The organism is Streptomyces sp. NPDC092045, assembly GCF_044756005.1.
Classification (GTDB): domain Bacteria; phylum Actinomycetota; class Actinomycetes; order Streptomycetales; family Streptomycetaceae; genus Streptomyces.
This window is the reverse complement of sequence record NZ_JBIVSC010000002.1, coordinates 716,526-774,196: the sequence shown is the minus strand read 5'-3', so window position 1 is coordinate 774,196 and position 57,671 is coordinate 716,526. Positions and strand designations below refer to the sequence as shown.

Genomic DNA, 57,671 nt, shown 5'->3' with positions numbered 1-57,671 from the left:
ACCCTCGACATCCTCGAAGACGCCCCGGGACGGCTGATCGAGGTCCCCGGGCTGGGTCCCAAGCGGACCAGGAACATCACCGCCGCCTGGGAGGAGCAGAAGGCGATCAAGGAGGTGATGGTCTTCCTCCAGGAGGTCGGCGTCTCCACCTCCATCGCGGTCCGGATCTACAAGCAGTACGGGGACGCCTCGATCTCCGTCGTCAGGAACCGGCCCTACCGGCTCGCCTCCGACGTGTGGGGCATCGGCTTCCTCACCGCCGACCGGATCGCGCAGTCCGTCGGCATCCCGCACGACAGCCCCGACCGGGTGAAGGCCGGCCTCCAGTACGCCCTGTCGCAGTCCAGCGACCAGGGGCACTGCTTCCTGCCCGAGGAGCGGCTGATCGCCGACTCGGTGAAGCTCCTCCAGGTCGACACCGGGCTCGTCATCGAGTGCCTGGGCGAGCTGGCCGAGGACCCCGAGGGGGTCGTGCGGGAGACCGTGCCGGGCCCGGAGGGGACGCCGGTCACCGCCGTGTACCTGATCCCGTTCCACCGGGCCGAGCTGTCCCTCGCCGGGCAGCTCCGGCGGCTGCTGCGGGCCGAGGAGGACCGCATGCCGGCCTTCCGGGACGTGCCCTGGGACAAGGCCCTGGCCTGGCTCGCGACCCGCACCGGGGCCTCCCTCGCGCCCGAGCAGGAGGAGGCCGTGCGGCTCGCCCTGACCCGCAAGGTCGCGGTCCTCACCGGCGGCCCCGGCTGCGGCAAGTCGTTCACGGTCCGCTCCATCGTGGAGCTGGCCCGCGCCAAGAAGGCCAAGGTGGTGCTCGCCGCCCCCACCGGGCGGGCCGCCAAGCGCCTCGCGGAGCTGACCGGCGCCGAGGCCTCCACCGTCCACCGGCTCCTGGAGCTCAAGCCCGGCGGGGACGCCGCCTACGACCGGGACCGGCCCCTGGACGCGGACCTGGTCGTCGTCGACGAGGCCTCCATGCTGGACCTCCTCCTGGCGAACAAGCTGGTGAAGGCGGTGGCCCCCGGCGCCCACCTGCTGCTCGTGGGGGACGTGGACCAGCTCCCGTCGGTCGGCGCGGGCGAGGTCCTGGGCGACCTGCTCGCCCCGGGCAGCCCCGTGCCGTCGGTCCGGCTGACCCGGATCTTCCGGCAGGCCCAGCAGTCCGGCGTGGTCACCAACGCGCACCGGATCAACGCCGGCACGCCCCCGCGCACCGACGGCCTGCCGGACTTCTTCCTCTTCGCCGAGGAGGAGACCGAGGACGCCGCCCGGGTCGCCGTGGAGGTCGCGGCCCGCCGCATTCCGGCCAAGTTCGGCCTCGATCCGCGCCGGGACGTCCAGGTCCTCGCCCCGATGCACCGGGGCCCGGCGGGCGCGGGCGCGCTCAACGGACTGCTCCAGCAGGCCATCACCCCGGCCCGTCCGGACCTCCCGGAGAAGCGGTTCGGCGGGCGTGTCTTCCGGGTCGGTGACAAAGTGACCCAGATCCGTAACAACTACGACAAGGGGGCCAACGGCGTCTTCAACGGCACCGTCGGAGTCGTCACCGCCCTGGACCCCGTCGAGCAGCGCCTGACGGTGCGGACGGACGAGGACGAGGAGGTGCCCTACGACTTCGACGAGCTGGACGAACTCGCCCACGCGTACGCGGTCACCATCCACCGCTCGCAGGGCAGCGAGTACCCGGCGGTGGTGATTCCGGTCACGATGAGCGCCTGGATGATGCTCCAGCGGAACCTGCTCTACACGGCCGTGACCCGGGCCCGGAAGCTGGTCGTCCTCGTCGGCTCCCGCCGCGCGATCGCCCAGGCGGTGCGCACGGTCTCGGCGGGCCGCCGCTTTACCGCACTCGCCCACCGGCTCACAGGGCCCGCCCTCGTGTGAAAGATCACGGAGGGGTACCGGAACCGGGGCGAAGGGGGCAGGATATGAAGGTTGGCGGCACTGAGTGCCTCCAATTGGCCCAATGGTCGACCCCGAGTGCACTCTCCTGAGCCAAATGGGGGATGGTAGAGACAGTCAGGGCACCTCGAAGAAGAGGCACTACGTCGGTGAGGGATGACGTGAGCGACAACTCTGTAGTACTACGGTACGCGGACGGTGAATACACCTACCCGGTGGTCGAGAGCACCGTCGGTGACAAGGGCTTCGACATCGGGAAACTCCGAGCCCAGACCGGTCTGGTCACCCTGGACAGCGGATACGGCAACACCGCCGCCTACAAATCCGCGATCACCTACCTCGACGGTGAGCAGGGCATTCTGCGGTACCGCGGCTACCCCATCGAGCAGCTGGCCGAGCGCTCCTCCTTCCTCGAGGTGGCGTACCTGCTGATCAACGGCGAGCTGCCCAAGGTCGACGAGCTGTCGACCTTCAAGAACGAGATCACGCAGCACACGCTGGTCCACGAGGACGTCAAGAACTTCTTCCGCGGCTTCCCGCGGGACGCCCACCCGATGGCGATGCTGTCCTCGGTGGTCTCCGCGCTGTCCACCTTCTACCAGGACAGCCACAACCCGTTCGACGAGGAGCAGCGCCACCTCTCCACGATCCGGCTGCTCGCCAAGCTGCCGACGATCGCGGCGTACGCGTACAAGAAGTCGATCGGCCACCCGTTCGTCTACCCGCGCAACGACCTCGGGTACGTCGAGAACTTCCTGCGCATGACCTTCTCGGTCCCGGCGCAGGAGTACGAGCTCGACCCGGTCGTCGTCTCGGCCCTCGACAAGCTGCTCATCCTGCACGCGGACCACGAGCAGAACTGTTCGACCTCCACCGTGCGCCTGGTCGGCTCCTCGCAGGCGAACATGTTCGCCTCGATCTCCGCCGGCATCTCGGCCCTCTGGGGCCCGCTGCACGGCGGCGCCAACCAGTCGGTCCTGGAGATGCTGGAGGGCATCAAGGCCAACGGCGGTGACGTCGACTCCTTCATCCGCAAGGTGAAGAACAAGGAGGACGGCGTCCGCCTGATGGGCTTCGGCCACCGGGTGTACAAGTCCTTCGACCCCCGCGCCAAGATCATCAAGGCGGCGGCGCACGACGTCCTCTCGGCGCTCGGCAAGTCCGACGAGCTCCTGGACATCGCGCTCAAGCTGGAGGAGCACGCGCTCTCCGACGACTACTTCGTCTCGCGCAACCTCTACCCGAACGTGGACTTCTACACGGGTCTGATCTACCGCGCCATGGGCTTCCCGACCGAGATGTTCACCGTGCTCTTCGCGCTCGGCCGCCTTCCCGGCTGGATCGCCCAGTGGCACGAGATGATCAAGGAGCCGGGCTCCCGCATCGGCCGCCCGCGCCAGATCTACACGGGCGAGGTCCTGCGCGACTTCGTCCCGGTCGAGGCCCGCTAGGTCGTCTGCCGGGAGGAGCGCCGTCCGCCCTTCGCGGCGGCGCACCGGACGCCGGAAAAGCGAGAAGCGCCCCGCTCCCCGATCCCCCCACGGGTCGGCGAGCGGGGCGCTTCCCATATCCCCCGGTGCGGATTCCCCCCACGGGATCCGGGCCGGGCGTCTGCCGGCGTCAGCCGGTGGCTGCGCGGATCGGGCGCGACGCGGTCTGCCGGGGTACGTACGGGAGGGCCGCTCAAAGCTCCCCGGTGCACGTGCCCCGGCCAACGCTTGCCTGGGACGTCCCCCAAGACATCCCATGAACGTCCCCCAAGACGTTCTCGGCATCGCCCACTTAGACCCACGAACAGCCCAGATGGTTACCCCACAATATCTGTGATCTAGGTCTCGATGTGAAGGTCCTGTGCATCACGTGTAGGTGAACTCACGTGAACCGCCGGAGCCGCAGGCTGTTGGACACGACGAACACGGACGAAAAGGCCATCGCGAGCCCCGCGATCATCGGATTGAGCAGTCCGGCCGCCGCGAGCGGCAGCGCGGCCACGTTGTAGCCGAAGGCCCAGCCGAGGTTCCCCCTGATCGTGGCCAGGGTCCGCCGGGAGAGCCGGACGGCGTCCGCCGCGACCCGCAGGTCGCCCCGGACCAGGGTCAGGTCGCCCGCCTCGATGGCCGCGTCCGTGCCCGTGCCCATCGCCAGGCCCAGGTCGGCGGTGGCGAGCGCGGCGGCGTCGTTCACGCCGTCCCCGACCATGGCGACCGTCCGCCCCTCCTCCTGGAGCCGCCGGATCACCTCCGCCTTCCCCTCGGGCAGCACCTCGGCGATCACCTCGTCGATGCCCACCTCGTCCGCCACGGCCTCCGCCACCGCCCGGTGGTCCCCGGTGAGCAGCACCGGACGCAGCCCCAGGGCGCGCAGCCGGGCGACCGCCTCGGCGCTGGTGTCCTTGACGGCGTCGGCGACGGTCAGGGTGCCCCGGGCCACCCCGTCCCAGGCGACGTGGACCGCGCCGGGCTCGGAGGCCGCGGGCACCTCGATCCCCTCCGCCGCGAGCAGGGCGGCGCGTCCGACGACGACGAGCCGGCCGTCGACCGAGCCGCGCACCCCGAGCCCGGGGACGTTCTCGAAGGTCTTCGGCGCGGGCAGCGGGCCGCACCGTTCGGCGGCGGCCTCCGCCACCGCGCGGGCCACCGGGTGCTCGGAGGAGTGCTCCAGGGCGCCCGCGAGCCGCAGCAGTTCGTCCTCGTCGGCGCCCTCGGTGCCGTACGTCCCGCCGTACACCCGGACCCCGGCCAGGCGCATGCGGCCGGTGGTGACCGTGCCGGTCTTGTCGAGGACGACCGTGTCGATCCGGCGGGTGGACTCCAGGACCTCCGGGCCCTTGATCAGGATGCCGAGCTGGGCGCCCCGGCCGGTGCCGACCAGGAGCGCGGTCGGGGTCGCGAGGCCCAGGGCGCAGGGGCAGGCGATGATCAGGACGGCGACGGCGGCCGTGAACGCGGCGGTCGGGTCGTCCGTCGCCAGGAGCCACCCCACGAGGGTGCCGAGCGCGATCAGCAGGACGACCGGCACGAAGACGGCCGAGACCCGGTCGGCGAGCCGCTGGACGGCGGCCTTGCCGCTCTGCGCCTCCTCGACCAGCCTCGCCATCCGGGCCAGCCGCGTGTCGGCGCCGACCCGGGTCGCCTCGACGACCAGCCGGCCCGAGACGTTGACGCAGCCGCCGGTCACGGCCGAGCCGGGGACGGCGTCGAGCGGCAGCGACTCGCCGGTGAGCAGGGAGGCGTCGACCGCCGACGCGCCCTCGGTCACGGTGCCGTCGGTGGCGATCTTCTCGCCGGGGCGCACGACGAAGAGGTCGCCGGCCCGCAGCCCGGCGACCGGGATCCGTACCTCCGCACCGCCCCTGAGGACGGCCACGTCCTTGGCGCCGAGGTCCATCAGGGCCCGCAGCGCGGCGCCCGCCTTCCGCTTGGCGCGGGCCTCCAGGTACCGCCCGAGGAGGATGAAGGCGACGACCCCGGCCGCGACCTCCAGGTAGATCGCGGAGGAGGCGTCGGAGCGGTCCGCGGTGAGGTCGAAGCCGTGCCGCATGCCGGTCGTGCCCGCGTCGCCGAGGAAGAGCGCCCGGAGGGACCAGCCGAAGGCGGCGAGGGTGCCGACCGAGACGAGGGTGTCCATGGTGGCGGCGCCGTGCCGGAGGTTGGCCCAGGCGGCCCGGTGGAAGGGCAGTCCGCCCCAGACGACGACGGGGGCGGCGAGGGTGAGCGAGAGCCACTGCCAGTTGTCGAACTGGAGCGAGGGGACCATCGCGAGCAGGACCACGGGCGCGGAGAGGACGGCGGAGACCGTCAGCCGCTGCCGGAGGGAGACGAGCTCGGGGTCCTCCGGGCCCCCGGGGTCCTGCGGATTCTCCGGGTCCTCCCGTACGGGCTCGGGCTCCGGGTCCGGCGGCGGGGGCTCCTCGGCGGTGTAGCCGGTCTTCACGACGGTGGCGATCAGCTCGCCGACCGGGAGGTCCGACGGGTGCTCGACCCGTGCCTTCTCGGTGGCGTAGTTGACCGTCGCGGTCACCCCGTCCAGCCGGTTGAGCCTCCTCTCGACGCGGGCGGCGCAGGAGGCGCAGGTCATGCCACCGATCGTCAGCTCGGTGATCGTGGACGTCATCAGCGGTTCCAAACGGGAGCGGGGCCGTACCCGGTAACGGTACGACCCCGCGCGGCGCCGGCGGTCCGGCGGTCGGCCGGCCCGGGGCCGGCCTCCGCTCAGACCAGCTCGTAACCGGCCTCGTCGACGGCGGCGCGCACGGCCTCGCGGTCGAGCGGGGCGTCGGAGACGACGGTGACCTCGCCGGTCTTGGCGACGGCCGTGACGGAGGCGACGCCGGGGAGGCCGGAGAGCTCGCCGGAGACGGCGCCCTCGCAGTGCCCGCAGGTCATGCCCTTGACCTGGTAGACGGTGGTGAGTTCGTTCTTCGTCTCTGCGGCCATGGCGTTCTCCTCGTGGGGTTCGGAGCCGTGTGGGATCGAGCTTATACCCCTAGGGGGTATGAATTCCACTCGCGCCGGACCGTGTCGCCCCGGGCTCCGCCGCGTCGGGCCGCTCCTCGACCAGGGGGGAGAGGTAGCGCAGCAGGAGCGTCTTCACCTCGGCGACCGTGGCGTCCCGCTCGGGCCCCTCGGGCGCGGCGAGGACGAGGTCCAGGCCCCCCTTGAAGGCGGCGAAGGTCATCCCCGCGATCCGGCCCCGATCGGCGGCGGACAGTGCGGGCGCGTAGTGGCCGATCACCCCCTCCACCCGGGTGAGCAGGGTCGCGTGCAGCTCGTCGTGCTCCTCGGCGATCCGGCCGGGGATCTCGGAGCCGTGCATCAGGGCGAGGAAGGCCGGGTTGGCGCAGTTGAACTCGATCAGCGGGTCCACGACCGCGTCCAGGAGCTCGGGCAGCGGCAGGGCGAGGTTCTCCGCCGTGAACGCCTGGCCGTGCGCCTCCCGCATGTCGTGCAGCAGGCGGCCGCCCAGCTCGATCGCGATGGCCTCCTTGTTCGGGAAGTACTGGTAGAGCGTGCCGGGCGAGACGTGCGCCTCGCGGGCGATCGCGTTGGTGCTGGTCGCCGTGTAGCCGTTCGCGCAGAAGACGTTCGCGGCGGCCTGGAGCAACTGCGCGATGCGGCGCTCGCCCCGCGCCTGGCGGCGGCGCGGCTTCGGTTCCTCGGACATGGCTGTCCCCAGCTCTCCTCGACCCGTTTGACAAATGCGAGAGGTCGCTCGCATTCTTGAGAAACGCGAGCGGTCGCTCGTGTTTGCCAGTCTATGGCAATGGGGGACCCGTGCGTCCTGCCGGGAAGCGTGAGCGCACGGGTCAGGTGAAGGGGACACCGCGTCATGGCCGAAGTCAAGAAAACCGCACCCGGCGGGTCCGGCGGCGGGGGAGAAACCGCAGGTGGGGGCAGGTCAGGGAGCGGGCCCCGGAGCGGTGGGGCGGCCGGGCCCCGGGGCGGGGGCTGGACGCGGTTCGTGACCGCGCGGCCCCGGCTCACCCTGCTCGTGGCCCTCGTGCTCACCGCCCTCGCCGTCCTGGCCGGCGGCGGGGTCGCGGACCGCATGGGCAGCGGCGGCTGGGAGGACCCCGCCGCCGAGTCCACGTACGCGTCCGAGGCCCTGGAGCGGCACTTCCCCGGCTCCCGGCCGAACCTGCTCCTCCTCGTCGACTCCGGCACGGCCGGGACCGACGCGCCGGCCGTCGCCGCCGAGGCCCGGCGGCTCGCCGAGCGGCTCGAAGCCGAGCCGGGCGTCGAGGGCGTCGGCTCCTACTGGTCCACCGGCTCGCCCGCCCTCCGCTCCGAGGACGGCCGCAAGGCCGTGATCGCCGCCCGGATCACCGGCGAGGAGAAGGAGGCCGCGGAGCTCCTGGACCGGATCGCCCCCGCCTACCGGGGCGTCCACGGCCCCGTCGAGGTCGCGCTCGGCGGCGAACTCGCCGTCCGCCACGAGATGCAGACGCTCATCGAGGAGGACCTGCTGCGGGCCGAGCTCATCGCCCTGCCCCTCACCCTCGTCCTGCTCGTCATGGTCTTCGGCAGTGCCGTCGCCGCCCTGCTGCCCCTCGGCGTCGGCATCGTCGCCATCCTCGGCACCAACGCGATCCTGCGCGGCCTCACCGAGTTCACCGACGTCTCCGTCTTCGCGCAGAACCTGACCACCGCGCTCGGTCTCGGACTCGCCATCGACTACGCCCTGTTCGTCGTCCGCCGCTACCGCGAGGAGCTCGCCGCCGGCGCCGACCCCCGCACCGCCGTCCGCACCACCCTGCGCACGGCCGGGCGGACCGTGCTCTTCTCCGCCCTGACCGTCGCCGTCTCGCTCGCCGCGATGCTGGTCTTCCCGCAGTACTTCCTGCGCTCCTTCGCCTACGCCGGGATCGCGGTCGTCCTCCTCGCCGCCACCGCCGCGCTCACCCTGCTCCCGGCGGCCCTCGTGCTGCTCGGCCACCGGGTCGACGCCCTCGACCTGCGGCGCCTGGTCCGGCGCGGCCGGGAGCCCCGCGAGGACGCCTCCGGCGCGGGCTGGGCGCGCGCCGCCGGCCTGGTGATGCGCAGGGCGCCCGTCTTCGCCGTCCTCACCACCGCCGGACTCGTCCTCCTCGGACTGCCCTTCCTCGGCGTGAAGTTCGGTACGGCCGACGACCGCCAGCTCCCCGTCACCGCCTCCTCCCGGATCGTCCAGGACGAGCTGCGGAACGGCTTCCCCGGCGACCCCGGCGGCGGGATCACCGTCCTCGCCGAGGGCCCGGCCACCCCCGCCCAGTACAAGGCCTTCCGCGAGCGCATCGAGGTCATCGACGGCGTCGGCCGGGCCGACGGACCGGTCACCGCCGGCGGCGGCGACTCCGCCCGCGCCTACTTCACCGTCGTGCCCGACGGCGAGGCCGTCGGCGCCGGGGCCCAGCGGGTCGTCGGAGAGCTGCGGGCCGCCCGGGCGCCGTTCGACACCTCCGTCACCGGCCCGGCCGCCGTCCTGGCCGACTCCAAGGACGCCATAGCCGAGCGGCTGCCCTGGGCGGCGGGCGCCATCGTCCTCGTCACCCTGCTCCTGGTCTTCCTGCTCACCGGAAGCGTCGTCATCCCCGTCCAGGCCGTCGTCCTCAACGCCCTGAGCCTCACGGCCATGTTCGGCGCCGTCGTCTGGGTCTTCCAGGACGGGCACCTCGCCGGGCTCCTCGGCTTCACCCCCACCGGCGACATCGAGACCACCCTGCCCGTGCTCATGTTCTGCGTGGCCTTCGGGCTCTCCATGGACTACGGGGTGTTCCTGCTCTCCCGGATCAAGGAGGAGTACGACGCCACCGGCGACCACGAGCACTCCGTCCGCTTCGGCCTGAGCCGCACCGGCGGCCTGATCACCGCCGCCGCCGTCATCCTCGCCGTCGTCATGGTGGCCATCGGCACCGCCCGCGTCACCAACACCAAGATGCTCGGCCTCGGGGTCGCCCTCGCCGTCCTCATGGACGCGATGGTGGTCCGCAGCCTCCTCGTCCCCTCCGTGATGAAGCTGACCGGCCGCCTCACCTGGTGGGCCCCGGGGCCGCTGCGCCGCTTCCACGACCGCTTCGGCCTCAGCGAGTCCGACGCCCCGGCCGGCCCCGCCGCCACGGAGGAGACCGCCGGCGGCAGGGACAAGGAGTACAGCGCCGCCCGCTGAACCCGTCACGCGCCCGGCGGCCCCCTCACGACAGGACGCCGGGTCCCGGAGGGGGATCCGGGACCCGGCGTCAGGCGGGTGCGGGTGCGGGGTCAGTCGCGGCGGGTCCGGTTGCCGGGGCGGCTCGCGACCCAGACGCGGATCGTGTCCGCGTACCAGAAGGGCTTGCCCGACTCGACGTGGTCGGGCGGCGGGAGCAGTCCGTGCTTCCGATAGGAGCGGACGGTGTCCGGCTGCACCCGGATGTGCGCCGCGATGTCCTTGTACGACCAGAGCCTCTTGTCCGTCATGCCTCGTACCTCCCTGCGCACCGCGCAGCGGCGGCGGGGGTGCCGTTCGGGGGCGCTGCGGGTGGGCGTCGGCGATCACTGAGCCTGTGCCCCCTGCAACGGCCCCCTCAGACCGGAGGAGAACGGCTGTCACGCGCCTGTGACGGGAAACCCGCGTAACGGAGAAAAGCGTGACGAAGGAGGGACGCGTGTGACGGAAGTGACGCATCGGACCACCGGTGTGTCCGCGTGCGCCGCCCCGGACCGGTGCGGTAGGCGGACGGCAGAGGCCCGGTCACACCCCGCAGGAGCGGAGGAAGCGCCGGGTGCGCAGGGCGATCGGGTACGGCACGTCGGGGTCGCACGGGTACATGTCCTGCTCGACGATGGCGAAGAGGTCCACGTCCAGGGCGCGGGCGGCGGCGAGCACCGGCTCCAGGGCGGGCACCCCGGACGGCGGTTCGCACATCACGCCCCGCGCCACCGCCGGGCCGAACGGCGTCCCCGAGGCCACCACCTCCGCCAGGACCGCCGGGTCGACCTGCTTCAGGTGCAGATAGCCGATCCGCTCGCCGTAGGCCTCGATCAGCCCGACGCTGTCCCCGCCGGCGTACGCGTAGTGCCCGGTGTCCAGACAGAGCGAGACCGCCTCCGGGTCGGTGGCGTCCAGGAAGCGCGTCACGCTCTCCTCGCCGTCCAGGTGCGTGTCCGCGTGCGGGTGGACGACGATCCGCAGGCCGTACCGCTCGCGCACCTCCCGGCCCAGGCGCTCCGTGAGCCGCGTCAGGTCCCGCCACTGACCGGCGGTCAGGACCGGGTCCTCCAGGACCTCGCCCGTCCGGTCGTCCCGCCAGAACGACGGGATGACGACCAGGTGGCCCGCCCCCATCGCCTGCGCCAGGGCCGCGTTCTCGGCGACGTGCGCCCAGGTCCGGTCCCAGACGTCCGGGCCGTGGTGCAGCCCGGTGAAGACCGTCCCCGCCGAGACCCGCAGACCGCGCCGGGCGGTCTCCTCCGCGAGCACCGCCGGATCGGTGGGCAGATAGCCGTACGGGCCGAGTTCGATCCACTCGTACCCCGCGCCCGCCACCTCGTCGAGGAAGCGCTGCCAGGGCACCTGCCGGGGATCGTCGGGGAACCACACGCCCCACGAGTCGGGGGCGGACCCGACCCTGATCCTGGAGGGCGCGGAGGGCGCCGGAGACGGGGAAGGCGCCGGAGACGGGGACGGCCGGGACGAGGGCTGCGGGGACGGCTTCGTCATGACAGTCACCCTGACCGGGGCTGGGGACACCGTCAAGCGCGCCGTCGGTCCGCATGTCCGGACATGTCGTTGACACCCTCCGGGTAGGGGATTAGACCTGGGGACGGGGCCGAGGGCGGGAGGAGGCGCGTGGAGACGGAGCCGTACGACCTGATCACCATGGGGCGCCTCGGCGTGGACCTCTATCCGCTCCAGACCGGCGTCGGGCTCGACCGGGTCGAGACCTTCGGCAGGTTCCTCGGCGGCTCCCCGGCCAACGTGGCCGTCGCCGCCGCCCGGCTCGGCCTGCGCACCGCGCTCGTCTCCCGCACCGGCGCCGACCCCTTCGGCACCTTCCTGCACCGGGAGCTCAAGGGCTTCGGCGTGGACGACCGCTGGGTGACGGAGGCCGCCGCGTACCCCACACCCGTCACCTTCTGCGAGGTCTTCCCGCCCGACGACTTCCCGCTCTACTTCTACCGGCTGCCCAAGGCCCCCGACCTGGAGATCCACCCGCACGAGCTGGACCTCGCGGCGATCCGCGCCGCCCGGGTCTTCTGGGCCACCGGCACCGGCCTGTGCGCCGAGCCGAGCCGCACCGCGACCCTGGAGGCGCTGCGGGCCAGGTCCGGCGCCGGCGAGGGGGGCGGGGACGGGGGCGCCGGGAGGACCACCGTGTTCGACCTGGACTGGCGGCCGATGTTCTGGACGGACCCGGCCGAGGCCCGCCCGTACTACGCCGAGGCCCTGCGCCACACCACCGTCGCCGTCGGCAACCTCGACGAGTGCGAGGTCGCGACGGGGGAGCGGGACCCGGAGGCCGCCGCCCGCGCCCTGCTCGCCTCCGACGGCGGCGCCGTCCGGCTCGCCGTCGTCAAACAGGGCCCGAAGGGCGTCCTCGCGCTCGCCGCCGACGGCACCCGCGCCGAGGTGCCGCCGCTGCCGGTGGAGGTCGTCAACGGCCTGGGCGCGGGCGACGCGTTCGGCGGGGCGCTCGTCCACGGCCTCCTCGCCGGCCCGGACCTCGAAGAGACCCTGCGCCGGGCCAACGCCGCCGGCGCGATCGTCGCGGGCCGGCTCGCCTGCTCCTCCGCCATGCCGGACCCGGCGGAGATCGCGGAGGCCCTCGCCCGGGGGACGGGGACGATCGGCACGGGCGGAACGGGGCCGACCGGCACAGGCGCGGGGGCGGGTACGGATACGGGCGGAACGGGTGCGACCGGTACGGGAACACCGCCGGAAAAGGGGTAGGGATGTCCGCCATGAGCCCCAGCCCCGAGCCCCCCGACGCCCACCGCGCCGCCCGCCCCGCCTCCCTGCACCTCCCCGCCGGGACCGCCGCCCGGGGCCCGTACGCGGTCGACGTCGACCCCGAGCGGGCCGGATGGACGTACTCCGCGCTCCGCGTGCTCACCCTCGGGCCGGGGCAGCTCCACTCCTTCGCGAGCGGGGATTCCGAATGGACCGTGCTTCCCCTCGCCGGTGCCTGTAGCGTGCGCGTCGACGGCGGGATCTTCGAACTCCGGGGCCGCGCGAGCGTGTTCGACGGGGTGACCGATTTCGCCTACGTACCGCGCGACGCCCACGCCCAGATCGCCTCCGGCGCGGGGGGCCGCTTCGCTTTGGCAGGAGCGAAGTGCGAGCGACGACTCCCCGCCCGCTACGGCCCCGCGCCGGAGGTTCCCGTCGAGACCCGGGGCAGCGGCGACCGCGCCCGCGAGGTGCGGAACTTCGCCTCCGCCGACGCCTTCGGCTGCGACCGGCTCATCGCCGTCGAGGTCGTCACGCCCGGCGGCCACTGGTCCTCCTACCCGCCGCACAAGCACGACGAGCACCGCCCCGGCGCCGAGTCCGTCCTGGAGGAGATCTACTACTACGAGGTCGAGGGCCCGCACGGCCTCGCCTACCAGCGGATCTCGCCCTCCCGGCCCGGCGGCGCCGACCTGCTCGCCGAGGTCCGCCACGGCGACGCCGTCCTCGTCCCCGACGGCTGGCACGGCCCCTCGATCGCCCAGCCGGGCCACGCCCTCTACTACCTCAACGTCATGGCGGGCCCCGGGCCCGAACGGGAGTGGAGGATCAGCTTCCACCCGGAGCACACGGAGGGGTACGCGTGAACGAAGGCGTCCGCGCGAGCAGCGCACGGTCGGCCCCGCGGGACGGCGGGGAGGCACGCGCGAGCAGCGCACGGCCGGCCCCGCGGGACAGCGGGGAGCCGCGCCCGGACAGCGCACGGCCGGCCCCCGGGCGCACGCGGAGGCGCGCATGAGCACCGTCCGGCTGACCACCGCCCAGGCCCTCGTCCGGTTCCTCGCCGCCCAGTACACCGAGCGCGACGGCGAGCGCCGCCGCCTGATCGCCGCCACCTGGGGGATCTTCGGCCACGGGAACGTCGCCGGGATCGGCCAGGCGCTCGTCGAGAGCGCCGCGCGGCCCGGGGACCCCGCCGCCATGCCCTTCCACCAGGGCCGCAGCGAACAGGCCATGGTGCACGCCGCCGTCGGCCACGCCCGCCAGTCGAACCGGCTCTCCGCGCACGCCGTCACCACCTCCATCGGCCCCGGCGCCACCAACCTCGTCACCGGCGCCGCCCTCGCCACGATCGACCACCTCCCCGTCCTGCTCCTCCCCGGCGACACCTTCGCGACCCGCCCCGCCGACCCCGTCCTCCAGCAGCTCCAACTCCCGTGCGCGGGGGACGTGTCCGTCAACGACTGCCTGCGGCCCGTCTCGGTGTACTTCGACCGGGTCGTCCGTCCCGAGGCCCTGGTCCCGGCCGCCCTCGAAGCCGTACGGGTCCTCGCCGACCCGGCCGCGACCGGCGCCGTGACCCTCGCCCTGCCCCAGGACGTGCAGGCGGAGGCGCACGACTGGCCCGAGGAGTTCTTCGCCGAGCGGACCTGGCGCGTCCGCCGCCCCCGCCCCGACCGGGGCGAACTCGACGCGGCCGTACGGGCCGTGAAGGCCGCCGAACGGCCCCTGGTCGTCGCGGGCGGCGGCGTGCGGTACAGCGGCGCCGAGGAGGCCCTGCGGACCTTCGCCGAACGGACCGGCCTGCCCGTCGCCACCACCCAGGCGGGCAAGGGCGTCCTGCCGTACGACCACCCCTGCGACGTCGGCGGCGTCGGCCACACCGGCACGGAGACCGCCGACGCCCTGGCCCGCACCGCCGACCTCGTCATCGGCGTCGGCACCCGGTACACCGACTTCACCACCGCCTCCGGGACCCTCTTCCCCGGGGGCGCCCGCTTCCTCAACCTCAACGTCACCGGCTTCGACGCCCACAAGCAGGCCGCGCTGCCGCTCGTCGCCGACGCCCGCGAGGGCCTGACCGCCCTCACCGGGGCGCTCGGCGGCCACCGGTCGCGGGACCCGGAGGAGTGGGCCGCCGCCAAGCGGGACTGGCAGCGGCGGGTCGACGCCGCGTACGCCGTTCCCGACGAGGACGCCCGCCCCACCCAGGCCCAGGTCCTCGGCGCACTCGACACCCTGGTCGACGCGAGCGACATCCTGATCAACGCCGCCGGATCGCTCCCCGGCGACCTCCACAGGCTCTGGCGGCCCCGCTCCGCCGACCAGTACCACGTCGAGTACGGCTACTCCTGCATGGGATACGAGATCCCCGCGGCGATCGGCGTCCTCCTCGCCGCCCCCGGCCGGCCCGTCTGGGCGCTCGTCGGGGACGGGACGTACCTGATGAATCCCACCGAGATCGTCACCGCCGTGCAGGAGCGCCTGCCGCTGAGGCTCGTCGTCCTCCAGAACCACGGGTACGCCTCCATCGGCGGCCTCTCGGAGGCCGTCGGCGCCGAGCGGTACGGCACCGACTACCGGTACCGGGACGCGGACGGCGGCTTCACCGGGCCGCCGCTCCCGGTCGACCTCGGCGCCAACGCCGCCTCCCTCGGCATGCGGGTGCTGCGCCCCCGCACCGTCCGTGACCTGCGGGAAGCCCTCGCGGAGGCGCGGGCGGCGACGGTTCCCACATGTGTCTACGTCGAGACCGAAACGCCCGACACAGTGTCGGGCCCGCCCCCGGCCGCGGCGTGGTGGGATGTGCCCGTGGCCGAGACCTCGACCCGCCCGTCGGCGGTCACGGCCCGGGAGGAGTACGACCGGCACGTCACCGCCCGACGCCGCCATCTCTGAAGGAGCATTTCGTCATGACGAACACCGTCAAGACCGTCGACCACTGGATCGGTGGCAAGGCCGTCGAGGGCACGTCGGGCAACTGGGGGCCGGTCACGGACCCGGCCACCGGCGCCGTGACCACCCGGGTCGCGCTCGCCTCCGTCGAGGAGGTCGACGCGGCGGTGGCCGCCGCCAAGGCCGCCTTCGCCACCTGGGGCACCTCCTCGCTGGCCCAGCGCACCACGATCCTCTTCGCGTTCCGCGCGCTGCTCGACGCGAACCGCGACGCCATCGCCGAGCTGATCGTCGCCGAGCACGGCAAGGTGCACTCCGACGCGCTCGGCGAGGTCGCGCGCGGCCTGGAGATCGTCGACCTGGCCTGCGGCATCACCACCCAGCTCAAGGGCGAGCTCTCCACCCAGGTGTCGAACCGGGTGGACGTGGCGTCCATCCGCCAGCCGGTCGGCGTCGTCGCCGGCATCACGCCGTTCAACTTCCCGGCCATGGTGCCGATGTGGATGTTCCCGATCGCCATCGCGACCGGCAACACCTTCGTCCTCAAGCCGAGCGAGAAGGACCCCTCCCCGTCCCTGAAGATCGCCGAGCTGCTCGCCGAGGCCGGCCTGCCGGACGGCGTCTTCAACGTCCTGCACGGCGACAAGGTGGCCGTGGACCGCCTCCTGGAGCACCCGGACGTCGCCGCGATCTCCTTCGTCGGCTCCACCCCGATCGCGCGGCACATCCACACCACCGCCTCCGCCAACGGCAAGCGCGTCCAGGCGCTCGGCGGCGCCAAGAACCACATGCTGGTCCTCCCGGACGCCGACCTCGACGCGGCGGCCGACGCGGCCGTCTCGGCGGCGTACGGCTCGGCCGGCGAGCGCTGCATGGCGATCTCGGCGGTCGTCGCCGTCGGCTCGATCGCGGACGAGCTGGTGGACAAGATCCGCGAGCGCGCCGAGAAGATCAAGATCGGCCCCGGCACCGACCCCGCCTCCGAGATGGGCCCGCTCATCACGGCCGCCCACCGCGACAAGGTCGCCTCCTACGTGCACGGCGCGGCGGACGAGGGCTGCGAGGTCGTCCTCGACGGCACCGGCCACACCGTCGACGGCCACGAGGACGGGCACTGGATCGGCCTCTCCCTCCTGGACCGCGTCCCCACCACGGCCAAGGCCTACCGGGACGAGATCTTCGGCCCGGTCCTGTGCGTGCTGCGCACCGAGACGTACGAGGAGGGCCTCGCCCTCATCAACGCCTCGCCGTTCGGCAACGGCACCGCGATCTTCACCCGCGACGGCGGCGCGGCCCGCCGCTTCCAGCTGGAGGTCGAGGCCGGCATGGTCGGCGTCAACGTCCCGATCCCGGTCCCGGTGGGCTACCACTCCTTCGGCGGCTGGAAGGACTCGCTCTTCGGCGACCACCACATCTACGGCAACGACGGCGTGCACTTCTACACCCGGGGCAAGGTCGTCACCACCCGCTGGCCCGACCCGTCCGACGCCCCGGCCGGCGTCGACCTGGGCTTCCCGCGCAACCACTGACGGGACGGGCGGGGCACGAGCGTCGAGCACGGCCCCCGGGGCGCACCCGCGCCCCGGGGGCCGTCGGCGTTCCGCCCCGTCCCCGTACCGCCGCGCCTGCCACCGCCGCGACCCGCCGCCGCGCCGATCACCACCGCCTTACCGCCCACCGCCCCACCGCCGTACCGGCCACCGCCCCACCGCCCCACCGCCGTACCGCCGTACCGGCCACCGCCCCACCGCCGTACCACCCACCGCCCCACCGACCACCGCCGTGACCCGCCGCCGCTTCAGGCCGGAGGCGGCGCCTCCCCGGTCGGCAGGGGCCAGCCCAGCATCGCGAACACCCCCTCGTCCGCCGCCCCGGCCGCGCGGTAGGTCGCGAGGGCGGGGCCGTTGTCCGTGTCCACGCCCACCCAGGCGCCCCCGCAGCCGCGCTCCCGGGCCGCCGCGAGCAGGGCCTCCGTCAGCGCCCGGCCCGTGCCGCGCCGCCGGTGGCCCTCGTCCACGGACAGTTCGTAGAGGCACATCTCCGTCCCCTTGTCCGGGTGGGTCATCTCGACCCCGGACACGAAACCGGCCGGGAAGCCGTCCTCCGCGTAGGCGATGAGCATCAGGTGCCCCGGCGCCGCCAGGAAGCGGTCCGCCCACTCCTCCCGCGCCGGGCCGTCGTAGAGGTGCTCCGCCGCGAGCAGCTCGGCCGCCGTCGTCGCCCGCCGGATCTCGATCACGTCTCCTCCATGGGACCCGGGGCGTGCGCCCCGCCGATCGTGCCGGGCGCCGCCCCCGGATCCGGTCCGATCGGCGCGGCGCCCCCGCGTACCGCGCCTGCGGTACGCGGACCGTACTCCGTACGACCCCAGGAGGTGCGGGACCTCCGCCTTTCGGGAGCCGTGGTCCGCGGCGGGCCCGCTTAGGCTCGGGACCATGCGACTCCGACTTCCCCGGTGGGCCGCGGTCACCGCCGCGCTCACCGTCCTCGCGGGTGCCGGCACCTGGACCGCCGTCGCCTCGGACGATCCACCGCCCGTGCACCGCGCGGACCGGACGCTCGACGTCGACGGCGTACGGCTCGACACCTCGTACTTCACCGGCGACGGCGACGGGCGCAGGCCCGCCGTCCTGCTCGGCCACGGCTTCGGCGGCTCCAAGGAGGACGTCCGCGACCAGGCCGAGGGCCTGGCCCGCGAGGGCTACGCCGTCCTCACCTGGTCCGCCCGCGGCTTCGGCGTCTCCACGGGCGAGATCGGCCTCAACGACCCCGAGCACGAGGTGAAGGACGTCAGCCGGCTGATCGACTGGCTCGCCGGCCGGCCCGAGGTCCTCCTCGACAAGGCCGGTGACCCGCGCGTCGGCGTCAGCGGCGCCTCCTACGGCGGCGCGGTCTCCCTGCTCGCCGCCGGGCACGACCCGCGCGTGGACGCGATCGCCCCCCGGATCACGTACTGGAACCTCGCCGACGCGCTCTTCCCGAACGGCGTCTTCAAGAAGCTCTGGGCCGGGATCTTCTTCTCCGCCGGGAACGGCGCGGGCGCCGGGATCGGGCCGGGCGCGGGCGACGGACCCGCCACCGGCGAGACGCCCGCACCCGGTGACGCCCCCGCCGCCGGCGGAGCCACCGCCGCCGGATCGGGGAGGACGCCCGCCGCGCCCGGCAGGGCCCCCGCTCCCGGGAAGCCCCCGGCCTGCGGCCGGTTCACCGCCGAGCTGTGCTCGCTCTACCAGCGCGTCGCCGTCTCCGGGAAGCCGGACGCCGCCGCCCGCGCCCTGCTCGAAGCCCGCAGCCCCTCCGCCGTCGGCGACCGGATCAAGGTGCCCGCGCTGCTCGTGCAGGGCCGGTCCGACTCGCTGTTCACCCTCGCCCAGTCCGACGCCATGGCCCGCGCCGTCACCGCCAACGGCGCCCCCGTCGCCGTCGACTGGACCGCCGGCGGCCACGACGGCGGCGACCAGGAGACCGAGCGCGTCGAGCGGCGCGTCGGCGCCTGGTTCGACCGCTGGCTGAAGCGGGACGCCTCCGCCGACACCGGCCCCGCCTTCCGCGTCAGCCGCACCGGCGGCGTCGACTCCACCAACGGCCGGGCGACCCTGCGCGCCGCGACCGCCGACCGCTACCCGGGCCTCGCCGCCGGCACCGCGGCCGTCCCCCTCGCCGGCGCGCCGCAGACCTTCGCCAACCCGCCGGGCGCCGCGCCGCCCGCCGTCTCCGCCGTTCCCGGCCTCGGCGGCGGACTCTCCGGCCTCTCCTCCCTCGGCGTCGGCCTCTCCCTCGACTTCCCCGGCCAGCACGCCCGCTTCGACGCGAAGCCGCGGACGGAGGCGCTGCGGATCACCGGCGCGCCGACCGTCCGCGTCAAGGTCTCCTCGACCGCCGACGACGGCTCCGCCGTCCTCTTCGCCAAGGTGTACGACGTCGGCCCCGACGGACGGCAGCAGGTGCTGCCCTCCCAGCTCGTCGCCCCCGTCCGCGTCGAGGGTGCCCGGACGGGCCGCGACGTCACCCTGACGCTGCCCGCGATCGACCACGAGGTGGAGGCCGGGCACCGGCTGCGGCTCGTCGTCGCCGCCACCGACCTCGGCTACGCCTCCCCGGTCACCCCCGCCGCCTACACCGTCGCCGTCGAGGGCCCGCTGACCGTGCCCACCGCGCCCGGTCTCACCACCCGGGCCGCCGGCCTGCCGTGGTGGGTGTGGGGCCTGCCGCTGATCGGCCTGGCCGTCGCCGCCGTCCTGCTCTTCACGGCCCGCCGCCGGACCGCCGCACCCGCCCCCGACCCGGAACTCGTCTCCGTACCGCTCCTGATCACCGGCCTGTCCAAGAAGTACAAGGGCGGCGAGAGGTACAGCGTCAAGGACCTCTCCTTCCGGGTCGAGCGGGGCCAGGTCCTCGGCCTCCTCGGCCCGAACGGCGCCGGCAAGACCACCACCCTGCGCATGCTGATGGGCCTGATCGCCCCCGACGAGGGCGAGATCCGGGTCTTCGGCCAGGCGATCCGGCCCGGCGCCCCGGTCCTCTCCCGCGTCGGCGCCTTCGTCGAGGGCGCCGGCTTCCTGCCGCACCTGTCGGGCCGGGAGAACCTCGACCTGTACTGGAAGGCCACCGGCCGCCCCGCCGGGGACGCCCACGTCGACGAGGCCCTGCGGATCGCGAACCTGGGCGGCGCACTGGACCGCGCCGTGCGGACCTACTCGCAGGGCATGCGGCAGCGCCTCGCCCTCGCCCAGGCCATGCTCGGCCTGCCGGACCTGCTGATCCTGGACGAGCCGACCAACGGACTCGACCCGCCGCAGATCCGCGAGATGCGCGAGGTGATGATCCGGTACGCGGCCGGGGGCCGCACCGTCATCGTCTCCAGCCACCTCCTCGCGGAGGTCGAGCAGTCCTGCACCCACCTCGTCGTCATGGACCGGGGGCAGCTCGTGCAGGCCGGCCCGGTCGCGGAGATCACCGGCTCCGGCGACACCCTCCTCGTGACCCTCGCCGAACGCACCCCCGACGGCGCTCCCGTCCCCGCCCTCCCGGACGCCCTCGTCGAGAAGATCGGCGCCCTGCCGGGCGTCGGCTCGGCCGCCCGCACCGACGCCGGACTCCTGGTCCGGCTCGACGGCGCCGACGCGACCGCCCTCATCGGCGAACTCGTCCGCCTGGACGTGCCGCTGACCGGGGTCGGCCCGCACCGGCGCCTGGAGGACGCGTTCCTGACCCTGATCGGAGGAGGAGCCGCATGAGCAGCGCCACCCCCAGCACCCTCGCGACCGAAGCCCCGGCCGAGGCCGCGCCCGGCTACCGGCCCGGACGCACCCTGCCGCTGCGCGTCGAGATCCTGCGCCAGTGGAAGCGGCGCCGCACCCTGGTGATGGGCGGCATCCTGGTCGCCCTGCCGTTCGTCCTGATCGCGGCCTTCGCGATCGGCGGCACCGGGGACGGCGACCGCGACGGCCGCGTCTCCCTGATCGACACGGCGACGACCTCGGGCGCCAACTTCGCGGCCACCTGCCTCTTCGTCTCGGCCGGCTTCCTGCTCGTCGTCCCCGTGGCGCTGTTCTGCGGGGACACGGTGGCCTCCGAGGCGAGCTGGTCCTCGCTGCGCTACCTGCTCGCCGCGCCCGTGCCCCGGTCCCGGCTCCTCGCCTCGAAGCTGGCGGTCGCGCTCGGCTACAGCGCGGCCGCGATGCTCCTCCTCCCGCTGGTGGCCCTGGCGGCGGGCACGGTCGCCTACGGCTGGGGCCCGCTTCAGCTGCCGACCGGCGGCTCGGTGCCGGCCGGGGACGCCCTGCTGAGGATCGCGATCGCCGTCGCCTTCGTCTTCGCCTCCCAACTGGTCACCGCCGGGCTCGCCTTCTGGCTGTCCACCCGCACCGACGCCCCGCTCGGCGCGGTGGGCGGCGCCGTCGGCCTCACCATCGTCGGCAACGTCCTGGACGCCGTCACCGCGCTCGGCGACTGGCGCGACTTCCTGCCCGCGCACTGGCAGTTCGCCTGGATCGACGCGCTCCAGCCCCAGCTGGAGTGGGGCGGCATGGTGAAGGGCACGGCGATCTCCCTGACGTACGCCCTGGTCCTCTTCGCCCTCGCCTTCCGGGGCTTCGCCCGCAAGGACATCGTGTCCTGACCGGGTGAACGGCCCTCACAACCACCCCCTGCGAGCCGCTTCCGCACCCGCGCGGAAGCGGCTCGTCGTGCCGAGGGCCGCCATCAGCTCGCCGACCCGCCGGCTGTAGGTCCGCGCGGACATGCCGAGCCGGGCCGCCGCCGTCTCGTCCGTCAGCCCCGCGAGGAGGGCGTCGAGCACCGGCCGCAGCTGGGGCGGCAGGTCGTCCGGCGGCGGCGACGGGGACGGCACCGCGCAGGCCGCCGGGTCCTCGGCCAGCGCCCAGCAGATCTGGTGGGCCCGGACGAGGGCCTGCACCACCACCGGGTCGCGGATCAGCAGCAGTCCGTTGTAGAGCAGCTCCAGATCGAGCGGGATCGCCGCCACCGTCCGGTCGACGAGGATCATCTTGAACGGGATCGCCTCCACCAGCCGGGCCTGCCCGGGGACCCGGAGCCCCTCCCCGAGCCGGGGCAGCGCGTGCCGCGGGATGATCCTCCGCACCTCGTCGGCCCGCTCCGCCGCGGCCCGCATGCACGCTCCCGCCAGCTCCAGGAACGGCTCGGGGATCGCGTAGCCCGCGGACGCGACCGGATCGTCGAAGGTCAGCAGCTCGTGCCGGGTGGAGGCGGCCAGCCCGGCGAGCGCGGCACTGATGCGCCGCGCGCCCCGGACCGGACGCCCCACGGGTCGCCGTCCCTCGGCCGCGGCCCGGTTCATCGCCGAACGGGCGAGCATCACGGAGCCCGCGCTCTCTGCCACCGCTGACCACCCCCGCCGATCGATGTCCACTCCATGTACGCATGTGACTGCACACGGTGACAACCCCTGTTGAGAAGGATGGCGAATCCATGCCACCGGAGTTCACCCGTGTCGCCGTTGCCGCATCGAGATCCATCCGCAACCCCTTCGACTGCTCTTTTCGGGACCCCGGTTCGTCACATTCACAAGTGCCGTACCAAGAGGGGGAGATGGAATGGAACGAAACGAGACGCGTGGGATCCGGCCCCGCCGGCCCCGGGTCCCGGCCGTGATCGCGGGGTTGCTCGCCGCCGGAATCGTCCTCACGGGCTGCGGCGCGTCCGGCGACGGGGGCACCGCCGACCGGAGCGCGAAGGAGGGCGGACGCGCGGCCCCGGCCCCGCCCGACGGCGGACGCACCGCCCCGGCCGCCCCCGACGCCGGGCGCACCGGGACGGCCGCCCCCGGGGAGGGCGAGCAGCGGTCCCCGTCGCCCGCGCCCGACTACCTGTCCACCTTCGCCCTGGACGTCGACACCGCCTCGTACGGGTACGCCCGCCGCGCCCTCGCCGACGGGCGGCTGCCCGATCCGGCGACCGTGCGCCCCGAGGAGTTCGTCAACAGCTTCCGCCCGGACTACGAGCGCCCCGCGGACGACGGCTTCGGGGTCACCCTCGACGGCGCCCGCACCGGCCGGGACGGCTGGTCCCTGGTCAGGGTCGGGCTCGCCACCCGGGGCGCGGACCGGAGCGGCGCCCGCCCGCCCGCCGCGCTCACCTTCATCGTCGACGTCTCCGGCTCCATGGACGAGCCGGGGCGGCTCGACCTCGTCAAGGAGTCGCTCGGACTGCTCGTCGGCGAGCTCCGCGACGACGACTCGATCGCGCTCGTCACCTTCAGCTCCGAGGCCGAGACCCGGCTGCCCATGACCCGCGTCGGAGAGGCCCGCGGCCGGATCCGCGAGGTGGTCGGCTCCCTGGGGACCGGCGCGTCCACCAACGTGGAGGCCGGCGTCCGCACCGGCTACGACACCGCCGTCGCCGGACACCGCGAGGGCGCCACCAACCGGGTCGTGCTGCTCTCCGACGCGCTCGCCAACACCGGCTCCACCGAGGCGGAGACGATCCTCGCCCGCATCGACGAGGAGCGCCGGAAGTACGGGATCACCCTCTTCGGCGTCGGGGTCGGCAGCGAGTTCGGCGACGCGTTCATGGAGAGGCTCGCCGACCGGGGCGACGGCCAGACGACGTACGTCTCCACCGCGGCGCAGGCCCGCAGGGTCTTCGTCGACCAGCTCCCCGCCCACGTCGAGCTGCGCGCCCGCGACGCCAAGGCGCAGGTCGCCTTCGACCGGCGGACCGTCGAGAAGTTCCGGCTGATCGGGTACGAGAACCGGGAGGTCGCGGACGAGGACTTCCGGAACGACCACGTGGACGGCGGCGAGATCGGGGCCGGCCACACGGTCACTGCGCTGTACGCGGTCAGGACCAGGCCCGGGGCGACCGGGACCGTCGCCACCGCCACCGTCCGCTGGCTCGACCCCGCCACCCGGGCCCCGCGCGAGCGCTCCGGCACCGTCGCGACCGGCGCCCTGACCGCCGACATCTGGGGCCCCGGCCACGACAGCCTGCAACTGACCGCCGTCGCGGCCTACTTCGCGGACGCCCTGCGGGGCGGCGGGCTCCCGGGGGCGCCGGGGCTCGGGACGCTCGCGGCGCGCGCCGACGCGATCGCCGGGCGGTCCGGCTCGGCGGTGGTGCGGGAACTCGCCGAGTCGGTGCGGAAGGCGGAGACCCTGAGCGGCCCGTCGGGGGAACCGTCGGAGCCGGGCCGGCCGGGGGAGGGGGAGCTCCGCCCGGGCGACCCGTACAGCTGACGCGCGCCGGCGGAGCGGGGCGGGCGGCGCAGCCGCACACGCGCCTGAAGCGCCGCCGCGCACGCGCCTGAAGCGCCGCACACGCGCCTGAAGCACGCGTCCGAAGCGCACGCCTGAAGCGCGCGCCCGACGCGCGAAGCGCCGCCGCGCACACCTGACGCCCGGGGCGGGCAGCGGGACACCATGGGCCCATGGCCACCCTGCTGCTCGCCCCGGCGGTCGTCTGCACCGGTCTCTGCGCCGGTTTCATGCTGGTCTTCCTGACCGGGGTCATGCCCGTGCTCGCCCGTCTGACGGGCGACGGGTTCGTCACGGCGATGCGCCGGATCAACGAGTACGTGCCGAGGGCCGTGTTCCTCACCGTCCTCCTCGGCGTGATCGCCTTCCCCGCCGCCGCGTTCCCCGTCCCCGTCGCCGGGCGCACGGACGCGCAGACGTGGTGCGTCCTCGCGGGGCTCGCGTGCGCGGTCCTCAACCACCTGGTCGCCCTCGGCGGCAACATCCCCCTCGACAACACCCTGGCGCGCGACCCCGGGGGCGATCCCTCGGCGGCCCGGGCCGCGTTCGAGAACCGGTGGAACGGTTTTCACCGCGCCCGCACGGTCCTGATCACCGCCGCGTTCGGCCTGTTCACGGCCGCCGCCGTGCTCCGAAGCCCGCCCGAAACATCCGTACCGTCCCTTCCGGAACCGTACCGGGGCGTCTGTTTGTGGCGCGAAGTCGCGGGTCGGCACCCCTCCGCTCCCCGCGAAGGACCCCCAAAAGCATACCCCCGAGTCCGGAAACAGACTTTCGCCACGGGTCGATTATCGGCCGCTGGCGGAAACTTGACGCGCCCAAAGACGGACAAAGAGGGTGGATCACCCCGATATCCCGGGAGGTGATTCCGTACCCTCCGGTTTCTTATTGACATGCCTACGGGGGTCTTTTCTAATCATCGAGAGTCATCCCGCGCGCAGACACCGCACAGGCACTGAGGGGGCAAGGTGGACGTCCGGATTCTGGGGGGGCTGTCGGTACGCGAGAACGGGGTGTCGATCACCCCGACGGCGGCCGCGCCCCGGCAGCTCCTCGCCCTGCTCACGGCCAGTGCCGACCAGGTCGTCCCCGTGACGGTCCTGACCGAGGAGCTGTGGCCGTCCGGCGCGCCGCGCGGCGCCCGCGCGGAGCTCCAGGCCCACATAGCCGGGCTGCGCGCCCTCGTCGACGGCGCGCTGCGCGCCACCGCCCCCGCCGACCCGCGGGCCGGCTGGTCCGACCGGCGCACCGCCGACGCGGTCCTCGTCTCCCAGCCCGGCGGCTACCGGCTCGACACCGGCGGCGGCGCCCACGACGTCTGGCAGTTCGAGCGCGCGGCCGGCGCCGGCTACCGGGCCATGGAGGCCGGCGACCTCCAGCGCGCCGCGCTCCGCCTCGGCGAGGCCCTGGCCCTGTGGCGCGGCGACCCGTACGCGGGCGTCGCCGCGGGCCCCCGCCTCCGCCGGGAGATCGAGCGCCTCGAAACCTCCCGGCTCAGCGTCCTCGACCAGTGGCTCGAAGCGCAGCTCGGCCTCGGCCGGCACGCCGAACTCGTCCCGGAGCTCACCGGACTCGTCTCCCGCTACCGCACCAACGAGCCGCTCCACGCCCACCTCATGGTCGCCCTGCTACGCTCCGGCCGGCACGACGAGGCCCTCACCGTGTACGAGCGGCTGCGCCTCGCCCTCAAGGCGGAGAGCGGCATGGAGCCCTCGGCGCGGCTGCGGCGCCTCCAGCGCTCGGTGCTGGCCGTGCGGCACACCGGCGAGCGTCCCGCCCTGGGCCTCCGGGTCCCCACCCAGTACGCCCCGCCCCGCCCCCGGCTCGTCCCCGCGGGCTCCTTCGGCTGACGGCCGGGCCGCCCCGGACGGCCGGTCCCGGACGACCACCGGACGGCCGGCGGCCGTCCACCACCCGGCCCCTCCCCGGCACCGGAGGGAATGAAGTGCCGCAACTCACCGTTGACCGGCTTCCGAAGCCGAATTAGTTTCGGCGGGCAGGACGGGTTTCCTCCGAGGTGCCCCGTTTCGCTCGACATACGGGGGACTCGACCATGACCACGTACGGCGCCGACGGAGCCGGTGGTGCCGACGCGCTGCTCACGGTCCTCGAACTCCTCGCCCGGCAGGCCCCGCCCGCCCGCTTCGACGCCCTCCTCGACGAGGCCCGCCGGGGCGGTCTCGGCCGCGAGGACCTCGGCCGTCTGGAACGGGCCGTCGTGCTCGCCGGCCAGGTCCACGCCGAACGCGCCCACGACGCGCGCCGCGAGGCCGGACTCGACGCCCTCACCGACACTGCCCGCGACCTGACCCTCTCCTACGACCTCGACGGCCTGCTGCACGTCATCACCCGCCGCGCCCGCCGGCTCCTCGGCCTCGACCTGGCGTACGTCACCCTGCGCGGCCCGCACGGCGCCTGCTACGTCCACACCACCGAGGGCACCCTCCCCGGCCGCGCCGGGGGACCGCGCCTCGCCCCCGGCCTCAGGATCGCCGAGGGGTACGGGCTCGGCGGCGCCGTCCAGCTCCACGGCGAGCCCGTCTGGACCCCGGACTACCTGGCCGACGAACGGTTCGCCCCCTCCGGCTCCCTCGACGCGGGCGTCCACGCCCCCGCCTTCGACGAGGCCGCCGAGGCCGCCCTGCGCGCCGAGGGGCTGCACGCGATCGTGGCCGCCCCGCTGCGCAGCGGGGAGACCGTCATCGGCACCCTGTTCGGGGCCGACCGGCGCGTCCGCCACCACACCTCCGAGGAGATCGGGCTCCTCGCCGCGCTCGCGGACCTGGCCGCCCTCGCCGTCGAGAAGGCCGGCCTCCTCGACCGGACCCGGGCCGAGGTCTCCGAACTGGAGCGGGACAGCTCCCGGGTGCGCACCCGGCTCACCCGGATGCGGCACGTCAGCGAGGCCCACGGCCGCATCATGAACCTCGTCCTCGCGGGCGGCGACCTGTGCAACGTCGCCAAGGCCGCCGCCGACGCCCTCGACGCGAGCGTCCTGATCCGCGACCCCGGCGGCCGGACCCTCGCCCTGATCGGGGAGGTCCCCGGCCTCGACGAGGAGGCCGTCCAGGAGGGCGTGGAGAAGGCCTCGCTCGACGCCCACGCCCGCCGCCGCCCGGTCCTCGCCGCCGCCGACACCTGGGTCGCGCCGGTCATCGCCGGCTCCGAGGACCTCGGCGGCCTCGTCGTCCACGCCGACGGAGGACTCACCGGCGAGGACGAACGGCTCCTCGAACTCGCCGCCCAGTCCGTCGCCTTCCTCCTGCTCATGCGGCGCTCCACGGCCGTCGCCGAGGGCCCCGTCCGCGACGAACTCCTCGACGACCTCATCGCGGACCCGCCGCACGCCCCGCAGCAGATCGCCCAGCGGGCCGGCCGCCTCGGCGTCGACCTGCGCCGCCCGCACGTCCTCGTGCTCGCCCGGCCCGAGGGCGGCGAGCAGGGCCGGGCGGTGGTGTGGGCGTCCTCGTACGCGTACCGCCTCTCCGGTCTGAAGACCGTGCAGGGCGGCTGCCTCGTCCTGCTGCTGCCGGGCGACGACGCCTCGGCCGCCGCCCGGGCCGTCGCCGCCGAGCTGTCCCCGCTCCTCGGACACCCCGTCTCCGTCGCCTCCGCCGGACCCGGCTGGAGCCCGGACGCCGTCGCGCGGATGCACCGGGAGGCCTGGCGCTGCCTCGACGCGATGAGCGCCCTCGGCGGCACCGGCTCCGCGGCCTCCGTGCGGGACCTGGGCTTCCTGGGGCTGCTGCTCTCCGACGACAACGACGTGGACGGCTTCGTGGAGTCGGCGATCGGGCCCGTGCTCGACTACGACGCCGAGCGGTTCACCGACCTCACGCACACCCTGGAGGCGTACTTCGCCTCGGGCGGCAGCCCGACGAACGCGGCCGAGGCGCTGCACGTCCACCCCAACACGGTCTCCCGCCGCCTGGAGCGGATCGGCGACCTCCTCGGGCCCGAGTGGCAGAAGCCCGGCCAGGTCCTGGAGGTGCAGCTCGCGCTCCGGCTCCAGCGCACCCGGGAGGTCCTGGCCCGCGGCCGCGTCGCCCCCGAACCGCTCCGCCCGCCGGAGCGCGGCGCCTGAGACGGGCCGGAAGCCGGCGCGGGGCCGGGACCGCCCCGTACGAGCCGGAACCGGCCGCCCGCCGGGCCCGGCCCGCCGGACGCGGCCGACCGGGTCCGGCCGCCCGGACTCAGCTCGCCGAGCGCCGCGAGCCGTAGCCGGAGTCGTAGCCCGCGTCCCACTGGGTGGCCAGGACGGTCGCCGCGTGGGCCGCCGAGGCGAGGGTGATGTGGCGGTGCCAGCCGCGGAACGAACGGCCCACGAAGTCCCGCAGCCCCGCCTCCTCCCCGACCTCCGCGAAGTCCCGCTCCACCCGGCGGACGAGCTTGGTCAGCCGCAGCAGGGTGCCCACCTGAGAACCGGTCAGGTCGCTGATCCACACCCGGGACGGGGCCCGCCGCGGGTCGTCCCACTCGCCGAGCAGCACGAGCGGACGCATCCGCTCCCCGCCCGGCGTCGGCAGCGCCACCCGGACGGCCGTGGCGAGCGAGGTCCGCGAGGTCCGCACGCCCCCCACCGTGTCCACCCAGCTCACCGGCCGGCGCAGCCCCTTGAGGGACTCCAGTATCTGCACGGCGGACAGCGGGCCCGCCCCGAAGCCGGGCAGCGAGCGGTCCGCGATCGCGAGCCGGGAACCCGGCCCGATCCGGGCCACGACCGGCACCCCGGCCGCGGCGAGCCGGGTGAGGGCCGCGCGGCCCGCGCCGCCCCGGATGTCGATGAGGACCGGCTTGCGGGTGACGTCGGACCAGCGGGCGGTGTCGAGCGCCGCCGAGACCGCGCACTCCTCCAGGGTCTCCTCGCCGGCCTCCTCGGGGACCTCCGCGCGGTCGCGCCGCGTGCGGTCGTTCACCCAGGGGTCCGGCAGGAAGAGGCGCCAGTTGACCGGGACGCTCAGGTCCTCGCCCGCGAACCACACGCCGAAGGCCTGCTGCCCGTGGAAGACCTGACCGCGCTCCGGGTCGAAGCGCCGGTCCACGCCCACGGAGTGCTCCCCGGCCTTCGGGATCGGCATGGGCCGCACCACCCAGGCCTGCGGGCAGCCGTTCCGCTCCAGGTAGCGGCCGAGCGCGGCCCGCATGGGCTGCCAGTCCCAGGTGGAGCTGGAGACGAAGTGGTGCAGGCTCTGCTCGGCCGCCGGGCCGCCGATCTGCGCGGCGATGTTGCGGATCGACTTGCGGCCCTGCGCGGTGAGCAGACCGTGCAGGTACTGCTCGGCCTTCAGGCGCTGGTCGCGGCGGGCGAAGCCGGAGAAGAGCGCGGAACACAGCTCGGCGTAGACGTCCTCGCGCGAACCGGCCGCGCCGACGGACCTGGCGGCGCCCAGGGGGACGGCCGGGGCGACGATCCCGGTGGTGGCCCTGCGCTTGGTTGCGACGGATGTACTCACGAGACTCCTGCCCGAAGGTTGCGCAGCTCCTTCCCGCTGCACCACCACCGTCGCGCCCCACCCCCTCCGGGGACGAGGTGTACCCGGCACCCGAATCGGCCGCCGGATGGTGGCCGGACCACCGCCCCCTCCTTCCGCGCAGGTCACAGCCCTCCCCGCGGCCCCGCCGCGGGCCCCCGTGGGACTCGCGGGAGACCTTCGGGAAGGCCCGGGGGGATCTGACAGACTCGGCGGCCGGGCTTTGACCCGTCGCACTGCGTGGCCGGACCATCGCAGAGCGAGGCGGCACGGGCCGGTCCGGTTAATGCCCCAGGCCGGGAACCGGGCCCGTGCGCCTCGCCCCGACGCACGCGCCGTTCAGGAGCGCCGCCGGCTCAGGCGGTGATCCAGTCGTCGGTCGCGATCACCGGCCGCACGCCCTGGCGGTGCACGGTGCCCTCGATGAGGCCGTACATCCGGTCGGCCGCGAAGTACACCTCGTTGTCGTTCTTCAGGCCGAACGGCTCCAGGTCGACCAGGAAGTGGTGCTTGTTCGGCAGGTTGAGCCGCACCTCGTTGACCGTGGGGACGTGGTCCAGGACCCGGTCCGCCATCGCGTGCAGGGTCTGCTGGAGGGAGTGGCTGTACGTCTCCGCGAACGCCTCCAGCATGTGCCGGCGCACCTTTCCGTACGAGCGGTCCCAGTCGTGCTCCGGGTCCGCCGCGGCCGCGGCCGCGTTCGCCCAGCGGGCGGTCACCTTGGTGGCGAGGATCCGGTCGTACGCCTCCTGGAGCGTCGTGTACCGGTCCTTGACGAAGCCGTGGAACTCGGAGTTGGTCGAGTTCATCACCGTCAGCTCCTTCAGGCCCGACATGACCTGGAGGCCGGTGGACTCCGAGTGCGTGACCTGCGCGGTGCGGACCTCCTGGCCCTTGCGGACGAAGGAGTGCTGCTCCTTGCGCGTCGGGACCGGGATCCGCTCCCAGGCGAACTCCTCGACCCGGATCTGCGCCTCGTGGACGGCCGGCTGCGAGGTCACGAAGTGCCGGGCCAGGTGGATCGCGAAGGCCTCGGGGGAGGCGACGCCGTGCTCCTTGGCGAAGGCGTAGACCGTGTTCTTGGTGGTGTCGGTCGGCAGGCAGTTGCCGTTGTCGCCGGTCAGGTGCACGTCGCGGTACTCGCCGCGCAGCGCCACCGACACGTTCAGGTCGCGGATCTCGTGCCAGGCCCCTTCGTCGCCCTTGCGGGTGACGGCGACGATCCGGTTCTCGGCCTTGCCGTACTGGTTCTGTGCCAGGACGTGGTTGCTCATCTGCTGCTCAGCTCCCGCGGGTACGTGGATACGGATATCCCGTACGCCCGGCGTCCAGCGTCCCCGTCGTCCCGAGGGCCCGCTCCCCGCCGTCCGGCCCGTGAACGGCGGACCGCCCCGGGACTGACGAGCATCCCGGTCCGTAGGTTTCGGCTCGAAGATATGTGCGTTCCGGCCGCCTGGCAATGGTCCGGCGCGCGCGGCGGCGGACCCGGTCGCCGGCGTGGGCACGGGGGCCGGGGCCGTCCGCCGGCCCGGGAACGGCGGGGCCGGGAGGGCGTCCGGCGGTCAGCCCGTGGGCAGCGTCCGGGTCTCGGCGGCCGGGAAGCCCTTGTCCCACCAGTGGCCGTAACGCCGGTACAGCAGCGGGTCCCTGGCGGCGAGGAGGCCGCCGAGCGCCGGGGCCTCGGCGGCCAGGCCCGCCCAGGCCCCGGCGGACAGCGGGTGGAAGGCCGTGGCCTCGATCCCGCCGTCGACCGGCCGCCAGACCCCGGCGACGTACCCGTCGACCAGGAGCGTCGGCAGCGTGTCGCCGTTCACCCGGATCACCAGCTTCCGGTACGCGGGCGGGATGATCCGGGAACGGTCCGCGTACGCGAGGAGGACGCTGTCCCACATGGCGAGGAGGCGCGGCGGGGCCGGGGCCTCCCCGTCGGGGAGCGGCGCGCCCGGGACGTCGTACAGCACCGTCCCGTCGGCCGACTCCAGCCGTTCGAGGCCCCCTTCCAGCGTCCGGACCGCCTCGCGGACCAGGCGCCGGGGCGCCGTCGTGAACTGCGCCATGTCCGCCACGGACGCCGGACCGAACCCCTCCAGATAGCGGCGGAGCAGCACGGCCAGGGCGGCGGCGGACGCCTCCGGGTCGGCGAGCGCGGGCCGTTCGGCCGCCGTGACGAAGGACTGCGCACTGCCGAACGCCCACGGCGGGCCCGTCGGCGCGTGCCACAGCGGCGCGTACTGCCGCACCGTCCGCCAGACCACGGGCGCCACCGGGCCGTCCCGGCCCCGTCCGATCAGCTCCCGCAGCTCGGCCCCGGTCCGCGCCTCCGAGGCGTGGGCGAGCAGGCCGGGCAGGAGCGCGTCGGCGTCGGCGGGCGTGAACCCGGCCGCCGCGAACCGGGGGTCGTGGAGGCGCCCGCCGCGCAGCGTCGGCTCCATGGCCTCCCGGAAGGTCCGGTAGTCGTCGGCGTGCACCTGGTGCAGGGTGAGCCGCAGCAGCGTCGAGCGGACCACCCGGAACCCGTTCTGGGCCTCGTCGAACCGCTCCGGCTCGAAGCCCGCGATCCGGTTCCACAGCGCCACGTACGGGGAGCCCGGCTGCTGCGCCTGGAGCGCCACCACCCGCCGCACCGCGTCCTCGACGCCGATCGGCTCGCGGGCGAGGAGCAACTGCCGGGCGAGGGTGGAGCGGTTGAGCGCGCGCGGGGTGATCACCATGGGGCGATCCTCTCTCGCGGAGAGGGTGTTTCGAACGTGTTATCGGATGAGGAGGGGCGGGTCCGGCGCGGGGCGGATCCGCGCGTTCACCCGGGGATCGCCCCGCCGTCGCGCCCGCGTCGCTCCGCGTTGTGGCCGGAAACAGACCATGGGTCCGCCGTCACCGGCGCCGTTCCACACATCCGTCCCCGTCTCCGTCCCTGTCTCCGTCTCCGTCCTCCACGTGCTCCGAGGGAGTTCCCCAGATGATTCCGCGCCTCCTGCGCCGCCGGCCCGCCGCCGTGGTCCTGCCGCTGTCCGCCGCGCTCGCCCTCACGGTGGTCGGAGGGACGGCGGACGGGACGCCGGCGCACCGCGGCCCCGACGGCTCCGCCGGACGCGTCGTCTCCACCGCGACCCTGCCCGACATCCCGCTGGCCGCGTTCGGCAACGGCATGCTCCCGGGCAGCGTCGCGGACGACCGGGACATCGACCTGGGCGGCATCGGCAGCGACCTGTTCCCGGCCGAGCGGCGCGGCGAGTACTGGACCGTCACCGACCGCGGACCCAACGGCCAGATCGAGATCGGCAAGGACAAGCGCCGCACCTTCCCCGTGCCCGGCTTCGACCCGGCCATCGTGAAGATCCGCGCCGTCGGCGGCCGGATCCAGGTCCTGAGGACCATCCCGATCACCACCTCCCACGGCGCCCCCGTGACCGGCCTGCCCAACCAGCCCGGCCGCGACGAGGCCCCGTACGCGTACGACGCCTCCACCCCGCTCCCGTACAACCCCGACGGCCTGGACACCGAGGGCATCGTGCGGGACCGGGACGGCAGCTTCTGGCTGGTGGACGAGTACGGGCCGTCGCTCGTCCACGTCTCCGCGAAGGGCCGGGTCCTCGCCCGCCACGTGCCCGAGGGGCTGGGCCTGACCGGCGCCGACTACCCCGTGGTCGAGTCACTGCCCGCGATCTTCCTCAAGCGCAAGGTCAACCGCGGCTTCGAGGGCCTCGCGCTGCTCCCCGACGGCGACCTCGTGCTCGGCCTCCAGAGCCCGCTGCTCAACCCCGACGAGGCCGCCGGCAAGGACTCCCGCACCACCCGGCTGCTGCGCTTCTCGCCGCGGAAGAACCGGGTCACCGCCGAGTACGCCTACCGCTTCGACCCGGTCGGCACCGTCGAGCCCGGCCAGACCAAGACCTCCGAGCTGAAGCTCTCCGCGCTCGTCGCCGTCGGCGGCGACCGCCTCCTCGTGCAGGAGCGCACCGACAAGTCCGCCCGCCTCCACGAGGTCCGCCTCCGCCGCTCCGACGACATCCTCGGCTCCGCCTGGGACTCCGGCGCGCGGCCCACCCTGGAGCAGCTCGACGACCCGGCGTCGGCGCGCGTGCCCGTCCTGCGGAAGCGCCTGGTCGTCGACCTCAACACGGTGAAGGGCGTCCCCGGCAAGATCGAGGGCGTCGCCGTCGAGGGCTCCTCGACCCTCGTCCTGCTCAACGACAACGACTTCGGCATGACGGACGGTCCCGGCGCCTTCGACGCGAAGGGGCGCCTGGTCGACAGCGGCGTGGAGACCACCCTCGTCAAGGTGCGGCTCGACCGCCCCGTCCGCTGACGTCCCGGCCCCCGGCCTCCGGCCCCCGGCCTCCGGCCCACGGCCTCCGGCCCACGGCCCCCGGCCCACGGCCCCCGGCCCTCGGCCTCCGGCTCCCGGCCTCCGGCCTCCGGCCCACGGCCCCCGGCTCCCGGCCTCCGGCCTCCGGCCCACGGCCCCCGGCCCCCGGCCTCCGGCCCCCGGCTCCTGGCCCCGGCTCCCGGCCCCGGCCCCCCTCGCCCCGGAGGCGCCCGCCCCGGATTCGCTCACGCGGCACTCCCCGCGCCGGACGCCTCCGCATCGGGTCGCTTCGCGCAGGCTCCCTCAGGGCCGGGCCCGGGGCCGGTCGTCGTCGGCGGTCCGGGGGAGCGCTTCCGGAGCAAGAGCCCCTCCCGTACGCCCGGCCCGCGCCAGCCGCCGGCGCCGCGTGCCGCCGGGGACGCGGTGGAGGCGGTACGAGCCGGGGGCGTCCGCCTCGCCGGCCAGGTGCCCGACGATCCCCGCGCACACCTTCTCCTTGAGCTTCGCGCCCAGGCGTCCGGCGACGTGGAACCGGACGGCGGTGTCGCGGCGGGCGAACTGGAAGATGCCCTCCTCCCGCCCGAGGCTGACGCACTGCCCGGCGAAGAGCTCGTTGAGGGGCTCGGGCCGTTCCCCCGCGATCCGGGCGAGCACCGTGTCGGCGGCCCGCGCGCCCAGCGGGATCGCCGCCTGGCAGCTCATCCGCAGCGGCAGGCCCGAGGGAGCCGCCGAGTCCCCGGCCGCGACGACACGCTCGTCGTCGACGCTGGTCAGCGTCTCGTCGGTGAGCAGGCGGCCCAGCGCGTCGGTGCTCAGCCCGCTGCGCGCGGCCAGGTCCGGCACGCCGAACCCGGCCGTCCAGACCGTCACCGCGCTCGGCAGCTCGCGCCCGTCGGCGAGCCGCACGGACGCGCGGGTCACCTCCGCCACCCGCGTGCCGGGGCCGTCGAGCACCGCCACCCCGAGCCGGTCCAGCCGCCGGGCGACCGCGCGCCGGCCCCGGGCGTGCAGGTACGGGCCGAGCACGCCGCCGCAGACCAGCGTCACGGCACGCCCGGCCTCCGCCAGCTCTGCGGCGGTCTCGATGCCGGTCGGACCGGCCCCGACGACCGTCACCGGTGCCGTCGCGGGCGCGGCGTCGAGCGCCGGCCGCAGCCGCTCGGCCTCCTCCAGGGAGGCGAGCGGCCGGGCGAACTCGGCGGCCCCCGGCACGCCCGGGTCGGCGCTCCCGCTGCCCACCGCGTAGACCAGGTGGTCGTAGCCGACCGCGCCGCCGTCGGCCAGCTCCACGCGGCGCCCGGCCGTGTCGATCCGCACGGCGCTGCCGACCACCAGCCGGACGCGCCCGCCCAGCACCTCCGGATAGCCGACGACGGCCTCGCCGGTCCCGCCCACCAGCTGGTGCAGCCGGACCCGGTGGACGAACGACGGGCGCGGATTGACCAGCGTCACCGTCACGTCGTCGCGCCGCGTCAGCCGGTTGGCCGCCATGACACCGGCGTACCCGCCGCCGATCACGACCACCTCGGTGTTCCCGGTCATGGTGTCTCCTCCGTTCACAGGGGGCGCCCCTTTCGAGGGGCTCGTCCTCTAGACACCGCGCGACGGTTTTTTGTGACATCACCGGCGGCTTGTGACGGGGATCACTCCCCGGGGGCGGCCGGGGCGGCCCGTGTCCGGCCGCCCCCGGTCCCCTTCAGGGCGTGCGCGAGGTGGTCGGCGAGGCGGGGCAGCCAGTCGGGCCGCGCGTTGCCGAGGAGGTGGTCGCCGTGGGGGACGGAGAGGTGGGTGCCGCGCGGTGCCAGGCGGGCCAGCGGCTCGCCGTTCGTCACGCCGGGGATGACGTCCCGCCCGCCGTCCACGACGAGGAGCGGCGCCGTGACGCGGGGCGCCAGGTCGGTGAGGTCCACGTGCCGGGTGAACTCCCGTGCCGCGTCGGCCCCTCCCGTACGCCGGGCCACCATGTCCCTGACCGGGCGCGGGAGTTCCTCCCAGTCGAGGCGGAACGGGCCGCTGACGGTGGCGACCGCCGCCACGCGCGGTTCGAGCGCCGCCGCCCGGGCCGCGAAGTACCCGCCCAGGCTGAGGCCGACGAGACCGACGCGCGGGACGCCGAGGGCGTCGACGACCCGGGCCACGACCTCCTCGTACTCCGGTACGAGGGTCGACGTCGCCGCGAGCGCGCCCTGCCCGGGGCCGTCCATCGCGAACACCGCGAGGCCTCTGGCGAGCAGCGCGGACACCAGGTCGAGGAACTCCTCCTTGGCGGAGTCGAGCCCGGGGACGACGATCACGGTCCCGGCCGCGTCGGCATCGTTCGCACCGGCATCGTTCGCACCGGCATCGTTCGCGCCGGTATCGGGAGTGCCGGTATCGGGAGTGCCGGTACCGGACGCGCCGGCATCGGGCGCATCGACATCGGGAGTGCCGTCGGCGGGCGCGGGGGAGCGGGGGAGGCGCAGCAGGCCCGTGAACCCCTCCCCGCTCAGCCGCCGCGCCCCCGGCTCCAGGAGCGCGAGCGCCCGGCCCAGGGCGTCGTCCGCCGCGGCGGCGGCGCGGGCCGCCTCCGCGTACGGCGCCAGGGTCGCGGCGTGGAACCACCGGGCCGCCGCCAGCAGGTGCGTGCCCGCCGAGGCGGACGATCCGGCGTCCTCGGCGCGCCTCAGGTGCTCCTGCCCGGTGCGCAGGAAGGCGGGGCCCCAGTCGGCGACGGAGGCGAGGCCGTCGGTGACGCGCCGGTACTCGTGCGGGTCGAGGCCCGCGCCGGTCGCGCGCGTCCACTGCATGGCGGCGAGATCGGCGGCGCCGGGGGTCTCGGACGGATCGGGACGGTCACTCACCGGGCTTCTCCCGTCAGCAGAACGGCCTTGCCGCGTATGCGGCGTTCTCGCAGGTCGACAAGGGTGTCGGCGGTCAGCTCCCAGGGGGCGACCCGGCCGATCTCCGGGTGCAGCCGGTCCTGTTCCACCAGGCGCACCAGGGTCGCGAGATCGGGGCCGTAGGGGGCTCCGGCGTAGTGGAAGTGCCGGATCGTGACGCGCTCGGGCCCGCCGAGGAGCGCGAAGAAGTCGAGGGTCGCCGGGGTGCGGCTCGCCTGGCCGAACCAGACGAGCGTGCCGCCCGGCCGCACCTTCGCGAGGGCGAGGGCCAGGTCGGGGCCGCCCGTGGACTCCAGGACGACGTCGAACGGCCCCGCCGCCTCCGCGACGCCGTGCACCACGCGCGCGCCCAGCTCCGCGAGCCGCGCGCCGCGCTCCGGCGTGGCCGTCACCGCCGTCACCTCGGCGCCGGCCGCGACGGCCAGTTCGGTGACGTAGTGGCCGACCCCGCCCGAGGCGCCGGTGAGCAGCAGCCGCAGGCCGGCCAGCGCGCCGACCGCGCGCAGCAGCCGCAGGGCGGTGATCCCGGCCAGGGGCAGGGCGGCCGCCCGCACGCCGTCGACGCCGTCCGGGAGGACCGCGAGGGAGTGGACGGGCACGGCGGCGTACTCGGCCCAGCCGCCCCGCGCCGGATGCCCGACCACGCGGGTGCCGACGGCGGGCCCGGAGCCGTCCGCCGCCTCCTGGACGACGAGCCCGGCGACGTCCTTGCCGGGCGCGAACCCCGGCTCGGGGTCTTCGAGGAGGAACGTCTCGCCCCGGTTCGGCGCGAACGCCTCCACCTTGACCAGCACCTCCCCCGGCTCCGGCACGGGCTGGGGGACCTCGGCGAAGGCGACCGGACGCGCCGCATCCCCGGTGGGAATCAGTCTCTGCATGCCGGGCATGCAAACCCGGCGCCCGGCCGCCGATCCAACAACGGAAGGGAGAGGCCGACAACCACCGGTTGTCGCCTAAGGTGAGGGCCGTGGAGGCGGGGACCGTGGATCTCGACGTGGCGCAGGTGCGGGCCTTCGTGCGCGCCGCCGAGGAGCTGCACTTCGGGCGGGCGGCCGAGACGCTCGGGATCTCCCAGCAGGCCCTGTCCAAGAGGATCGCGCGGCTCGAATCCCTGCTGCGCGCACCGCTGTTCCTGCGCGACGGCCGGGGAGTCTCCCTCACCGGGGCCGGCCGGCGCTTCCTCGGCCCGGCCCGGCGGACGCTGGAGGCCGCCGACGCGGCGGTCGCCTCGGTGACGGGGAAGGAGCGCCCGCTGCGCGTGGACGTCTGGGGCCACCTCTACGCGCCGACGCGCACGCTCGCCCAGGTGGCCGGACGGTCGGGCGAGTTGGCCCTCGGGCACGGGCGCGACCTGGCGTCGGTGACGGGCGCGCTCCTCGCGGGCGACGTCGACGTGGCCTTCGGCCGGGTCCATCCCCCGCTGGGCGCGGGCCTGACCCACCGCCTGGTCCGCCTCGAACCGGTGGACGCCGTGCTGAGCGCCGACCACCCCCTCGCGGCCGAACCGGCTCTCCGGCCGGAGCAGTTGCGCGAGAGCGTGCTGTGGGCGCCCGGCGCGCTGGACCGGCTCGACTTCCTTCACCGGTTCGCCGACCGGTTCGGCGTCCGCGACCGGGCCGCGAGCGTCAACCTGGGCCTCGCGCACTTCCTCGCCGGGATCGCGGAGGACCCGCACCGCTTCTCCCTGCTGCCCGCCGACGTCCCCCTGCCGGAGACCCCCGGCCTCCGCGTCGTACCCCTGGTCGACCCCACCCCGCTGTACGCCTGGTCCCTGCTGTGGCGCACCGGCGACGAACACCCCGGCCTGTCCCGCCTCACCGCCGCCTGCGCCGCCGAGGCGCGGCGGAGCCGATGGCTGGAGTACGACCCCGCTCGCGACTGGCTCCCGGAACCGCCGCCGCCGGGAGGGAGCCGGGGGAAGACCGACGACCTGCCGCACCGACACGCGGAGGCGCTCGGCCGCGGCGGGGCCTGACCGTGGGGGCGGTACTGACCGTGTTGGCGGTACTGGCGGTACTGACCGTGTGTGCGCGGCGCTCCCGCACTTCCCGCACCAGGCTTCCCGGGCCCTCGCCGCCGTGGCCGCCGGCGGCGACCCGGCGGACCGGGCCATGGTCGTCGCGGCGCTGCGGGCGGCGACCGAGAGGGGGAGCCTCTCGGCGGCGGAGGCCCTGTACGACCTCACCGACGACCCCGCGCCGCTGCTGCGGTGCCTCGTGCGCGAAATCGGCCGCGACGGCGGGGACCTGAGGGAGGCAGCCCGGCTCGCGGCCTCGCTCGGCACCCGGGGAGCGACCCTGGCGCCGCTCCTGCGCGGGGCGCTCGGCGACCCGGCGAACAGCACCACGCCCGCCCTCGACACGGACATCGCCCTCGCCGAAGCCCTGTGGCGCGTCGCGGGGGACCCGGACCCGGTGGTCGCCGTCCTGGAGTCGGTCTTCGCGCGCGCCGAACGGAACCAGTGGTCCCGCTGGTCGGTGGCGCGGGCCGCCCGCGCGGCGGCGCTCCTCGGCCCGGCCGGACGCCCGCTCGCCGCACGCCTGCGAGCGGCCCTGGACGATCCGGCCCGGGCACCGGCGGCGGTACTGGCCCTCGTCGCCGTGGCGGACCCCGCCGCCCTGGACCGCACCGCCCTCGCCGAGGCCGCCCTGACGTCCGCCGAACAGGACGCCGACCCGGCCGGCGCCTGCGACGCCCTGGAGGCCCTCGGCGCCACCGCCCTCCCCGACGACCACCTGCGCCGCCTCGCCGTCCTCGCCGACGGGGACGCCCGCGTGGTCCGCTCGGGCCTGGAGCACCGCATCATCGACCGGGACGAATCCTTCCGGAACCGGGCCCGCGCACTCCTCACCGCGTACGAAAACCCCACGACACCGGCGCCCTGACGGGCCGGGAACCCTGACGGGCCGGGAACCCTGACGGAGGCCGGGTCACCCGAAGCCGGCCATGCGAACGGGCACGATCCCGAGGGCGAAGCTCTCCATGGCCTCGGGCACCCGACCGACACGGGCCAACCAGCTGCCCGCGAAGCGCAGTTCGCCGTACTCGCCCAGCGGGAAACCGCCCCGCTCCGGACGTCCCTCCCGGCCCGCCGCATCGACGGAACGCCCGGGACGACGGCCCGCGTCCCGCGGAACCGCTCCCACCTCGGGCGGCCACGCGCACGGTTCCCCACGGGAGAGCGGCCCCGTACCGAACGCGCCGGCCTCCACGGGCTCGGCCGCCGACAGCCGGACCCCTTCCCCGACCGGGCGCGTCCCACCACCGCGTATCCGCCGGGAGCGGCGAACGCCCCGCTCCTCCCGGTCCACGGAGAACCACCTCCCGGAACCACCACTACCGGCCACCGCCGCCGATCCGCCCCACGATCCCGGCCGCCCCCACCGAACCCCCCGACCAGCAGAAAGACCCTCCCGAAGGAGGGTCCTCAGCCGTACGGAGAAAAGCGCCCCCGGCAGGACTCGAACCTGCGGCCAAGTGCTTAGAAGGCACCTGCTCTATCCACTGAGCTACGGGGGCCGGTGGTGGCCGTGCGGCCAGGAGCCCCTGGTGGGTGGGGTGTGGCCTGCCGGGACAAGGATAGGGCTCCGATCGCCTTGGCCCGGTTGCTTCACCTGCGTGGCACGATGTGGAGGTTCGGTGAAGCGGAACGATAATCGCAGGCAGGTGCGATTCGCGCAGCGCTTTTCGCATCGCTCGGGGCGGGTGTTGTGCACTCGTTATGCCCCGTGTTCCGGCCACCGCCCTTTTCTTCGGCGCGCAGGGCCCCCATACGCTTCAAAAACACGCGTAAATTGGGCATTCTTCGCATGTGGTGACCTTGGACGAACGGCCTCAGCTGATCGACGCACTCTCCGCCCTGCGCGACCGTGTCGCCGCCGTGCGTCTCCCACTCCCGCTTCCCGGCGCCGACCGCGCCCGCCAGAACCGGGTGGAGCTGCTCGCCCAGCTCGACGACTACCTGGTGCCCCGGCTCAAGGACCCCGACGCCCCGCTCCTCGCCGTCGTCGGCGGCTCCACCGGCGCCGGGAAGTCCACGCTCGTCAACTCCCTTGTGGGACGCCGCGTCAGCGAGGCCGGCGTGCTCAGGCCCACCACCCGCACCCCCGTCCTCGTCTGCCACCCCGAGGACCACCACTGGTTCGCCGGGACGCGCGTCCTCCCGCAGCTCACCCGCGTCTGGCTGCCCCAGGCCGACGAGGACCACCCCGTCGACGGGCCCGCCCCCGAGGACAACGCCCTCCGCGTCGAGACCGCCTCCTCCACGCCCCGCGGCCTCGCCCTCCTCGACGCCCCCGACATCGACTCCCTCGTCGTCGAGAACCGCCTCCTCGCCGCCGAGTTGATGTGCGCCGCCGACATCTGGGTCATGGTCACCACCGCCTCCCGGTACGCCGACGCCGTCCCCTGGCACCTGCTCCGCACCGCCAAGGAGTACGACGCCACCCTCGTCACCGTCCTCGACCGCGTCCCCCACCAGGTCATCGGCGAGGTCTCCCGCCAGTACGGCGCCCTGCTCGACAGGGCCGGCCTCGGCGACGTCCCCCGCTTCACCATCCCCGAACTGCCCGAGTCGACCGGCGGCGGCAGCGGACTGCTGCCCGACAGCGCCGTCGCCGCCCTGCGCGGCTGGCTCGCCCACCGCGCCCAGGACCCGGCCGCCCACCAGCAGGCCGCCGACCGCACCGCCTTCGGCGTCATCGACTCCCTCGACACCCGGCTGCCCGAACTGGCCGGCGCGGTCTCCGCCCAGTACGCCGCCGCCGTCCGCCTCGGCGGCGTCGTCGAGACCGCCTACCACGAGCAGGGCAGACGGGTGCGCAAGCAGCTCGGCCGCGGAGACGTCCTGGCCGGCGACGCCCGCGCCCGCTGGCGCGCCTACCCCCGCGACAGCACCGCCGACGAGCTCCTGGACGCCCTCGCCGAATCCCTCGCCGCCCTCCTCCACTGCGCGGTCTCCGCCGCCGAGGAACGGGTGCGGGACGGCTGGCGCCACGAACCCGCCGCCGAGGCCCTCGGCCCGGCGCCGACCTGCGCCGACCGGGAGACCGGCGAGCGGATCGGCGTCGAGATCCGCCGCTGGCGCCGCGTGCTCGAAGAACTGGCCGACGAGGAGGTGCGGGCCGTCGAGCGCCCCGCCGGCGCCCGCGGCGCCCTGCCCGAGACCGACACCGTCGCCGCCCTCCTCGCCGCCTCCCTCCTCGGCGGCCGCCGCACCCGGCCCGCCGGCGAACGCCTCGCCGAACTGCTCGGCGCCCAGACCGCCCTGCGCCTGCGCGACAAGGGCGGCGAACTCGTCCTCTCGTACGTCGACCGTGTCCTGCACGCCGAACGCGACCGGCGCCTCGCCCCCCTCGACGCGCTCGACGTGACCCCCGAGCCGCAGGCGGAGCTGATCGCCGCGCTCTCCGTACTCCAGAAGGAGAAGTGACGTGCAGCTGGAAGACGGCCGCAAGCGGGACTTCGGCCTGGACCGCGACCAGATCCGTGATCGCGAACACGACCGGGGCCGTGACCGAGAACACGACCGGGGCCGCGGCCACGACCAGGGGCGCGAGCGGAGCCGTGGCAGCGATTCCGGTCAGGGGCGGGAGCGTCGCTCCGGTGGGTCCGGCCCCGACCGGGACCGCCTCACCGGCGATCCCGACTCCGGCTCCGAATCCGGCTCCGACTCCGGCCCCGGCCGCGATCGCGGCCGCTGGGACGACGGGCTGATCGCGCGCCGCGCGGGCGAGCGCGCCGCCACCGCCCTCGACGAGGGGGCCGGGAAGGGGCCCGAGGGCGGCGCGGCGGACCGCGACGAGGACTCCTCCTTCGGCGGTCACTACGGCCGCCCCCTCCGCAACCGCCTCGACGCCCTCCACGAGCTCGTCGGCCTCTCACGCGCGCGCGTGGAGAGCGACGCCCTCGCCGAGGCCGGGCGCGTGCTCGACGAGGCCGCCGCCCGCCAGCGGCTCTCCTCCCGGCACACCGTCATCGCCATCGCCGGCCCCACCGGAAGCGGCAAGTCCACCCTCTTCAACGCCCTCGCCGGCGTCTCCGTCTCCGAGACCGGCCTGCGCCGCCCCACCACCGCCGCGCCCATCGCGCTCAGCTGGTCCGAGGGCGCCGCCGGACTCCTCGACCGGCTCGCCATCCCCAACCGGCTGCGCCGCCGCCCCCTCGCGGGAGGCACGGGCGACACCGGTCTCCAGGGCCTCGTCCTCGTCGACCTGCCCGACCACGACTCCGCCGTCACCGCCCACCGCGACCAGGTCGACCGGGTGCTCGGCCTCGTCGACGGCGTCATCTGGGTCGTCGACCCCGAGAAGTACGCCGACGCCGCCCTCCACGAGCGCTACCTCCGCCCCCTCGCCGGGCACGCCGAGGTCACCTTCGTCGTCCTCAACCAGATCGACCGGCTCGGCACCGAGGCCGCCGACCTCGTCCTCGACGACCTGCGCCGTCTCCTCGACGAGGACGGCGTGGCCCTCGGCGAGCACGGCGAACCCGGCGCCACCGTCCTCGCCCTCTCCGCCCTGACCGGTGAGGGCGTCCCCGACCTGCGCGAACTCGTCGCCCGCTTCGTCCAGGAGAAGACCGCCCCCGAGCGCCGCCTCTCCGCCGACATCGACGCCGCCGCCGCGAAGCTGCGCCCCGCGTACGTCGCCGAAGGGCGCGCCGGCCTCGACGAACGCTCCCGGGACGCCTTCACGGACCGCCTCTCGGCCGCCATCGGCGCCCAGGCCGCCGGCGAGGCCGCCGAGCGGGTCTGGCGCCGGGGCGCCATCCGCGCCTGCGGCACCCCCTGGCTGCGCCTCTACCGCTGGTACGAGCGGAAGCGCGCGCACGGCTCCGCCGACCCGCACCCCACGCCCCCCGAGGAGGAGCTGACGGCACGCCAGCGCGTGGAGCAGGCCGTGCGGATCGTCGCCGACGACGCCTCGCGCGGCCTCCCGGCCCCGTGGGCACAGGCCGTACGCGAGGCGGCGACACGCGGGGCGGACGGCCTCCCCGAGGCCCTGGACGAACTGGCCTTCTCCCTCGGCGACCCGGCGGCCCGGCCGCCCCGGCCCGCCTGGTGGCCCGCCGCCGTCCTCGCCCAGGTCGTGATGACCCTCCTCCAGGTCTTCGGCGCGCTCTGGCTGGCGGGCCAGATCATCGGCGTCGTGGAGCCCGGCCTGCTCCCGCCGGTCCTCGTGATGCTCGCCGGCATCGTGGGCGGCCCGCTCGTCGAATGGGCCTGCGAGGGGGCGGTGAAGGGGCCGGCGCGCCGGTACGGACAGGAGGCCGAGCGCCGCCTCCGCGAGGCGGCCGCCGCCTGCGGCCGGGCCCGGGTGCTCGACCCCGTGGCGGCCGAGCTGGTGCGCTACCGCGAGGTGCGCGAGCAGTACGCGACGGTGGTGGGCACGCGCCCGTCGGCCCGGGTCATGGGTGCGTCGGCCCGCGTCGTCGGCGCACACCGCTCCGGTACGAGGCGCCTGGGCGCCACGCGCGCGGGCGCACGCGGGAGGTGGTGAGGGGAAGGGTGGGGAGGGGTGCCCCGAGGCGGTGCGGCGAGCGGCCCCTCGCGCCGCCTCCCTCCGCACCGCTCCCTCCGTACCGCTTCCTCCGTCCACCCCGTCTTCCTTCGACCGGCCCCGTTCCACCCCGTTCCACGCCGCCCCGCACCGTCTCCCTCCTCCTTCTCCGCCTCCCTTCTTCCGTCTTCACCCTTCCGGGTGAGCCGGTCGCCCACCGCCGCCGGGTTCTCCACAGGCTCCGGCGGGATCCGCCGGGCCGTCCCACCATGAGCAGCGAAGGGCGCCCGTCCGAAGGGCGTCCGGCGGAGACGGATGGGGGCGGGACCATGAACGACACGACCGTGACGCTCGTCGGCAACGTGGCGACGGCGGTGGAGTACCGGGAGACGGTGACGGGCGGGGTGGCCCGGTTCCGGTTCGCGGTGACCGCGCGCCGCTGGGACCGGGAGCCGAACCTCTGGTCCGACGGGAGCACCAGCTTCTACACGGTCTCGGCCTGGCGTTCCCTGGGCGCCAACCTCGCGGCCTCGGTCTCGGTCGGGGAACCGCTCGTGGTGCACGGCCGGTTGCGGGTCCGGGAGGACGAGCGCGACGGGCAGCGCAAGACCTTCGTGGACGTGGACGCGCTGGCCGTGGGACACGACCTGACCCGGGGGACGGCCGCCTTCCGCCGCGCGGCGCGGGCCGAGTCCCGGGCGCGGCCGGACCGGGGGCCGGATCCCGGCGACGGGCCCGCGCTCGGTCCGGCGCCGGAGGCGGACCCCTGGACGGAGGCGGTCGCGGAGGCCGTGGCCGAGGCGGAGGAGGAAGCGCGAGCGGCGGCGGAGACAGCGGCTCCCGGGGCGGGAAACGGAGGAAAAGGCGAGGAAAAGAACGCCGAACGCCCACTGGTAACCACTTCCTGACGTTCCGTCATGGCGATTTGTCGACCAACGTGCCGCGCGTGATAACGATTCCGAGACGGAATGGTTGCCTGACCATACGGCCGGGCAACCGGCTCTTCCGCATCCCTAGGATTTCCGGGTGCTCATGTGGCACGTGAGCCCATCGAGTCTGTGAGTCTGTCGGCGCGCGCTCCCCCCACGCGGAACATCGCTGTTCGCGGAGCGGCTCGCCCGGAGGGGAATCGGATGTTTTCAGTTCGCGGGCGGGGCGTCGTGCGTCGCCTGGCCGCCGCCGCTCTGGTCTCGGGGCTCGTCGCCGTCGGCGTGACGGGCGTCGCGGGCCCCGCAGCCGCCGAAGAGGGCCCGGGCGACAACGGCGGTGCCTCCGCCGTGCTGGGCCGGCTGAAGATCTCCGCCAAGGTGAGGATCGCCGAGAAGGTCGACGGCGAGGAGCGCGTCTCGGAGAAGAGCGGCGGCCTCTTCGAGATGAAGGTCGAGAACGGCGGGAACCTCCAGACCTACTGCATCGACTTCCGGACCAACGCCTACGAGGAGAAGGAGTACAAGGAGGTCGGCTGGAGCCGGTCGTCCCTCCACGACAACCCCGACGCGGGCAAGATCCTCTGGATCCTGGAGAACTCCTACCCGAACATCCCGGTCGCCGCCCTCGGCGAGAAGGCCGGCGTCAAGGGCCTGACCCGGGAGACCGCCGCCGCCGCCACGCAGGCCGCGATCTGGCGCTACTCGGACAAGGTCGACGCGACGCCGGTCGACGGGAACGCGCGGAAGGTGACCGAGTACCTGTTCGGCAAGGCCACCAAGGTGCGGGAGCCCAAGTCGTCCCTCAGCCTGTCCCCGGCCTCCGTCGCCGGCGGGGCCGGCGACAGGCTCGGTCCGATCCGGGTCTCCACCAACGCCGCCGAGGCCACCCTCTCCGTGGTCCCCGGCGCCCCGGCCGGCACCGAGGTCGTCGACAAGGACGGCGAGCCGGTCACCGCGGCCCGGGACGGCGCCGAGGTCTTCGTCGACCTGCCGGAGGGCACCGAGGACGGCGCGGCCGAGATCAGGGCCGAGGCCACCACGAAGGTTCCGCTCGGCCGCGCCTTCGTCAGCGTCAGGGAGAAGAGCCAGACCATGATCCTGGCCGGCTCCAGCAGTTCCACCGTCACCGCCGAGGCCGCCGCGACCTGGGCCGAGAAGGGCGCGGTCCCGGCCGTCACGGTCGTCAAGAACTGCGCCGGGGGCGGCCTGGAGGTCATCGCCTCCAACAAGGGCGACGAGGACTGGACCTTCGAACTGAAGGGCGCCTCCCACACGGTCGCCGGCGGCGGGACCAGGACCATCCCGGTCGAGGTCGCCGAGGACGAGGCGTACAAGTTCACCCTCACCGGCCCGAACGGCTTCGAGCGGACCTTCGAGGGCGTCCTGGACTGCGACACGGCCACTCCCGAGCCGAAGCCCTCCGCGACCACTCTCGGCGCGGCCCCCTCCGCCCCGGTTCCCGCCCCCTCGGCCACGGACGGCAAGGGCGGCAAGGGCGGCACCACCGGCGGTGACGTCACGGGCGGCGGCACCGGCACCACCGGCACCACCACCGGCGGCGGAGACCTCGCCGCGACCGGCGGCTCCGGCGCCACCCCGGTGATCGCGGGCGTCGCCGCCGTGCTCGTCGTGGTCGGCGGCGGCGCGGTGTTCCTCCTCCGCAGGAAGAAGACCACCGACGACTGACCCGCGGCCCCGGCGACCGATCCGGGGCCCCGGTACCGGCCCCGCATCCGGCACCGGACCCCGCGTCCGGCCCCGCACCGGCGCCCGACCCCGTGCGGTGAGGTGCGTCACACGGCGTCCGTCCCCCGGTCCCGCACGACCCCGGGCCGCACCCGCGGCCGGGGTCGTCGCACGTCCGGGGGCCGAGAATCCTCCGTACCGCCCCTTCCGCGCCCGGCGCCCGACCCCGCGCGCCCCCGCCGGCGGGGTTACCGGTTTCCGCCCGGGGGCGGCGGTCAGGCAAGATGGGTGTATCTGCCCACTCACTCCTTGCCGGACGGTTTCTCTTGGCTGAGTACATCTACACCATGCGCAAGACGCGCAAGGCGCACGGCGACAAGGTCATCCTCGATGACGTGACGCTGAGCTTCCTGCCCGGTGCGAAGATCGGTGTGGTCGGCCCGAACGGCGCCGGTAAGTCCACCGTGCTGAAGATCATGGCCGGCCTGGAGCAGCCCTCCAACGGCGATGCCTTCCTGTCGCCCGGGTACTCGGTCGGCATCCTCATGCAGGAGCCGAAGCTCGACGAGTCCAAGACGGTCCTGGAGAACGTCGAGGACGGCGTCGCCGAGGTCAAGGGCAAGCTCAACCGGTTCAACGCGATCGCCGAGGAGATGGCGACGAACTACACCGACGAGCTCATGGAGGAGATGGGCAAGCTCCAGGACGACCTGGACCACGCCAACGCGTGGGACCTCGACGCCCAGCTGGAGCAGGCCATGGACGCCCTGGGCTGCCCGCCCGGCGACTGGCCGGTCGGCAACCTCTCCGGTGGCGAGAAGCGCCGCGTCGCGCTCTGCAAGCTGCTCCTGGAGGCCCCCGACCTCCTCCTGCTCGACGAGCCCACCAACCACCTCGACGCCGAGTCCGTGAACTGGCTGGAGCAGCACCTCGCCCAGTACAAGGGCACCGTCGTGGCCATCACCCACGACCGGTACTTCCTCGACAACGTCGCCGAGTGGATCCTGGAGCTCGACCGCGGCCGCGCCCACCCCTACGAGGGCAACTACTCGACCTACCTGGAGAAGAAGGCCGAGCGCCTCAAGGTCGAGGGCCGCAAGGACGAGAAGCGCCAGAAGCGCCTCAAGGAAGAGCTGGAGTGGGTCCGCTCCAACGCCAAGGGCCGCCAGGCCAAGTCCAAGGCCCGCCTCGCCCGCTACGAGGAGATGGCGGCCGAGGCCGACAAGATGCGGAAGCTGGACTTCGAGGAGATCCAGATCCCGCCGGGTCCGCGCCTGGGCTCCGTCGTCGTCGAGGTCAACAACCTCTCCAAGGCCTTCGGCGACAAGGTCCTCATCGACGACCTCAGCTTCACCCTGCCGCGCAACGGCATCGTCGGCATCATCGGCCCGAACGGCGCCGGCAAGACCACGCTCTTCAAGATGATCCAGGGCTTCGAGAAGCCCGACTCCGGAGACATCCGCGTCGGCGAGACCGTCAAGATCTCCTACGTCGACCAGGGCCGCTCCAACATCGACCCGAAGAAGACGCTGTGGGCCGTCGTCTCCGACGAACTGGACTACATCAACGTCGGCCAGGTCGAGATGCCGTCCCGCGCCTACGTCTCCGCGTTCGGCTTCAAGGGCCCGGACCAGCAGAAGCCGGCCGGCGTGCTCTCCGGCGGCGAGCGCAACCGCCTCAACCTCGCGCTCACCCTCAAGCAGGGCGGCAACCTGCTGCTCCTCGACGAGCCCACCAACGACCTCGACGTCGAGACCCTGTCCTCCCTGGAGAACGCGCTCCTCGACTTCCCCGGCTGCGCCGTGGTCGTCTCCCACGACCGCTGGTTCCTCGACCGGGTCGCCACGCACATCCTGGCGTACGAGGGCGACTCCAAGTGGTTCTGGTTCGAGGGCAACTTCGAGTCGTACGAGAAGAACAAGGTCGAGCGGCTCGGCCCGGACGCGACCCGTCCGCACCGCGCCACCCACAAGAAGCTGACCCGGGGCTGACGGTTCCATGGCGAGGCACATCTACAGCTGCCCCCTGCGCTGGTCGGACATGGACGCCTTCGGGCACGTCAACAACGTCGTCTTCCTGCGGTACCTGGAAGAGGCGCGGATCGACTTCATGTTCCGCCTGGCGCCGGGGAACGGCTCCCCGTCGTTCTCCGGCGGGTCCGTCGTGGCCCGGCACGAGATCGACTACGTGCGGCCGCTGGTCCACCGGCACGAGCCGGTGACCGTCGAGTCGTGGGTCACGAAGATAGGCGCGGCGTCGCTGACGATCGCGTACGAGATCAAGGACCCCGACACCGTGTACGTACGGGCGTCCACGGTCGTCGTGCCCTTCGACCTGGAGGCGCAGCGGCCCCGGCGGATCAGCGCCGAGGAGCGCGCCTTCCTGGAGGAGTACGTGGACGACGGGATGACCGCCGCCGCATGACCGTCCTCGCGCCGCTGCACTTCGCCGACGCCCGGGAGGCGGCGGCCCTCGCCGCCTTCCTCGCCCGGCTCGTCCACTACGACCGGGCCGCCGCCGTCCGCCTCCAGGCGGGCGGCGGGGCGCTGGCCGTCTTCGGACGGCCGCCGTCGTTCGAGGTGCTCGCGATCCGCACGGCCCGGCTCGTCGACGCCGTGGACCTCGACGTCACCGTCTCCGCCGGCGAACTCCTCGACGGCATCGAGGAGACCGCGGGCAAGGCGGTCGTCCCCGACGCCGTGACCGGGCCGCCCTGGGCGGGCGTGCTGCCGCCGCGCTCCGGCTGGCGGCCGGTCGCGGGGCTCCCGGAGGCCCCGGAGATGCGGGGCGCGGTCGCGGCGGCCGTCGCCGAGTTCCGCGCCCGGGACGAGGAACTGCCCGAGGAGCGCCGCACCCGCGCCGAGCGCGAGCGGATCGGCCGCGAGATCTGGTCCAGGACCCTCGGCGCCACCGGACTGCCCCTGCGGGCCGTCCACGCCGCCCAGTCCCTCGGCTTCCTGCCGCCCGCCGGGGCGGAGGAGGGCCCGGTCGCGCTGTTCGCCTCGGGCCCCTGGCTGCGCCTGCGCACCCCGTACGGCTCCGTCGCCCTGCGCACCGCGCCGATGGCCCTGCCGGTGGCGCCGGGGCGCTGACCCCGGCGCCCGCCCCGCGGGACTACCGGCGCTCCGCGTCGTCCGGCCAGACCCCGATGTGGTCCTGCTCCAGCTCCAGCGCCACCCGGTGCTCCATGCCGAGCGCCCTGGTGTACTCCGCCGGGAGCTGGAGGCGGCCCGCGCGGTCGAGCATCGCGTACTCCCGGGCCACGAGCGACTCCTGCCCCTGGTCGTCGACCTCCGTGCGGCGCAGCACCTCCGAGGAGGTGCGGCCGTCGCGGATGGCGACCGTGCGGCGCACCTCGGAGGCGACCGCCTGGTCGTGGGTGACGATCACGATCGTCGTGCCCAGCTCCTCGTTGGCGCGGCGGAAGGCCGCGAAGACCTGCTCGCCGGTGGCCGAGTCCAGCTCGCCCGTCGGCTCGTCGGCCAGGAGCACGGCCGGGTTGTTGGCCAGGGCCACCGCGATCGCCACCCGCTGCTGCTGACCGCCGGAGAGCTGGTGCGGCCGCCGGTCGCGGATCTCCGCGATGCCCAGCATCGCGAGCAGCTCCTCCGCCCGCTCCGTCTTCTGCCGCGCCTTCGACCGGCCCCGCAACTGCATGGGGAGCGCCACGTTCTGGGCGGCCGTCAGATAGGGGAACAGGTTGCGGGCGGTCTGCTGCCAGACGAAGCCGACGACCTCGCGCCGGTAGCGCAGCCGCGCCTTCCCGTCCATCGCCAGCAGGTCGCACCCCGCGACCCGGGCCGCGCCGGCGGTCGGCACGTCCAGGCCCGCCAGGATGTTCATCAGCGTCGACTTGCCGGAGCCCGACGCGCCGACCAGGGCCATCAGCTCGCCCTCCTTCACGAGGAGGTCGAGCCCCTGGAGCGCCTGCACCTCCACCCCGTCCGTGGTGAAGATGCGGACGAGCCGGTCGCAGGCGATGAGCGCGTCGTGGCCGTACGAGGGCCGGTCGCGCCGCGCCGTCGCCCGCCGCTCCAGCTCTTCGAGGGTCGTGGCCCCGGCCGCTCCGGCCTCCGCCGCCCCGGCCCCGTCCCGGATCCCGGTCTCCGTCATCGTGCGTCTCCTGCCCTGAGTTCCTTGATCGAGCCCCTGCGCCCCGCCCACCAGGCCTGCCCGACCGCCGCGAGCGCCGTCAGGAGCACGACGGCGAGGGCCGGGACGAGCAGCGACCACGGGTCCGCCCGCAGCGGGGCGCCGTCGAGCCGGGCGAGGCCCGGGGCCGTCGCGAGCGCCAGCCGGAACAGGTCGATGCCCGGCGCGAGCAGCGGCACCGTCGCCCAGCCCACCAGCACGCCGCCCAGCGCCGCGAGGACCGCCTGCGGCAGCGCCTCCAGGCCGAGCAGCCGCCGTCCCTGCCGCCTGGTCAGGCCCATCGTCCGCAGCCGGGCGAGCAGCGCGTTCCGCTCCGGCGCGCTCTGCGCGAGCGAGAGCAGCACGGCCACCACGGCGTAACCGGCGCCCGCGCCGATCGCACCCAGGTAGATCCGCTCGGCGCCGGTCTGGAGCGGCGAGTCCACGTACGTGGCCCGCTCCTCGCTCCGCAGCCGCACCACGAAGGCGTCCGACCGCTCCCGCACGGCGCCCCGCAGCGCGGCCCCGTCCACCGGGCCCGTGACGAGCAGCGCGGTGGCCGCCCGGCGGGTGAGGTCGGCGCCGTTGACGAGGAGGAAGTCCTCGCCGGGCAGGGCCGGGGTGGCCGGCCGGACGCCGACCACCTCCACCCGGAACGTCCCGGCCGCCGCCACGACCTCCATCGGCTCGCGGCCGAGCCGCTCGGCCACCGACGGCGAGGCGATCGCGGGCAGCACCCGGCCGGTGTCGCCCGTGACGCCCTCCCCGCCCTTCCCCGTCGAGGCCAGCAGCTCCGCCGGGAACGCGCCGAAACCGGTCCGCTTCGCCAGCCGGGCGTACGAGGCGGGGTCGACGCCCACGAGCGGCGCGCTCATCGCCCGTGCGGTGGTGCCCTCGTGGGACGGCAGGTCCACCCCGTACTCGATCTGCACCGGCGCCAGGTCCCGCACCCCCGCCGTGCCGCGCACGGCCTCGGCGAGACCCGCCGGCAGCGGGGTCCACTCGACCGAGCCGTCGATCCGGGCGTCCGCGCCGGTCGCCAGGAGCGCGGCCCGGTCGCGGGCGTCGGCGACGCCCGCGAGGACGGAACCGCCGAAGGCCGCCGTGGTCAGCGCGAGGACGAGGGCGAGCAGCGGGAGCATGCCGGTCGAGGACGAACGGCCGGCGCGGGCCAGGGCCAGCGGGCCGACCGCCCCGCGCAGCCGCAGGGCCGGGCGGCCCAGCCACCGCAGCGGCAGGGGATAGACCCGTACGAGCACCATGGCGGCGATCAGGCCGACCAGGACCGGGGCGGCGCTCACCAGGTGGTCGCCGGAGTCGTCCGCGCCGCGCAGCCGCAGCGAGGCGACCGCGCCCACGGCCAGGACGAGCAGGGTGAGTTCGAGGACCGTGCGGCGCCGGGAGGGGCGCGCGGTCAGCAGGTCGTCGCGTCCGCCGTGCAGCCGGGGGCGCCGGTGGAGGACGACCGCCCGCAGCGGCAGGACGAGCATCGCGACCAGGGCGACGGCGGAGGCGGCGAGGAGGGAGGGGCCGAGGGGGATCCCGTCGGCCGCTCCCGGTCCTCCGCCGGGCGGGCGGACCGTCAGGACCGCGAGGCCGAGGGCGAGGGCGGCGGCGGGCACGGCGACCGCCGAGGTCTCGCCGAGCAGCCGCAGGCCGATGCCGGTGAGGGAGGCGCCCCGGGAGCGGAGCAGCGCCAGCTCGCCGTCGCGGCGGGCGGTGAAGAGGCCGCCGGTCATGGCGAGGACGACGGCCGCGACCGCGCCGATCCCGAAGACGGCGACGGCCACGACCGGGGCGATCGCGTCGCGCATCGAGCCGTACGCGTCGACGATCTCGTCGAGGCCGGTGGTGAGCGCGCCGTTGCCGCCCATGGCCTCGCGCATCCTGACCAGGTCGGGGCCACCGGCGGCGGAGGCGAGGGCGGCGGAGAGCCGGTCGGTGTCCCGTCCGGTGAGGTGGCCGGCCGTCGGCACGAACCGGAAGAAGACCTCCTTCTCGCCGACGGTGGCGAGCACCGAGGCCGCCGAGGAGGGCGAGAGGAGCAGGGCCGCCTGCCAGTAGTACTTCACCTCCTCCTCGACCAGCGGGGCGAGCGCGGGCGTCCGCAGCAGCGGCTCCACCGCCCAGTAGGCGGTCCCGGGGCCGAGCGGCTCCACGACGCCGGTGACCGTGACGGCGAGCGGCTCGCCGCTCCGGCTCGGCACGTGCACGACCGAACCGGGCTTCAGACGCAGGGCCTCGGCGGTCTTCGCGGTCACGACCGCCTCCGGACGGAGGGCGGTGCCTCCGGCGGGCCGGCCCTGCCGGAGCGTCGTGTGACGGGCGAGGTCGGAGGGGGAGGAGAGCACGAACTGCGGGGAGAGCCCGTCGGGCCGGGGCAGCCAGGGGTCGAGCCCCTCGACCCGGTCGATCGTGCGGACGCCGTGGACGGCCTGGTCCGGGTCGGTCCGGACCGGGTCGGGCAGCAGGGCCCGCAGCGCGTCGCTCCGCTTCCGGAGGGCCGCGGAGGTCAGGTTCGCCCCGTACTCGGCCGCGGTGGTGACGGGCAGCGGCGCGTTCAGTTCGAGGACGCTGTCCCGGGGCGCGGCGGACGCGACGTCGTGCCGGAGGCCCTCCGTCTCGTACCGGTCGACGGCCCTCGGCAGCGCCGCCGCGAGGTAGGCGGTGACCAGGACCAGCAGCGCGAGCGCGGCGGCGGCCCGGGGCGCGGTCCGCAACCGGGTCCGCACCCAGGGGGCGACGACGGGGGCGGCCCCGGCGGGGCGGGCGGCCCTGCCGGCCGGGGCGGTCCCGCCGGGGGCGGTGGGGCGGTCCGCCCCGGAGGACCGGTCGGGCTCGGAAGGCTGGTCGGGCCGGGAGGGCCGGGGCATGTCGGGGGCCTTCCTGCGTGCGTCGGGCTGGTGGGTGCCGTCCCCGCCGGGGGCGGCGGGCGTCTGGTCCGGGACCCGGCCGAGGGGCCCGGGGGCGCCCGGCGTCGGCGTCTCGTCCGCGTCGGGGCCCCGGGCCCCTTCCGGCGTCCCGTGCTCGTCGCGCGCCGGCATCAGCTCGCCCCCTGGTGGCGCAGGGTCACGACCGGGTCCGTGCGGCGCAGGGCGATCGTGGCGACGATGGCCAGGGGGAGCGCGGCGACCCCCGTGAGCAGCAGGGCGACCTGGCCGGGGGGGAGTTCGACCAGGACCGGCGGGACGGGCCGGGCGGCCTGGCCGGTGAGGACGACGAGCGGGACGACGGCCCGGGCCAGGACCGTGCCGAGCCCGGTGCCGACGAGCAGGCCGATGCCGATGAGCAGCCCCTGTTCGGCGGCGATCAGCCGGGCGAGCCGCCGCTGCGGCGTGCCGAGCGCCCGCAGCACCCCGAACTCGGCGGACCGCTCCCGCATCGCGCCGGCCGAGCCGACCGCGAAGCCGACGGCGGCGAGCGCGGCGGCGGCCGCGGCCACCGCCATCAGGGCCGCGTTGGGGCCCGCGCCGAGCGGGTCGCCGAGGAGTTCGGCGGCGATCTCGTCGCGCACGAGGACCTGCGCCGGGTCCGCGTCGGGGCGGGCGCGCAGGGCGGCGGCGACCTCGGCCGTCCTGCCCGGGGCGGTGGTCAGCCACCACTCGGTGGCCGGTACGGACAGGGTGCCGTCGCCGGACCCGGCCAGGTACCGGTTGACGGTGACCAGGTCGAGGAGGAGCGCGCCGCCGTCCGCCGGGGTGGTCGCCGACGTGCCGGCGGAGGCCGCCGGACCGGTGGTCGGCAGCTCCTCGACCACCCGGTCGACGACGACGCGGACCCGCAGGCCGTCGAGGGTGACCTCGACGGTGTCGCCCGGTCCGGCCCCGGTCGCCGTCATGAAGGCGCCGGTGGCCACGGCCGGCAGCCGCTCGGGCGGCTTCGGCGCGGGGGCCGCCATCCGCAGGGCGTACTCCTCCGTCGGCGCGCGGAGCTTGCCGGCGTCGGCGCCCCGCACCCCGAACGAGACGGTGTACGGCGCGGATCCGCCGGGCCCGGCCGGGCCGGTGCCGCCGCCCGCGGTGCCGCTCCTCCGTCCCGCGCCGCTCTCGGTCTGCTCGACACCGGACGACCAGCCGGCGAGGACCTTCGCGGGGGAGAGCGTCCGCGTGCCGCCGTCCGCCCCGGTGGTGGCGAGGCCCTCGACGCGGACGGTGCGGACGTGGTGCGGGCCCGCGGCGATCACGCCGTCGAGCTCCAGACCGGTGAGGGTGAGCAGGCCGTCCGAGCCGCGGCCCGCGTCGCCGCCGGGCGCGGCGGTGAGGGTACCGAGGTCGAGGGCCAGCCGGTGGACGCGGTCGTCGGAGGGCAGCGTGCCCAGGGTCTGCCGGTACGGGACGCCGCTCGGGTCCTCCAGGACGGCCGTGACCCGGGAGGCCCCGCTGCCCTCCGGCGCGGCGGCCCGCAGGTCCGCGGCGAGCGTCCGGGTCCCGGCGGGCAGCGCGAGCCCGGGGCGGGGGCCGGCCGCCGGGGCCAGCGGGGCGAGCAGCGAGGAGGCCGTGGTGCCGGCGAGGTCGGGGCGAAGGAGCAGGCCGCCGGCGGCGTTGCGGGTGTCCACGGCGAGGACGGTGGCGTTCCGGCCGGAGACGTCCATGGTGGCGCGGTGCACGGGTGCCACGGCCGTGACGCCCGGCACGGCGGCGAGCCGTTCGGTCCGCGTGGGCTCGCCGGGCCCGGGGCTCAGGACGCGGACGTCCGTCCCGGTGCGGAAGTCGGCCTGGTCGCGCTGCGAACGCTCCCACGAGCCGCTCTGCCCGATGGCCAGCATGCCCATCGCCACGGCGAGGACGAGCAGGAGGACGGGGCCAGCGCCCCGCAGCGGCCGGCGGCTGAACTGCCAGCCGGCGAGGGCGGCGGACAGCCCGCGCCCGCCGGCCGCGCGCCGCTCGGCCAGCTTGGCGGCGGGCGGCAGCAGCCGCAGCGTCAGGACGGTCCCGGCGAGCAGGGCGAGGGCGGGCGCGGCGACGAGCACCGGATCGATCGAGCCCCCGCCGCCCGCGTCCGCGCCGAGGGTGCCGCCCGCGGCGTCGGGCCGCTGGAGCTGCCAGTACGCGACGGCGGCGACGGCGAGCAGCCCGAGGTCCGCCCCGGCCCGCACCGGTCCGGGCAGCGAGGCCGAGCGGGCCTTGCGCAGCGAGACGGCCGCGCCGTCCCCGGCGGCCAGCGCGGGCGCCACGACGGCCGCCGCGCAGCACAGCGCCACCACGGCGGCCACCAGCCACACCTGGAGCGAGGGCGAGGTGTCGAGCCGCACCCCGAGCGAGGAGAGCGCGGACCGCTCGGCGAAGAGCCCGGTCAGCGGGCCGGACAGGAGCGGGGCGGCGAGCGCCGCCGGCAGGGCGAGCAGCAACGCCTCGACGCCGGCGAGTCCGGCGATCCGGCGCCGCGACCCGCCGCGCGCCCGCAGCAGGGCCGTCTCGCCGGAGCGCTCGGTGCTGAGCAGCCGGGCGACGAGCAGCAGCGCGTACGCGGCGAGCAGCACGAGCTGCACGGCGACGATCAGCAGGGTGGAGCGGGAGACGAGCAGGGCCCGTTCGGTCCGGTCCAGGACGGCGGGCAGCGCGGTGGTCGCCGAGACCGTCGCGCCGAACGCGGCCCGGTTCTCGGCCAGGGCCTTCGGGCCCTCGGTCGCGGCGGTGCGCAGGGCGCCCATCCGGTCCGTGGTGAAGCCGGTGAAGTCGGCGGTGCCGAGCCAGGAGGTGTCGCCGTGGCTCAGCGCCCCGGAGGTGAGGATGGCCGGGTCGGCGAGCAGCGGCTCGTACGTCGTGAACGCGACCGTCCGCACGCCCCGGCCGCCCGCCGGGTCGAGCTGCCAGTACGGGTCGGAGGTGTCCACGGGCCGGTAGACGCCGGTGATCCGGGCCTTCACCCGCCGGTCGGTGAGCCGGTCGGTGAGGTCGAGGACGGTGCCGGGGCCGATCTTCAGGCGCCGGGCCGCCTCCTCGGGCAGCGCGGTCTCGACCGCGCCGCCGGGCCGGGCGGCCGTGGGCCAGGAGCCCCGGACGAGGGAGAGCCGCGAGCGGTCGAGCGCGGCGAAGCGGGTGAGGTCGGGTTCGCCCGCGCGGGCGGCGACGGGCTGGAGGCTCCGGGGCAGCGCGTACGGTCCCGAGCGTTCGAGCCGTCGCACGGTCACCGGCAGTCCGTCGAAGGACGCCCGCATCCCGTCGCGCACGGCGGCGTCGGCACCGGCCCGCTTCTCGGCGGGCACCTGGCCGCCGACCAGGAGCGCGGCGGCGGCCGCGGACCGGCCGCGCAGGCCCGCCTGGAGCGCGGCGTCCCCGATCGCGCCGGAGAGGGCGGCCAGGGTGGCGAGGACCGAGGTGGTCAGGAGCACGGAGAGCAGCGCGGCGGCGAGCAGCAGCCGGTGCGCCCTGACACGCAGAAATACGAACCCCGTCACCCGTCCCCCTGGCCGCCCTGATCACGGTGCGCTCGTCGAACGCTCGTCGAACGCCACCGGAACTTCTTCCGGATGCTTTCAGAGGGCACGTACGGCTGGAAACCGCTTGCGGGGTCACCTTGATCCGATCGTGACCGTTATCCGGTGCCCCGGCTCCGGAATGCGCCCTTCCGTGCGGTGAGGTTGCCCGGACGCACCCGCGAACGTGCCCGAACGGACACGGGGCGCCTCCGGCGGCCGGGTCAGCCGGCCGTGTTCACCATCGAGGCGGCGGCGTAGGTGAGGTAGCGCCAGAGCTCCGCCTCGTGCTCGGGCGCGAGGCCGAGCTCGTCCAGGGCGGTCCGCATGTGGCGGAGCCAGGCGTCGTGGGCCGCCCGGTCGACGGCGAACGGGGCGTGGCGCATCCGGAGGCGGGGGTGGCCCCGGCGGTCGCTGTAGGT

At 75.1% G+C, this 57,671-nt stretch carries 39 protein-coding genes, 1 tRNA gene and 1 pseudogene (2 of these 41 cut by a window edge); 23 read left to right on the top strand and 18 right to left on the bottom strand.

The window, feature by feature from the left end; translation table 11 throughout:
- Together ACIQKA_RS10175 and ACIQKA_RS10170 are read left to right on the top strand one after the other, a co-directional pair.
- Nucleotides 1-1,878: the 3' portion of an ATP-dependent RecD-like DNA helicase gene (locus ACIQKA_RS10175; protein WP_383149617.1), read on the top strand. It extends 348 nt beyond the left edge of the window; 1,878 of the gene's 2,226 nt are visible here — the last part of the coding sequence; the start codon falls outside the window, past its left edge; the stop codon is at nucleotides 1,876-1,878.
- Nucleotides 1,879-2,057: 179 nt separating this feature from the next.
- Nucleotides 2,058-3,347, top strand: coding sequence for a citrate synthase (locus tag ACIQKA_RS10170; RefSeq protein ID WP_376236226.1), 1,290 nt, complete (start codon nucleotides 2,058-2,060; stop codon nucleotides 3,345-3,347).
- 421 nt (nucleotides 3,348-3,768) lie between these two features.
- On the opposite strand, the gene ACIQKA_RS10165 is transcribed toward ACIQKA_RS10170, so the two are convergent.
- The 3 genes from ACIQKA_RS10165 to ACIQKA_RS10155 all read right to left on the bottom strand — a co-directional run bounded on the left by ACIQKA_RS10165 (nucleotide 3,769) and on the right by ACIQKA_RS10155 (nucleotide 7,059).
- Entirely contained in the window at nucleotides 3,769-6,009 is a 2,241-nt protein-coding gene (locus tag ACIQKA_RS10165) for a heavy metal translocating P-type ATPase (RefSeq protein ID WP_402540604.1), read from the bottom strand.
- A gap of 98 nt (nucleotides 6,010-6,107) precedes the next feature.
- Nucleotides 6,108-6,332 (bottom strand): heavy-metal-associated domain-containing protein, encoded by a 225-nt coding sequence (locus tag ACIQKA_RS10160; RefSeq protein WP_383149621.1) that lies wholly within the window; start codon nucleotides 6,330-6,332, stop codon nucleotides 6,108-6,110.
- A 49-nt stretch (nucleotides 6,333-6,381) separates the two neighbouring features.
- On the bottom strand, nucleotides 6,382-7,059 hold the full coding sequence (locus ACIQKA_RS10155; protein WP_402540602.1) for a TetR/AcrR family transcriptional regulator: 678 nt from the start codon (nucleotides 7,057-7,059) through the stop codon (nucleotides 6,382-6,384).
- A gap of 165 nt (nucleotides 7,060-7,224) precedes the next feature.
- Here ACIQKA_RS10155 and ACIQKA_RS10150 point away from each other — a divergent pair, with 165 nt between their 5' ends.
- Nucleotides 7,225-9,540, top strand: a complete 2,316-nt coding sequence (locus ACIQKA_RS10150; protein WP_402540601.1) for an MMPL family transporter — start codon at nucleotides 7,225-7,227, stop codon at nucleotides 9,538-9,540.
- Between the two features lie 92 nt (nucleotides 9,541-9,632).
- Here ACIQKA_RS10150 and ACIQKA_RS10145 read toward each other — a convergent pair whose 3' ends face one another.
- Nucleotides 9,633-9,830, bottom strand: a complete 198-nt coding sequence (locus ACIQKA_RS10145; protein ID WP_383149626.1) for a helix-turn-helix transcriptional regulator — start codon at nucleotides 9,828-9,830, stop codon at nucleotides 9,633-9,635.
- A gap of 274 nt (nucleotides 9,831-10,104) precedes the next feature.
- Nucleotides 10,105-11,073 carry a sugar phosphate isomerase/epimerase family protein gene (locus ACIQKA_RS10140; RefSeq protein WP_383149628.1) on the bottom strand — a complete coding sequence of 323 codons (969 nt, stop codon included), beginning with the start codon at nucleotides 11,071-11,073 and terminating at the stop codon, nucleotides 10,105-10,107.
- Nucleotides 11,074-11,232: 159 nt separating this feature from the next.
- On the opposite strand from ACIQKA_RS10140, the gene iolC reads away from it, so the two are divergent.
- From iolC to mmsA, 4 genes are all read left to right on the top strand, one after another.
- Entirely contained in the window at nucleotides 11,233-12,303 is a 1,071-nt protein-coding gene (iolC, locus tag ACIQKA_RS10135) for a 5-dehydro-2-deoxygluconokinase (protein ID WP_391093148.1), read from the top strand.
- Between the two features lie 11 nt (nucleotides 12,304-12,314).
- Nucleotides 12,315-13,169 carry a 5-deoxy-glucuronate isomerase gene (gene iolB, locus ACIQKA_RS10130; protein WP_383428884.1) on the top strand — a complete coding sequence of 285 codons (855 nt, stop codon included), beginning with the start codon at nucleotides 12,315-12,317 and terminating at the stop codon, nucleotides 13,167-13,169.
- A gap of 148 nt (nucleotides 13,170-13,317) precedes the next feature.
- Nucleotides 13,318-15,201 carry a 3D-(3,5/4)-trihydroxycyclohexane-1,2-dione acylhydrolase (decyclizing) gene (gene iolD / locus ACIQKA_RS10125; protein ID WP_402540599.1) on the top strand — a complete coding sequence of 628 codons (1,884 nt, stop codon included), beginning with the start codon at nucleotides 13,318-13,320 and terminating at the stop codon, nucleotides 15,199-15,201.
- A gap of 14 nt (nucleotides 15,202-15,215) precedes the next feature.
- Nucleotides 15,216-16,727 (top strand): CoA-acylating methylmalonate-semialdehyde dehydrogenase, encoded by a 1,512-nt coding sequence (mmsA, locus tag ACIQKA_RS10120; RefSeq protein ID WP_383428879.1) that lies wholly within the window; start codon nucleotides 15,216-15,218, stop codon nucleotides 16,725-16,727.
- Between the two features lie 269 nt (nucleotides 16,728-16,996).
- Here mmsA and ACIQKA_RS10115 read toward each other — a convergent pair whose 3' ends face one another.
- The gene (locus ACIQKA_RS10115; protein WP_383149756.1) at nucleotides 16,997-17,434 is read right to left on the bottom strand and encodes a GNAT family N-acetyltransferase; all 438 of its coding nucleotides are present in this window, start codon (nucleotides 17,432-17,434) and stop codon (nucleotides 16,997-16,999) included.
- A 199-nt stretch (nucleotides 17,435-17,633) separates the two neighbouring features.
- On the opposite strand from ACIQKA_RS10115, the gene ACIQKA_RS10110 reads away from it, so the two are divergent.
- Nucleotides 17,634-20,435: an alpha/beta fold hydrolase gene (locus ACIQKA_RS10110; RefSeq protein WP_402540598.1), complete on the top strand. Its 2,802-nt coding sequence runs from the start codon at nucleotides 17,634-17,636 to the stop codon at nucleotides 20,433-20,435.
- Nucleotides 20,432-21,319: an ABC transporter permease gene (locus ACIQKA_RS10105; protein WP_383149636.1), complete on the top strand. Its 888-nt coding sequence runs from the start codon at nucleotides 20,432-20,434 to the stop codon at nucleotides 21,317-21,319. The genes ACIQKA_RS10110 and ACIQKA_RS10105 overlap by 4 nt, the downstream gene beginning before the upstream one ends.
- 15 nt (nucleotides 21,320-21,334) lie before the next feature.
- Here the strand turns inward: ACIQKA_RS10105 and ACIQKA_RS10100 are convergent, their stop codons facing one another.
- Entirely contained in the window at nucleotides 21,335-22,060 is a 726-nt protein-coding gene (locus ACIQKA_RS10100) for a DNA-binding response regulator (RefSeq protein ID WP_402540597.1), read from the bottom strand.
- A gap of 214 nt (nucleotides 22,061-22,274) precedes the next feature.
- Here ACIQKA_RS10100 and ACIQKA_RS10095 point away from each other — a divergent pair, with 214 nt between their 5' ends.
- The 4 genes from ACIQKA_RS10095 to ACIQKA_RS10080 all read left to right on the top strand — a co-directional run bounded on the left by ACIQKA_RS10095 (nucleotide 22,275) and on the right by ACIQKA_RS10080 (nucleotide 28,017).
- Nucleotides 22,275-23,915, top strand: a complete 1,641-nt coding sequence (locus tag ACIQKA_RS10095) for a von Willebrand factor type A domain-containing protein (protein ID WP_402540596.1) — start codon at nucleotides 22,275-22,277, stop codon at nucleotides 23,913-23,915.
- 191 nt (nucleotides 23,916-24,106) lie between these two features.
- A complete protein-coding gene (locus ACIQKA_RS10090) occupies nucleotides 24,107-24,799 on the top strand; it encodes a DUF1772 domain-containing protein (protein ID WP_402540595.1) in 693 nt (230 codons plus the stop codon).
- A 102-nt stretch (nucleotides 24,800-24,901) separates the two neighbouring features.
- Complete coding sequence (locus ACIQKA_RS10085) at nucleotides 24,902-25,783, top strand: BTAD domain-containing putative transcriptional regulator (protein ID WP_383428871.1); 882 nt, start codon at nucleotides 24,902-24,904, stop codon at nucleotides 25,781-25,783.
- 203 nt (nucleotides 25,784-25,986) lie between these two features.
- A complete protein-coding gene (locus ACIQKA_RS10080) occupies nucleotides 25,987-28,017 on the top strand; it encodes a helix-turn-helix domain-containing protein (RefSeq protein WP_391092714.1) in 2,031 nt (676 codons plus the stop codon).
- Between the two features lie 109 nt (nucleotides 28,018-28,126).
- On the opposite strand, the gene ACIQKA_RS10075 is transcribed toward ACIQKA_RS10080, so the two are convergent.
- The 3 genes from ACIQKA_RS10075 to ACIQKA_RS10065 form a co-directional block, all read right to left on the bottom strand.
- Nucleotides 28,127-29,386: an IS701 family transposase gene (locus ACIQKA_RS10075; RefSeq protein ID WP_383149647.1), complete on the bottom strand. Its 1,260-nt coding sequence runs from the start codon at nucleotides 29,384-29,386 to the stop codon at nucleotides 28,127-28,129.
- 374 nt (nucleotides 29,387-29,760) lie between these two features.
- Nucleotides 29,761-30,678: a factor-independent urate hydroxylase gene (gene pucL, locus ACIQKA_RS10070; RefSeq protein ID WP_402540593.1), complete on the bottom strand. Its 918-nt coding sequence runs from the start codon at nucleotides 30,676-30,678 to the stop codon at nucleotides 29,761-29,763.
- 288 nt (nucleotides 30,679-30,966) lie between these two features.
- Nucleotides 30,967-32,115, bottom strand: a complete 1,149-nt coding sequence (locus ACIQKA_RS10065; protein ID WP_402540592.1) for a winged helix DNA-binding domain-containing protein — start codon at nucleotides 32,113-32,115, stop codon at nucleotides 30,967-30,969.
- Nucleotides 32,116-32,360: 245 nt separating this feature from the next.
- Between ACIQKA_RS10065 and ACIQKA_RS10060 the strand changes: the two genes are divergently transcribed.
- Nucleotides 32,361-33,710 (top strand): esterase-like activity of phytase family protein, encoded by a 1,350-nt coding sequence (locus tag ACIQKA_RS10060; RefSeq protein WP_402540591.1) that lies wholly within the window; start codon nucleotides 32,361-32,363, stop codon nucleotides 33,708-33,710.
- A 303-nt stretch (nucleotides 33,711-34,013) separates the two neighbouring features.
- Here the strand turns inward: ACIQKA_RS10060 and ACIQKA_RS10055 are convergent, their stop codons facing one another.
- From ACIQKA_RS10055 to ACIQKA_RS10045, 3 genes are all read right to left on the bottom strand, one after another.
- A complete protein-coding gene (locus tag ACIQKA_RS10055; RefSeq protein ID WP_383149654.1) occupies nucleotides 34,014-35,252 on the bottom strand; it encodes an NAD(P)/FAD-dependent oxidoreductase in 1,239 nt (412 codons plus the stop codon).
- A 101-nt stretch (nucleotides 35,253-35,353) separates the two neighbouring features.
- Entirely contained in the window at nucleotides 35,354-36,496 is a 1,143-nt protein-coding gene (locus ACIQKA_RS10050) for an alpha/beta hydrolase family protein (RefSeq protein WP_402540622.1), read from the bottom strand.
- Nucleotides 36,497-36,546: 50 nt separating this feature from the next.
- Complete coding sequence (locus ACIQKA_RS10045; protein ID WP_402540590.1) at nucleotides 36,547-37,467, bottom strand: zinc-binding dehydrogenase; 921 nt, start codon at nucleotides 37,465-37,467, stop codon at nucleotides 36,547-36,549.
- Nucleotides 37,468-37,571: 104 nt separating this feature from the next.
- Between ACIQKA_RS10045 and ACIQKA_RS10040 the strand changes: the two genes are divergently transcribed.
- A complete protein-coding gene (locus ACIQKA_RS10040; RefSeq protein WP_402540589.1) occupies nucleotides 37,572-38,564 on the top strand; it encodes a LysR family transcriptional regulator in 993 nt (330 codons plus the stop codon).
- A gap of 49 nt (nucleotides 38,565-38,613) precedes the next feature.
- Nucleotides 38,614-39,474, top strand: coding sequence for a hypothetical protein (locus ACIQKA_RS10035; protein WP_402540587.1), 861 nt, complete (start codon nucleotides 38,614-38,616; stop codon nucleotides 39,472-39,474).
- 561 nt (nucleotides 39,475-40,035) lie between these two features.
- Here ACIQKA_RS10035 and ACIQKA_RS10030 read toward each other — a convergent pair.
- Nucleotides 40,036-40,108, bottom strand: a tRNA-Arg gene (locus ACIQKA_RS10030).
- A gap of 301 nt (nucleotides 40,109-40,409) precedes the next feature.
- Here ACIQKA_RS10030 and ACIQKA_RS10025 point away from each other — a divergent pair.
- From ACIQKA_RS10025 to ACIQKA_RS09995, 7 genes and pseudogenes are all read left to right on the top strand, one after another.
- Nucleotides 40,410-42,020 (top strand): dynamin family protein, encoded by a 1,611-nt coding sequence (locus ACIQKA_RS10025; protein ID WP_390105567.1) that lies wholly within the window; start codon nucleotides 40,410-40,412, stop codon nucleotides 42,018-42,020.
- A 1-nt stretch (nucleotide 42,021) separates the two neighbouring features.
- Nucleotides 42,022-44,088, top strand: a complete 2,067-nt coding sequence (locus ACIQKA_RS10020; protein ID WP_402540586.1) for a GTPase — start codon at nucleotides 42,022-42,024, stop codon at nucleotides 44,086-44,088.
- A gap of 329 nt (nucleotides 44,089-44,417) precedes the next feature.
- Nucleotides 44,418-44,882, top strand: a pseudogene (locus tag ACIQKA_RS10015) (single-stranded DNA-binding protein); the annotation flags it as partial.
- Between the two features lie 339 nt (nucleotides 44,883-45,221).
- Nucleotides 45,222-46,703, top strand: coding sequence for a Cys-Gln thioester bond-forming surface protein (locus tag ACIQKA_RS10010; RefSeq protein WP_383440519.1), 1,482 nt, complete (start codon nucleotides 45,222-45,224; stop codon nucleotides 46,701-46,703).
- Nucleotides 46,704-47,029: 326 nt separating this feature from the next.
- Entirely contained in the window at nucleotides 47,030-48,694 is a 1,665-nt protein-coding gene (ettA, locus tag ACIQKA_RS10005) for an energy-dependent translational throttle protein EttA (protein ID WP_053648792.1), read from the top strand.
- Nucleotides 48,695-48,701: 7 nt separating this feature from the next.
- Complete coding sequence (locus tag ACIQKA_RS10000) at nucleotides 48,702-49,127, top strand: thioesterase family protein (RefSeq protein ID WP_351968643.1); 426 nt, start codon at nucleotides 48,702-48,704, stop codon at nucleotides 49,125-49,127.
- Entirely contained in the window at nucleotides 49,124-49,795 is a 672-nt protein-coding gene (locus ACIQKA_RS09995; RefSeq protein WP_391092726.1) for a hypothetical protein, read from the top strand. Before ACIQKA_RS10000 ends, ACIQKA_RS09995 begins: the two co-directional genes overlap by 4 nt.
- Nucleotides 49,796-49,817: 22 nt before the next feature.
- On the opposite strand, the gene ACIQKA_RS09990 is transcribed toward ACIQKA_RS09995, so the two are convergent.
- The 4 genes from ACIQKA_RS09990 to ACIQKA_RS09975 form a co-directional block, all read right to left on the bottom strand.
- Nucleotides 49,818-50,816, bottom strand: a complete 999-nt coding sequence (locus tag ACIQKA_RS09990) for an ABC transporter ATP-binding protein (protein ID WP_383149665.1) — start codon at nucleotides 50,814-50,816, stop codon at nucleotides 49,818-49,820.
- Entirely contained in the window at nucleotides 50,813-53,878 is a 3,066-nt protein-coding gene (locus ACIQKA_RS09985; RefSeq protein ID WP_402540584.1) for an FtsX-like permease family protein, read from the bottom strand. Before ACIQKA_RS09985 ends, ACIQKA_RS09990 begins: the two co-directional genes overlap by 4 nt.
- The gene (locus tag ACIQKA_RS09980) at nucleotides 53,878-57,231 is read right to left on the bottom strand and encodes an FtsX-like permease family protein (RefSeq protein WP_402540582.1); all 3,354 of its coding nucleotides are present in this window, start codon (nucleotides 57,229-57,231) and stop codon (nucleotides 53,878-53,880) included. The genes ACIQKA_RS09985 and ACIQKA_RS09980 overlap by 1 nt, the downstream gene beginning before the upstream one ends.
- 242 nt (nucleotides 57,232-57,473) lie before the next feature.
- On the bottom strand, nucleotides 57,474-57,671 hold the 3' portion of the coding sequence (locus tag ACIQKA_RS09975; RefSeq protein ID WP_383149670.1) for a globin. It continues 207 nt past the right edge of the window; 198 of the gene's 405 nt are visible here — the last part of the coding sequence; the start codon falls outside the window, past its right edge; it ends in the stop codon at nucleotides 57,474-57,476.

What these genes read in the sequence shown, in the direction of transcription:
- ACIQKA_RS10165 (WP_402540604.1), bottom strand. Translation starts at nt 6,009, where the DNA reads ATGACGTCCACGATCACCGAGCTGACGATCGGTGGCATGACCTGCGCC.
- ACIQKA_RS10160 (WP_383149621.1), bottom strand. Translation starts at nt 6,332, where the DNA reads ATGGCCGCAGAGACGAAGAACGAACTCACCACCGTCTACCAGGTCAAG.
- ACIQKA_RS10155 (WP_402540602.1), bottom strand. Translation starts at nt 7,059, where the DNA reads ATGTCCGAGGAACCGAAGCCGCGCCGCCGCCAGGCGCGGGGCGAGCGC.
- ACIQKA_RS10150 (WP_402540601.1), top strand. Translation starts at nt 7,225, where the DNA reads ATGGCCGAAGTCAAGAAAACCGCACCCGGCGGGTCCGGCGGCGGGGGA.
- ACIQKA_RS10145 (WP_383149626.1), bottom strand. Translation starts at nt 9,830, where the DNA reads ATGACGGACAAGAGGCTCTGGTCGTACAAGGACATCGCGGCGCACATC.
- ACIQKA_RS10140 (WP_383149628.1), bottom strand. Translation starts at nt 11,073, where the DNA reads ATGACGAAGCCGTCCCCGCAGCCCTCGTCCCGGCCGTCCCCGTCTCCG.
- iolC (WP_391093148.1), top strand. Translation starts at nt 11,233, where the DNA reads ATGGGGCGCCTCGGCGTGGACCTCTATCCGCTCCAGACCGGCGTCGGG.
- iolB (WP_383428884.1), top strand. Translation starts at nt 12,315, where the DNA reads ATGAGCCCCAGCCCCGAGCCCCCCGACGCCCACCGCGCCGCCCGCCCC.
- iolD (WP_402540599.1), top strand. Translation starts at nt 13,318, where the DNA reads ATGAGCACCGTCCGGCTGACCACCGCCCAGGCCCTCGTCCGGTTCCTC.
- mmsA (WP_383428879.1), top strand. Translation starts at nt 15,216, where the DNA reads ATGACGAACACCGTCAAGACCGTCGACCACTGGATCGGTGGCAAGGCC.
- ACIQKA_RS10110 (WP_402540598.1), top strand. Translation starts at nt 17,634, where the DNA reads ATGCGACTCCGACTTCCCCGGTGGGCCGCGGTCACCGCCGCGCTCACC.
- ACIQKA_RS10105 (WP_383149636.1), top strand. Translation starts at nt 20,432, where the DNA reads ATGAGCAGCGCCACCCCCAGCACCCTCGCGACCGAAGCCCCGGCCGAG.
- ACIQKA_RS10095 (WP_402540596.1), top strand. Translation starts at nt 22,275, where the DNA reads ATGGAACGAAACGAGACGCGTGGGATCCGGCCCCGCCGGCCCCGGGTC.
- ACIQKA_RS10090 (WP_402540595.1), top strand. Translation starts at nt 24,107, where the DNA reads ATGGCCACCCTGCTGCTCGCCCCGGCGGTCGTCTGCACCGGTCTCTGC.
- ACIQKA_RS10080 (WP_391092714.1), top strand. Translation starts at nt 25,987, where the DNA reads ATGACCACGTACGGCGCCGACGGAGCCGGTGGTGCCGACGCGCTGCTC.
- pucL (WP_402540593.1), bottom strand. Translation starts at nt 30,678, where the DNA reads ATGAGCAACCACGTCCTGGCACAGAACCAGTACGGCAAGGCCGAGAAC.
- ACIQKA_RS10065 (WP_402540592.1), bottom strand. Translation starts at nt 32,115, where the DNA reads ATGGTGATCACCCCGCGCGCGCTCAACCGCTCCACCCTCGCCCGGCAG.
- ACIQKA_RS10060 (WP_402540591.1), top strand. Translation starts at nt 32,361, where the DNA reads ATGATTCCGCGCCTCCTGCGCCGCCGGCCCGCCGCCGTGGTCCTGCCG.
- ACIQKA_RS10055 (WP_383149654.1), bottom strand. Translation starts at nt 35,252, where the DNA reads ATGACCGGGAACACCGAGGTGGTCGTGATCGGCGGCGGGTACGCCGGT.
- ACIQKA_RS10050 (WP_402540622.1), bottom strand. Translation starts at nt 36,496, where the DNA reads ATGCAGTGGACGCGCGCGACCGGCGCGGGCCTCGACCCGCACGAGTAC.
- ACIQKA_RS10045 (WP_402540590.1), bottom strand. Translation starts at nt 37,467, where the DNA reads ATGCAGAGACTGATTCCCACCGGGGATGCGGCGCGTCCGGTCGCCTTC.
- ACIQKA_RS10010 (WP_383440519.1), top strand. Translation starts at nt 45,222, where the DNA reads ATGTTTTCAGTTCGCGGGCGGGGCGTCGTGCGTCGCCTGGCCGCCGCC.
- ACIQKA_RS10000 (WP_351968643.1), top strand. Translation starts at nt 48,702, where the DNA reads ATGGCGAGGCACATCTACAGCTGCCCCCTGCGCTGGTCGGACATGGAC.
- ACIQKA_RS09995 (WP_391092726.1), top strand. Translation starts at nt 49,124, where the DNA reads ATGACCGTCCTCGCGCCGCTGCACTTCGCCGACGCCCGGGAGGCGGCG.
- ACIQKA_RS09990 (WP_383149665.1), bottom strand. Translation starts at nt 50,816, where the DNA reads ATGACGGAGACCGGGATCCGGGACGGGGCCGGGGCGGCGGAGGCCGGA.
- ACIQKA_RS09985 (WP_402540584.1), bottom strand. Translation starts at nt 53,878, where the DNA reads ATGCCGGCGCGCGACGAGCACGGGACGCCGGAAGGGGCCCGGGGCCCC.